This is a genomic window from Streptomyces sp. NPDC043870 (assembly GCF_056435785.1).
The window spans coordinates 234,053-275,282 of the sequence record NZ_JBWKDT010000001.1; the positions used below are offsets into that span (position 1 = coordinate 234,053).

Below are 41,230 nucleotides of genomic sequence, written 5' to 3' on the forward strand. Positions count from 1 at the left end.
ATCATGTCCGGGACCAGCTTGAGCGGAATCCACTCGCGGCGCGAGGACTCGAAGTCGTCCTCGGGGGGCCCGGTGTACGTGGCCTCCTCCGACCAGTAGAGATGGTGCCGGGAGTCGGTGAGCCCGTTGGACGGCTCGACCGTCAGCAGATGCTGGAGGGGGCCCGGCCGCCAGCCGGTCTCCTCCTCCATCTCGCGGGCCGCGGCGGACGCGATGTCCTCGCCGTCCTCGACGACTCCCGCGGCGAGCTCCCAGCCCCAGCTGTCGGTGATGAAGCGGTGCCGCCACAGCATCAGCACCTCATTGGCCTCGTTGACGGCGGTCGCGACGGCGACCGGGCGGAGCCGTATCAGGAAGTGGTCGAGGTGCCGGCCGTCCGGAAGCTCCACGTCTGCGAGGTTGACCCTGAACCAGGGGTTTTCATAGACAGTTTGCTCGCTTAATTTCGTCCACTGCACAGTTCTGCCACCTTCCGACAAGTAGATGGCAATATCGCAGCAGGAGCGCGTTCAGAGGGGAACGCTCGCACGGGGGCTCACAGGAGAACGGTCACAGGGGAACGCGCAGGTCCCCGTCGATGAGTTCGGCCGCCTCCTCCGCATGCGTGCATCCGCTCGTCACCAGATGCTCGCGCACCGACCGCAGTCGGTCCCTGAGGCGCTGGGACTCCATCCCCCTGGCGCGCTCGGCCATCTCCGTCGCCGTCCGCGCGGCCCGGTCGGCCTCGCCCTGACGGAGCTCGATCTGGCTGAGCATGGCCAGCCGGTGGACCCGGCCCCGGTCGTGCGCCGGGGTCGCCGCGGCCGCCGCGGCGTGCGTGCGGGCCGCCGTCAGATCTCCCAGGCTGAGCAGTGCCTCCGCGACCTGGACGTTCACCAGCCCCGGCTGTACATAGCCCGTTTCGTCCGGCTCGTGCCCGGGGCGGATCCGCTCCGCCTCGGCCTCGGCACGCCGGATGCAGCCGAGCGCGCTGCTGCCGTCGCCGAGCTGGGCGTACGCCTTCGCCTGCATCGCGTACAGATCGGCGGCGAGCGCCGGGGTGATCTGCCGCCCGGCGGCCCGCAGCGCCGCCTCCGCGAACGCCACGGCCTGCCGGTACTCCCCCATGAACAGCGACTGGTTGACCAGCAGTGCGATGACGTACGCGCCAAGACCCCGGTCCCCGCTCGCCTTCGCCAGCCGCAGTGCCTGATGGAAGTAGCGCTGGGCCAGTCCGTGCGCGTCGGAGTCGTACGCACAGATGCCCGCGACGGCCACCAGTCCGCCCGTCGCACGGTGCAACTGGCGGCCGAGGGCATCGCTGTAGGCGCCCCGCAGCAGCGGAGCCGTTTCGGCGTTGAGGAAGCCGACGATCCGGGAGCGGGTGGCGATACCGCCGGCCTTCCGGTACATCAGCTCGTAGTGTGCGCGGGCCGCCCGCAGCATCTTGATGTCGGCCATGCTGACCCGGGTCTGGCCACTGCGCGAGACGTCCGTGTCCTCCGGCGGGTTCTCCCACTCCCAGACGGGCATCACCGCGGGCGTGCCCGTGACCGCCGGTGCGCCGATGATGTGCGGGCGTTGCTGCTCGTCGGAGCGCCACAGCGCGGTGGCACGCTCCACGAAGCCGGAGAGCGGCGAGCCATGCGGAACGGACGTCTCCCCCGGCAGTCCCAGACCGATGTCGTCGAGGGTGATCGCGCGGTGCAGCCGCACCGCGAGCACCTCGCAGATCAGGTCGGGCACCTGTCCTCGCGGCCGCTGGCCCTTCAACCAGCGTGCCACGGCTGTGTGTTCGTACCGGAGTGCCAGGCCTCTCACCCGGCCGGCCTGGTTGACGTGGGCGGCGAGGCCCGCGTGGGAGATGCCCGCCTCGTCGAGCAGGGCGTCGAGCAGAGTATTGGGCTGCATGTGCCCCTCCGTTGGCTCGGTGAACCCAGACTAGTGGAGCCCGATTCGCACGGGGTGTGAACCAAGTGCCCGTATCTGTGCCTCACACGCTCTGCCGCCGTGCCCTGTGCCCCGGTTGACTGAAATGCCTCTCACAGAGGCGGCCGGGCCGCCGGGCTCCCCCTCGTACAGTGCGGCGGCCCGCACCCCCCGCCGTCCGCCCTGCTGATCTGCCCGACACTCCGCGGCAGGGCGGGCGGCACCGGCCGCGAAAGGCCCTTACCTCTCTATCGATTGGAGGGTTCCGGGCGGGAACGGCGCAGCCCTGGTTCTGCGGACTGCGCCGGGACCCGCAGCCCGTCGTTACGGAGCACCATCAGCGCCACATCGTCGGTGAGCCGGCCGCGTGTGTGGCGCAGCAGCGCCGTGTGCACCCGGTGGATCAGCGCGGCCGGCGGGGCGGGCGGGCCGAGAGCGGTCTCCGTGAGCACCTCCTCCAGCCCGAAGAACCTCCCGTCGGCATCGCGCGCGTCCTCGGCCCCGTCCGTGTGCAGGAACAGCGCCTCTCCCGGCAGCAGGGGCGCGCAGCGGTGGACGGGGATGCCCTCCGGCAGCGGAAAGAGACCCAGGGGCGGCAGCGGCGGCCCGGGGGCCAGTCGGCGGCTGGCGCCGCGCCGGAGCCGGTACGGCCACGGATGGCCGCAGTTGACGGCGAGCATCGCGCCGTCGGGCCGGATCTCCAGCAGCAGTACGGTCACGAACTCCTCGGCCGACGGCGAGTCGGGCTCCGGCCCGCCTGCCGCGGGGTGCTCGTCCCGCGCCCGCTCCCGCAGATGCCGTTGCAGGGCCCGGTCCAGCCGGCCCAGTACGCCGCAGAGCCGTGGTTCGTCGTGCGCGGCCTCCCGGAAGCTGCCGAGCACCGCGGCGGCCGCCCCGACGGCGGCGAGGCCATGACCGCGCACGTCACCGATGACGACCCGCACTCCGTGCGGGGTGGCCACCGCCTCGTACAGATCGCCGCCGACCGCCGCGCCGCGGTAGGCGGACAGTTGTCCGGCGGCGACGGCGAGACCGTCGAGCCGCGCCGGCAGCGGCCGGAGCAGCACCTCCTGGGCTACGCGCGCGATCTTCCGCACCCGCTTCAGCTCACGGGCCGGGCCGCGCCACACCCCGTAGACCAGCACGCCGCCGACGGCGAGGAAAACGGCGCTGGTGGCGATGCGCGCACCCATCCCGTCCTGCTGCGAGATCGGGCACGCCAGGCGCCACACGGTGGCCGCGGCGCCCCACGCACCCGGCAGCACGAACGGCATCACGCGCCGCGCCCGCGCGGGCGCCCGCGGCATCCGGCGCCGCCAGACGGCTCGCGCCGCGGCAACCTGCCGGTGCAGCCATGTGGCGATGTGCACTCGTGGCCTGTCTCGCGTCATGCCGCTGGCCCCCTCTTAGGCCCGTCCGGCGCGCAGGCCGACCCCTACGGCCGGGACGATTCTTTCGATCGTCCGGGCATGCCAGGGAAGGTCATCCGTACTTCTCACCCGAATGAGTGAGATGGGGGTGAAGGGGGCGGAACCCCGCGCCGGCGTGGCGAAGGGGGCGTACCCGGAACACGGAACAGTTCCGGGTACGCCCCTTTGCCTCAATCTCGCCGGGCCGCAGGCTCACGCCCCGCGCAGCACCGCTCCCGTGCGCTCGGCGGCAAGCGCGATCGCGGCGTCGCGGGCGGCCGAGGCCTCCTCGACGGTCAGCGTGCGGTCCGCGGCGCGGAACCGCAGCGCGTACGCGAGCGACTTCTTGCCCGCGCCGATCTGCTCGCCGGTGAAGACGTCGAACAGCCGGATGGACTCCAGCAGTTCACCGGCTCCCTCGCGCAGCACCTTCTCGACGTCCGCGGCGGGAACGTCGGAGGAGACGATCAGCGCGACGTCCTGCGTGGCCACCGGGAACGTGGAGATCCGCGGCGCCTGGAGGGCACCCTCGCCGGCCTGCTCCAGCAGGTCCAGCTCGACCTCCATCGCGCAGGTGCGCTCCGGCAGTCCGAGCGCCTTGATGACGCGCGGGTGCAGCTCGCCCGCGTGGCCGACGAGGGTCTCCTCACCGTTCACGGTGGCGTACAGCGCGGCGCAGCGGCCCGGGTGCCACGGCGCGTGCTGGTCGGAGCGGACGGTCAGCGCGACGCCCGCCTCGCGTGCGACCGTACGGGCGGACTCGACGGCGTCGGCCCAGTCGGCCGGGCGTCCGGCGCCCCACCAGCCGGCCTGCTCGCGGGCGCCCGCCAGAACGGTGGCGGCGCGGCGCGGCTGACGCGGCAGCGCCGCGTTCAGCACGGCGATCTCCTCGTCGGTGGGACGGCGGTCGACGGGCAGCACGCCCGGGACCGTCTCCTCACCGGTCGGCCGGAAGACCAGACCCGTCTCGAAGAGGGCCAGGTCGCCTGCGCCGCGGCCCACGTTGCGCCGCAGCGCGGCGAGCAGACCGGGCAGCAGCGTGGTGCGCAGCGCCGGCTCCTCGTCGGAGATCGGGTTGACCAGCGTGACGACGGCGCGCCGCGGGTCGTCGGCGTCCAGGCCGAGCTGGTCGAGGACGCCCTCGCCGATGAACGGGTAGTTCAGCGCCTCGACGAAGCCGGCTCCGGCCAGCGCACGGCCGGCGCGCCGGTGCAGCCGCTGGCGGGCGGTGAGACCGCGGCCGGACGGCGGGGTCGGCAGCGTGGAGGGCAGGTTCTCGTAGCCCTCCAGCCGGATGACCTCTTCCGCGAGGTCGTTCGGCGCGTGCAGGTCGGGGCGCCACGACGGGACGGTGACGACGAGCTCGTCCTGGCCGTAGACGTCGCAGCCGACCTCCTGGAGGCGGCGGACGACGGTCTCGCGGCCGTAGCCGACACCGGCGACACGGTCGGGGTGGTCGGCCCGCATCGTGACCGTACGCGGCGCGGACGGCGCGATGATCTCGGTGACGCCGGCCTCGGCGGTGCCGCCCGCGAGCAGCACCAGCAGGTCGACCGTGCGCTGCGCGGCAGCGGCGGCGGCCTGCGGGTCGACGCCCCGCTCGAAGCGCTTGGACGCCTCGGAGGACAGCTTGTGGCGGCGCGCGGTGCGGGCGATGGAGACCGTGTCGAAGTGCGCGGCCTCGATGACGACTTCGGTGGTGCCGCGGACCTCGCCGGTCTCCGGGTCGGTCTCGGAGTCGGCGATCTCCGTGTTGGCTCCGCCCATGACGCCCGCGAGGCCGATCGGCCCGCGGTTGTCGGTGATGACCAGGTCCTCGGCGTCCAGGACGCGCTTGGTGCCGTCGAGGGTGATCAGCTTCTCGCCCTGCTCGGCGCGGCGCACACCGATCGGCCCGTCGAGACGGGTGCGGTCGTACGCGTGCAGCGGCTGGCCGAGCTCCAGCATCACGTAGTTGGTGATGTCGACGGCGAGCGAGATCGGGCGCATGCCGGCCTTCTGGAGGCGGCGCTGCAGCCAGATCGGGGAGCGGGCCTCCGGGTCGAGGCCCACGACGGTGCGCGCGGTGAAGCGGTCGCAGCCGACCGGGTCCGCGATCTGCACTTCGTAACCGAACGAGTTCGGTGCGGGGACGTCGAGCAGCGCCGGGTCGCGCAGCGGCAGACCGTACGCGATAGCGGCCTCACGGGCGACGCCGCGCAGCGACAGGCAGTAGCCGCGGTCGGGCGTGACGGCGATGTCGAGGACCTCGTCGAACAGCTCCAGCAGCTCGGTGGCGTCGATGCCGACCTCGTGCTGCGGCGGCAGCACGATGATGCCGTGGGAGCCGTCGTCGCCCATGCCCAGCTCGTCGCCGGAGCAGATCATGCCGCGGGACACCCGGCCGTACGTCTTGCGCTCGGCGATCTGGAAGTCGCCGGGCAGGACCGCGCCGGGCAGCGCGACGACGACCTTGTCGCCGACCGCGAAGTTCCGGGCGCCGCAGATGATCTCCTGCGGCTCGCCCGTGCCGTTGGCCTGGCCGACGTCGACGGTGCAGAAGCGGATGGGCTTCTTGAACTCGGTCAGCTCCTCGACGGTGAGCACCTGGCCCACGACGAGGGGGCCCTTGAGCCCGGTGCCGAGCTGCTCGACGGTCTCGACCTCGAGGCCGGCCGCGATGAGCTTGGTCTGTACGTCACGGCCGGTCTCCGTCACCGGCAGGTCGACGTACTCCCGCAGCCAAGAAAGCGGGATCCGCATCAGATCTCCATCCCGAACGGCCGGGTGAACCGGATGTCACCCTCGACCATGTCTCGCATGTCTTCGACGTTGTGGCGGAACATCAGCATCCGCTCGATGCCGAACCCGAAGGCGAATCCGCTGTACTTCTCCGGGTCGACACCGCAGGCGACGAGCACCTTCGGGTTGACCATCCCGCAGCCGCCGAGCTCGATCCAGCCCTCGCTGGAGCAGGTGCGGCAGGGCCGGTCCGGGTTGCCGACGGACTCGCCGCGGCACACGTAACAGACCATGTCCATCTCGGCGGACGGCTCGGTGAACGGGAAGAAGTTCGGCCGGAGCCGGGTCTTCATGCCCTCGCCGCCGAAGAGCGCCCGGACCATGTGGTCCAGGGTGCCCTTGAGGTCGGCCATGGTGAGGCCCTCGTCGACGGCGAGCAGCTCGACCTGGTGGAAGACCGGGGTGTGGGTGGCGTCCAGATCGTCCGTGCGGTACACGCGGCCGGGGCAGATCACGTACAGCGGCGGCTCGCGGTCCAGCATCGAGCGGACCTGCACCGGCGAGGTGTGGGTGCGCATGACGACGCCCGAACTGCCGCTTCCGTCCGCGCCCTGCACGAAGAACGTGTCGTGCTCGCCGCGGGCGGGGTGGTCCGCCGCGATGTTCAGCGCGTCGAAGTTCAGCCACTCGGTCTCGACCTCGGGGCCCTCGGCCACCTCGTAGCCCATGGCCACGAAGATGTCCTCGATGCGCTCCGAGAGCGTGGTCAGGGGGTGGCGGGCGCCGGCCGGTACGCGGTCGTGGGGCAGCGTGACATCCACGGCCTCCTCGACCAGCACCCGGGCGTCACGCTCCGCCTCCAGCTCGGCCTGGCGGGCGGCCAGGGCCTTGTTGACGGCACCGCGGGCCTGGCCCACACGCTTGCCAGCGTCGGCCTTGGCGTGCGGCGGCAGGGCGCCGATCTCCCGGTTGGCGAGCGCGAGCGGCGAGGTGGGGCCGGTCTGCGCGATCTTCGCCTCGTGGAGCGCTTCGAGGTCGCCGGCGGCGGCGAAGGCGGCGAGCGCCTCGTCCCGCATGCGCTCGATCTCTTCCGGTTTCAGTGCCTCGACCTCGACAGGGTCGTACGACTTATTGGGTGCCGACATCTCTTCCCGTGCTTCCGATGGGGTGGCTGGAGCCCCCGCTCGACGACCGAGGACGCAAAGGTGCCAAAGGTCGAGTCTAGCGGGGTGAAGGTACGCGAATGAGCCCGTGGGCTGCCGGGGTGCCTATCAGGTGAGATAGGCGGGAGCGCCCACGGGCAACGTAAATCGGAATTCCGCGCCGCCGCCGGGGCCGCGGCCGACGGTGATCGTCCCACCGTGCGCCTCGACGATGCCTTTGACGATGTACAGGCCGAGACCGGTGCCTCCGCGCTTGCTTCCCCGCCAGAAGCGGGTGAAGACACGGCCCATCGACTCCTCGGGGATGCCGGGGCCTTCGTCGCTCACGGTGACGGCCGTTCCCTTCTCGTCGTTCTTGCCGGGCGCTGGTGACACCTCGATGGTGACCGTTCCCTCGCCGTGGCGCACCGCATTTTCGAGCAGGTTGCCGAGGACCTGGTCGATCTTGTCGGGGTCGGCCCACAGATCGGGGAGCCGGTGGTGGATACGGACGAAGAAGCGGTCCGGGGACTGGCCCCGGGCGGTGTGCGCCTGGATGTGACGGCCGACGGCGGCCGCGATGTCGACTGGCTGGCGGCGCACCTCGAGACGGCCGGAGTCGATACGGGAGATGTCGAGGAGCTCGGCGATGAGCCGCGTGACACGGTTGGCGTCGGCGTCGACGGTCTCCAGCATGAGCCGCTTCTGGTCGTCGGTGAAGCGCTCCCATTTGGCGAGGAGGGTGGCCGTGAAGCCCTTGACGGAGGTCAGCGGTGAGCGCAGCTCATGGGCGACGGTGGCGATCAGCTCGGCGTGGCTGCGCTCGGTGCGGCGCCTCGCCTCGGTGCCGCGCAGGCTGATCACGACGCGGCGGACGGGGCCCGTGGGTGCGTCGCGTACGTAGCGGACGGAGACGAGGACCTCGCGGCCGCCGGGGAGCAGCAGATTCCGCTCGGGCTGGCCGATGCGCGTGGCGAGGCCACCGTACGGGTCGGTCAGGGTCCACCAGCGGCGGCCCTTGAGGTCCTCCAGGGGCAGCGCGTGCTCCAGCGGCCGGCCGAGGGCCTCGGCGCCGGGGGTCGCGGTGATGCGCTCGGCCGCGGCGTTGAAGCAGATCACCCGGCCGGTCTCGTCGGCGACGACGAGACCGTCGGGAAGGTCGTCGGGGTCGATGCCCAGGCCTGCGACGTCCATGGAGGGACCCGCGAAGGCGATGTGCGCCTCCGACGGTCTACTTGTGCCGACAGCCATCCCCGTACCCCACCTCTCGAACCAGTGCAGTGGGTCCCCGAATTGGTCACCCTACTAGTCGTCGGTGACAGAGCGACACCCTGCGCGGGCCGGGGGTCACGCCGCCCGGCAGCCGCCGGGGGTGCGCTGGGCGCGCGCGGAGGCGTAGAGGCACACGGCCGCGGCCGTCGCCAGATTGAGGCTCTCGGCCTTGCCGTGGATGGGCACCCGCACGACCGCGTCCGCGAGCGCGCGGGTCTCCTCGGGCAGCCCCCAGGCCTCGTTGCCGAAGATCCACGCCGTCGGTCCGCCCATGGTGCCCGCGTCGAGCTCGGCGTCCAGGTCGTCCTCACCGGCCCCGTCCGCGGCGAGGATCCTGACGCCGGCGCCCTTCAGTCCGCTGACGGCCTGCTCGACGGGTACGCCGACGGTGACGGGCAGATGGAACAGCGAACCGACCGATGCCCGGACCGACTTCGGGTTGTAGAGGTCCACGGAGGCGTCGGTGAGCACGACTGCGTCGGCGCCCGCGGCATCGGCACAGCGCAGCACCGTGCCCGCGTTCCCGGGGTCGCGTACGTGCGCGAGGACGGCCACGAGCCTGGGCCGGGCGGCGAGGATGTCCTCGAACGGCGAGTCGAGGAACCGGCAGACCCCGACGAGCCCCTGCGGCGTCACGGTCTGGGAGACCTCGGCCAGCACGGTGTCGGGGGCGTAGTGGATCCGGGCCCCCGTGGCACGGGCGGCCTCCACGATGTCCGCGTACCGCTCGGCGGCCTCGACGGTGGTGAAGAGCTCGAGCAGCGTGGGCTCGCCGTCGTCGCCCCGGTGCTCCACGGCCTCCCGCACGGCCTGCGGCCCCTCGGCGATGAACCGCCGGTCCTTGGAGCGGAAGTTCCGCTTGGCGAGCCGCCGCGCGGCGACGACACGCGGAGACCGCGGGGAGATCAGCTCGGGGGTGCGCATGAGGTGCACTCACTTCTCTTGCTGCGCGCGAGGCGCACGGTGTCGACTCGGCTCGCCCTTCGGGCCGGGCTCCGAAGGCGGGCGGTACCTGGGGCAGGACGCACGCGGACCCGCAGGCCAGGGGCCTGCGGGTCCGGGGCTGTCCGGCTGGACGCGACCGTCAGGCCGCGGCCTTCGGGGCGTTCACGTCGCTCGGGAGCGCCTTCTGGGCGACCTCGACGAGCGCGGCGAAGGCGCCCGCGTCGTTCACCGCGAGCTCGGCGAGGATCTTGCGGTCCACCTCGACGTTGGCGGCCTTCAGACCCTGGATGAAGCGGTTGTAGGTGATGCCGTTGGCGCGGGCAGCGGCGTTGATGCGCTGGATCCACAGCTGACGGAAGTCGCCCTTGCGCTTCTTGCGGTCGTTGTAGTTGTAGACCAGGGAGTGGGTGACCTGCTCCTTGGCCTTGCGGTACAGGCGCGAACGCTGACCGCGGTAGCCGCTGGCCTGCTCGAGGATCGCCCGGCGCTTCTTGTGGGCGTTGACTGCCCGCTTGACGCGTGCCACTTGTTAACTCCTTGTAGCGGGGCCGTGGTTGTCCTCACACGGCCCGGAAACGAATTGGTCCCGGTCTTGCCCGGTCGCCCCCGTCAACCGGGGGCACGAAATCAATCAGATGCCCAGCATCTTCTTGATCTTGGCGGTGTCACCCGGGGCCATCTCGGCGTTGCCGGTGAGGCGACGCGTCAGCTTGGACGACTTGCGCTCGAGCAGGTGGCGCTTGCCGGCGCGCTCACGCAGCACCTTGCCGGAGCCGGTGATCTTGAAGCGCTTCTTGGCACCGCTGTGCGTCTTGTTCTTCGGCATCGCGCCGTTCTCTCCTCGTCAGTGGCGCTTCCGTCGCCGGTCCGTAAACCGGCAGGCGAAAGCGTCATGTGTATCGGTTGATGTCCAGGACGGTTGTCCCGGAATCAGGCCTCGGCGGGCTCCTCGGCGGAGTCCGCCGCAGGGGCGGACTGACCCTGGCGCTCCGCCTTGCGGGCGGCCTGCGCCTCGCGGGCCTCGGCCATCGCCTCGGTCTTCTTCTTGTGCGGACCGAGAACCATGATCATGTTGCGGCCGTCCTGCTTCGGGTTCGACTCGACGAAACCGAGGTCCTGGACGTCCTCCGCGAGCCGCTGCAGCAGCCGGTAGCCGAGCTCCGGCCGGGACTGCTCGCGACCACGGAACATGATCGTGATCTTGACCTTGTCGCCCTGCTTGAGGAACCGGACGACGTGACCCTTCTTGGTGTCATAGTCGTGCGGGTCGATCTTCGGCCGGAGCTTCATTTCCTTGATGACCGTGTGCGCCTGGTTCTTGCGCGCCTCACGGGCCTTCATGGCCGACTCGTACTTGAACTTGCCGTAGTCCATGAGCTTGCAGACCGGCGGCCGGGCCGAAGCCGCGACCTCGACCAAGTCCAGGTCGTACTCCTGCGCGAGCTCCAGGGCCTTGGCAAGCGGAACAATCCCGACCTGCTCGCCGCTGGGACCGACAAGTCGCACCTCGGGAACGCGAATCCGGTCGTTGATGCGGGGCTCGGTGCTGATGGATCCTCCTCGGTAGCACCACGCGGCCGTCTGGCGGACAGCCACGCAACGTCTGTTTCCTTGGACCAACCGCGCCGGTACATGAAAAATGCCCCGGACGGGACACAGGCGGGGCTCCGCGGAATACCGGAACACCGCCGCGGTCAACCGCGGGGCGCTGTTCGGACGGCTCCATCGTCCGTACGGAACGATGGGCGCCGCCTGACCGGTGACCCGCCGCCCGTGAGAGCGGCCAGGTGGGAGATCGGAGCCTCCACTTGTGGGTCGGGCACATGCGTGTCCGACCGGTCGTTACACAAGGTTAGCAGCTCCGGGCGGAAGGGGCTAACCGAGGCGGTACCGGTGGCGCGGGCCTCGCGGGTGCGCGGACCTCACGGAGCCTCGGGCCTCGCGGTTCGCCGCGCTACGGCCCGCGGCCCGAGCTCGGCGGGCCGCGGCACGCCGGGGCTCAGCCGAAGACCGGGCCCGTGTACTTCTCGCCCGGGCCCTGGCCCGGCTCGTCGGGCACGATCGACGCCTCGCGGAACGCCAGCTGCAGCGACTTCAGCCCGTCGCGCAGCGGCGCCGCGTGGAAGGAGCTGATCTCCGTGGCACCGGCGTCGAGCAGCCCGGCCAGCGCGTGCACCAGCTTGCGGGCCTCGTCCAGGTCCTTGTGCTTCTCGCCGTCCTCGGTGAGACCGAGCTTCACCGCGGCGGCGCTCATCAGGTTCACCGCGACCGTGACGATCACCTCGACGGCGGGGACCTCCGCGATGTCGCGGGTCATGGCGTCGAAGTCGGGAGACACATCGCCGGGGGTGTCAGGGGTGGGGGTCGCGTCACTCATGGAGCACACGATATGCGGTGGCCCCTACGGCCGTACGTACAGGGGCTCACCGGGAGGCACGGCCCCGGCCGGCAGCAGCGCCAGGTCGAGTCCCCTCACCAGGCGGGCCCTCAGCGTCTCGTCCGCCGCGAGCGCGCGGGCGACGCGCTGGGCCGCCTCGCCGGGGACCACGCCCGCGGCGAGGACGAGGGCGAGGGTGCCGTCGGCGGTGCCACGGCCGAGGTGGGCGCGGAGCACCGCGGGCTCGGCGGCGAGCACGGCCCGTACCGCGTCCGTGACGGCCGGGTCGGCCAGCGGGTCGGTGTTCGTGCGGCCCTCGGCGAGGGCGAGCAGCGCCCGGCCGGTCAGCTGGTACGGCACCGGGCCCGCCAGGTCCAGGACCAGGGTGTCCGCCTTCTCATGGGCGGCGGCTCGGAGCGCCTGGTGCAGCGGTACGGCGACGGGCCTGGCCTGCGGGTCCCACAGGGCCAGCGAGGCGATCGACGTGAAGGCCGGGAGCGCCCGCCGGTCCCCGGCGGTCAGCGTGGGCACGGCCATGTCGCTCGTCTTCTCGCGGCGCAAACCCTTCTCGTCCTCCTCGATCTCACCGAGCACGGCGACGACGGGGACGAGGAGCCGGGCGCTCCTGAGTGCTTCGAGTACCGGCTGCTCGGCGGTCCTGTCCTCGGCCCAGGCGGCGAGGGCCGCTTCCAGGGCCGGGTCGGCGGTGCCGTCGTCGTCGGAGAAACCGGAGTCGGGAATGTTCTTGAGCGCCACGCGACGAGCCTAACCTCCCCGGTATGAGTGCCTGTGTCTCGGTCGCCGTGCTCGATCCTGAGACCGGTCGGAGCGCGGTCCACGGCGCCGGGCGGTCGTACGTCAGCGCGAGCGTCGTGAAGGTCTCCATCCTGGCCGCGCTGCTGCTCCGGGCGGAGGACGAGGGGCGTGCGCTGAGCGGGCGAGAGCGGTCGTACGCGGAGGCGATGATCGAGCGGAGCGACAACGACGCGGCGACGGCGCTGTGGGAGACGGTCGGCGGGCCCTCCGGGCTGGACACCGCGCATGCCCGGCTGGGCCTCGTCGACACGCGGGCGGACCGGGCGTGGGGACTGACGCGGACCACGGCTCGGGACCAGCTCGCGCTGCTGCGCGTGGTGTTCGGCGGCGCCTTTCCGTACATGGAGCGGCTGATGGGCCGGGTCGTGCCGGGGCAGGACTGGGGGGTGTCGGCGGCCGGCGGGGACTGGGCGCTGAAGAACGGCTGGCTGCCGGAGCGGGACACCGGGCTGTGGGCGGTCCACTCGGTGGGGAGGGCCGGAGGACTGCTCCTCGCGGTGCTCTCCGACGGGCATCCGACACTGGCCGCGGGGATCGCGCGCGTGGAGGCGGAGGCACGCGCGGCGGCGGGGAGGCTGTGAGCCGCCCGTCCGCCGTCAGGTCCGGCGGCGGTCGCCGCGCCAGAGGACGACCGCCGCGGCGAGCAGGAGGGCGCCGAGGCCGCCGGTGACGGGGGCGAGCCAGCCGCCCGGGCCGTCGCCGGTGTCCGCGGCGGCCGGGCCGCTGCCGAAGTACCGCGCGCGATAGCCGGGGGCCGACGCGGCCTTCGCGTCGGCCGGGACCGGCTCGCCGCCCTCTTCGATCGCAGCGGCCGGGTCGACGATGCCGTACCCCTTGGCGTCGTCGCGTCCGCTCTTCGGGCCGCCGCGCGCGGTGTCCGCGAGAAGCCGCTTGATCCGGTCGGGGGTGAGGGCGGGGTGCGCGGCGCGTACGAGCGCGACGGCGCCGGAGACGAACGCCGATGCCGCACTCGTACCCCAGCCCTCGTAGTAGCGCCGGTCCGGGTCGGCGATGACGACATCGACGCCGGGGGCGCTGACCGTGGCGTACCAGCGGCGGGTGGAGAAGGACGCGTGGGTGCCGAAGCGGTCGACGGCGGCGACCGCGATGACGCCGGGGTAGGCCGCCGGGTACGAGATGTGGTCGCCCTTCTCGCCACCGTTGCCTGCGGACGCGACGACGACGGCGCCCTTGGCGAGGGCGTACTGGACCGCGGCGTCCTCGCTCGCGTCGGGGTGCGCGGACTCGCTGTCGTCGCCGAGGGAGAGGTTGATGACGTCGGCACCGTGGTCGGCGGCCCAGCGGATGCCCTGGGCGAGGGCGGTGCCGCGGGAGCTGCGGGCCTTGGCGCGGGCGGGATCGGTGCCTTCGAGGATCACCCGGATGGGAAGAATCTTCGCCTCCGGCGCGATCCCGAGGACCCCGTCCTCCCGCCCCGGGCCGTGCCCGTGCCCCGCGATGATCCCGGCCATCGCCGTGCCGTGCCGGGCCCAGGCCCGGTCGCCGCGCTTCGCCCCGAACCCGATGAGGTCCTTGGTCGGAAGCACGCTGCCCGTCAGGTCGGGGTGACTGTCGTCGACGCCCGTGTCGAGCACCGCGACGGTGATGCCCTTGCCCTTGGTGGTCTGCCACGCCTCGTCGGTGTGCATGGCGTCGAGCGCCCACTGACGGGCCCGGATCCCGTCGGCCTGCGCGGGCGCGGACGAGACGAGCGAGAGCGCGACGGCCGCGGCGACGGCCCCGGCCAGCCGCCGGGGCGTCGTGCGGCGGACGCGCAGAGGGTGAGCGGTCATTCGGGACGCTCCGGGGCCGGAGTGGCTGTCTTGCGCAGCGCACGTTCGATGCGGTCGGCGATGCCCTTGGCCTCGTGGCCGAGGCCCGCCTGGGCGGGGGCGGAGACAGCGCCGGAGGCCATCGCCTCCGCGGCGGGCTGCGGGTCGGTGACCGCGCGCCCGTCGGCGAAGCCGGAGACGGCGTACACGACGACCGGCGCGTCCGTGAGGACGCTGACCGTCCAGCTGGCCCGCTGCCTGTCGCCGAAGCCCGCGGCGACGGTGCCGGGGACCGCGTAGGTCCGGGGCAAGAGGTCGGTCCGCTCGTCCAGGCCCTCGTCGGCGAACCGGGTACGCAGGGCGGCCATCGAGGAGCGGTCCGCCTCCGTGAACACCATGCCGACCGTGGTGACCGCGGAGGACGTGGCGTCTGTGTACGTCGCCCGGAGCACGCGCAGGCAGCCGACCGGCTGAAGCGTCTTGCTCAGCAGCGGATCGAGCGCGCCCGCGCACGGGCCGTCCGGGGCGACCGCTGTCCGGGTCCAGACCCGGTCCGCGCCGCCGGGCCCCGCGCCCTCGCCCTTGAGGGTGCGCGGGAACAGGCTGTCGACGGGGGCGCTGTGCCAGAGGGCGCGGGTCTCGGCGTAGCCCGTACGGGCGGCCGGTGAGGCGGACGAGTCGCCGGTGAGCCAACTCCCGGTGACCGCGCCGCCGATCAGCCCGAGCCCGAGGACGACGCAGGCCACGGCCGCGGCGGTCCGCGCGGGGTGGCGGGTACGGATCGGCCGCAGGCGTGTGGTGATCTCCGTGGGCGTCTCGGGGAAGGCGTTCACGTACGGCCGGGGCGGCACGCCGGGGTACGGCGTGCGTGCACCGGGGAACCCTGGCTGCGCGCCGGGGGGCGTCCACGTCCGGGCGGAGCCTGCCGTCCCGGCCCCGGGCCGCTGCTCCGGCGGGAGGGGAGCCGCGGGCGGCCGTCCCGGCGGGAGGGGAGCCGCAGGCGCCGCGGCGGAGTCCGGGTGCGCGGACGACGGCCCGACGCGCGGCGGATCCGACGGGCGCGGAGGTATGGCTGCCGCGGCCCTGGGCGCCGGTCCTGCCGAGCCGCCCTCGGGCACCGGCGACGGCGGTGCGAGGCGCCCGGATTCCGGGGCGTGGGGGCGCTGCCCGGGTACTCCCTGCCCCGCGCGCGGCGGGTCCTCCGGCGGCAGGGGCCCGGCGCCCGTACCGGACGCGGCCGCCGCGGACGTGGGTGGCGGGCCGGCCGGGCGCGGAGGCACGGCCCGGGTCGCCGGACCGCCCGGGCGACGGACCGGTGCGTCGTCCGGCTTGGCGGCCGGTGCGTCCGGCATGGCGGCCGGTGCGTCGTCCGGCATGTCGTCCGGCGCGGAGACGGCCCCCTGCGGTGCGTGCGGTATCCGGGGGGTCCGGGGCGCTTGCGGTACCTGGGCTCCAGGGGATGCGGGAACGCTCCCCGACGCCCGCCGGTCCGGCACGGCCCCCGTGTCCGACGCGGCGTCGGCGGCCCCGGCTCGCGATGCACCGGGGTCCGCCGGGCGCGAGCCGGGCACAGTGGGCGTGGCCTGCGGTGCGGGAGTGGCGTCCGTGATCGGGCGCAGCCGGGTCGTCGTCTCGGCGGGCGTGGGCGGCGGCACCGGACCGTCCGGCTGGAGCAGTAGTTCCGTGATCCGGGACGGGCGCGGCGGCACTGGCGGGCGCTGCGCTTCGGTGCTCATCCGCCCCCCCCGTTTCCTCGGTCTCGTATCGCCGCCGGATCGCCTTTCGGGGCAGGCCCGTTCGTCACCGTGTCTGCGTCACTCTACGGGTTCGAGTACGCCGAACGGGAACGGGACCGCAGGCCCCGGGGGATCTGTAGCAGAACGTCCCCCTACCCTCCGGTAGATCACTCTGGCAAGCTCGGGCCATGACTCCCCGTGCCGCTGACCGAACCCGGTACGACCGGGCCACCGCGCATCTCGACGCACCCCTCGCCATCGTCGATCTCACGGCGTTCGACGCCAACGCGGACGACCTGGTCCGGCGGGCGGGCGGCAAGCCGATCCGGGTGGCGAGCAAGTCCGTGCGCTGTCGTGCGCTGCTGGAACGGGTCCTGGCCAGGGACGGGTTCGAGGGCATCATGTCGTTCACGCTGGACGAGTCGATCTGGCTGGCCCGGGCCGGCTTCGAGGACGTACTGCTCGCCTATCCGTCGGCCGACCGCGCAGGCTTCGCGGAACTGGCCGGGGACGCCAAGCTCGCCGGGGCCGTGACGGTGATGGTCGACGACCCCGCGCAGCTGGAGCTGATCGACCGGGCACGCGACGGCGGCACGGAGGAGATCCGGGTCTGTCTGGAGCTGGACACCGCACTGCACCTGCTGGGTGGCCGGTTCCGGATCGGGGCGCGGCGCTCGCCGCTCCGGGAGCCCGCACAGCTGGCCGAACTGGCTCGTACGATCGTGCGCCGCCCCGGCTTCCGGCTGGTGGGGCTGATGGCCTACGAGGGTCATGTGGCGGGTGTCGGGGACGCCGTGGCGGGGAGCCCGCTGCGATCGCGGGCGATCCGGCTGACGCAGTCCGCGGCCCGCCGGGAACTGGCGGAGCGGCGCGCGGCCGCGGTGCGCGCGGTGCGGGCCGTGGCGCCGGACCTCGAGTTCGTCAACGGCGGCGGCACGGGCAGCGTGCAGCACACGGCGGCCGAGGACGCGGTGACGGAGATCGCGGCCGGATCGGGCCTCTACCTACCGAGGCTGTTCGACAACTACACGTCGTTCAGCGGGCGGCCCGCCGCGCTGTTCGCCCAGCCGGTGGTGCGCCGCCCGGGCGTCGGTGTGGTGACCGTGCTCGGCGGCGGCTACCCGGCGTCCGGCGCCGCGGGCACGGACCGGCTGCCGGTGCCGTATCTGCCGCACGGGCTGCGGTACGACCCGCAGGAGGGGCCGGGCGAGGTGCAGACCCCGCTGCTGGGCTCCCCGGCGGACGATCTGCTCATCGGGGACAAGGTCTGGTTCCGGCACGCGAAGGCCGGGGAGCTGTGCGAGCGGTTCGACTCGCTGCATCTGATCGACGGGGACCGGGTGACGGTGACCGTGCCGACGTACCGGGGCGAGGGCCGCACGTTTCTCTGACCTCTGGCCGGCGCGGGCGGGCAGCGGTCGTCGCGCGCGGCGGCGCCACGGCTACGGCTACGGCTACGGCTACGGCTACGGCTACGGCTACGACCACAGCTACGGGCTGACCGTGGAGCCGACTCCCCCGGAGACGTCACCGAGCGGGCGGATGCCCTTGATGATCTTGTCCATGTCACTGAGCGGCGGGGCGTCGGGGCCCGCGTCGAAGGCGAACCGGACGATGATCAGCGACTCGGAGCCGACGGCCGAGGGAAAGACCAGGGACTGGACGTAACCGCCGGGGCCCGCGCCGGTCCTCACCTCGCCAGCGCACGAAATGCCCCGTGCGCCCGGCGACGACCACGGACTTCGACGCGACGGTCTCGTGGCTCTTGATACCGCCGTGGATGCGGTTGCCGACGCGGTCGTTGTCGTACGCCCAGTCGGCGGCGATGCCCACGTCCTGGGTGGCGAGCTTCTCGGGCGACTTCACGTTGGTGATCGTCGCCGTACGGGAGGAGACCGTGCCGTGGTGGCAGAACTGGGCGGAGTCGCCGGGGCATGTGTAGGACTCGGCCGTCACCATGGCCGGTGCCGTGTCGACGTGGGAGTCGGACTTCTCCCAGCCGGCCAGGAGGGGCAGGGTGATCCCGTTGAGCTGGTCGACGAGGACGTTCGGGTCCGAGGACGCCGTCGGGGCGGGCTTCGGGCTTTTCCCGGTGGCCGGGGGCAGCGGCGCGGCGACGCTCTCCGAGGACTGCGGCCGGGTGGTCTCCTCGTCGTCCTTGCCGAGTACCACGACTCCGGTGACGATCGCACCCACGAGGACCGCGCCTGCGGTGATGAGCGCGACGAGCCCGCCCTTGCCGATGCCGTCGCCGCCGGTTCCGCCGCCGCCGGTTCCGTGGCCGCCGGTTCCGTGGCCGTGGCCAGGTGCGGGAGCCATGGACACGGCGCCGGGGGCCCGGGTGTGCCCGGTCCAGGCAGTGCCGTCCCACCAGCGTTCGATGGTCGGGGTACCTGGATCCGGGTACCAGCCCGGCGGGGTCGTCATGCTCATCCGGCAACCTTAGGGGCGGCCGGCGGACGGGCTACAGAGGGGTGACGTACGCACCCGAAATACCCCCGTCGACCAGAAAGTCCGTCGCGTTGACGAACGACGAGTCGTCGCTGGCGAGGAACGCCACGGCCGCCGCGATCTCCTCGGCGTCGGCGAAGCGGCCCACGGGGATGTGCACGAGCCGCCGCGCCGCCCGCTCCGGGTCCTTGGCGAACAGCTCCTGGAGCAGCGGGGTGTTGACCGGCCCCGGGCAGAGCGCGTTGACCCGGATGCCCTCGCGGGCGAACTGCACACCCAGTTCACGGGACATGGCCAGCACACCGCCCTTGGACGCCGTGTAGGAGATCTGCGAGGTCGCCGCGCCCATCCGCGCCACGAACGACGCGGTGTTGATGATGGAGCCCTTGCCCTGCCGCTGCATGTAGGGGATGGCCGCCTTGCAACACAGGTACACGGAGGTGAGGTTGACTTCCTGGACCCGCTTCCAGGCGTCCAGGCCCGTCTCCAGGATCGAGTCGTCGTCGGGGGGCGAGATACCCGCGTTGTTGAAGGCGATGTCGACGCTGCCGTAGGTGTCGAAGGCGGTCCTGAACAGCGCCTCGACCTGCTCGGCGTCGGTGACGTCGACCTTCACGAAGGTCCCGCCGACCTCGTCGGCCGCCGACTTGCCCGCGGTCTCGTCGATGTCCCCGCAGACAACGTTCGCTCCCTCGGAGGCGAGGCGGCGCGCGGTTGCCAGGCCGATGCCGCTGCCGGCGCCGGTGATGACGGCGGTGCGGCCCACGAGGCGGCGGCAGACAGCTGTGGTGTCGGTCATGTGGTTCAGGCCTCCGTGCTGATGAAGACGTTCTTGGTCTCGGTGAAAGCGGTGAGGGCGTCGGGGCCGAGTTCGCGGCCGAGGCCGGACTGCTTGTAGCCGCCGAACGGGGTCCAGTAGCGGACGCTGGAGTGGGAGTTGACGGACAGGTTGCCCGCGGCGACCGCGCCGGAGACGCGCAGGGCGCGACCGACGTCCCGGGTCCAGATAGAGCCTGAGAGTCCGTACTCGGTGGCGTTGGCCAGGCGTACGGCGTCGTCCTCGTCGTCGAAGGGGAGAACGACGGCGACGGGGCCGAAGACCTCTTCGGTGGCGATGGGGGCGTCGGGTGCTGCGCCCGTGACGAGGGTCGGCGGGAACCAGAAGCCCGGTCCCTCGGGGGCGCTGCCGCGGACCACGGCAAGGTCATCGGTGACATATGACCGTACGCGGTCCAGTTGCGTCCGCGAGATGAGCGGCCCCATCTGTGTGCTCTCGTCCGCCGGGTCGCCCACCACGACCGATTTCAGGGCCGGGGCGAGCCGGTCCAGGAAATCGTCGTACACGGAGCGCTGGACGAGGATGCGGGTGCGGGCGCAGCAGTCCTGGCCGCTGTTGTCGAGGAACGACATGGGGGCGGCCGCGGCCGCGGCTTCGATGTCGGCGTCGGCGAAGACGATGTTGGGGCTCTTGCCGCCGAGTTCGAGGGTCACACGCTTCACGCGCTCCGCGCAGAGCGACATGATCTGCTTACCGATCCGGGTGGAGCCGGTGAACACGATCTTTGCGACGCCTGGGTGGCGTACGAGCGCGTCGCCCGCGATGTCGCCGCGTCCGGGCAGCACCTGGAACAGCCCCTCCGGAAGGCCTGCTTCCAGGGCGAGTCCGGCGAGCCGCAGAGCCGTGAGCGGCGTCGTCTCGGCGGGCTTGAGGATGACCGCATTGCCGGCGGCGAGCGCCGGGGCCGTGCCCCAGGCGGCGATCGGCATGGGGAAGTTCCATGGCGCGATGACGCCGATGACGCCGAGCGGTTCGAGGATCGTGAGGTCGAGACCGCCGGGTACGGGGATCTGGCGGCCGGTGAGCCGTTCCACTCCCCCGGCGGCGTAGTCGAGCAGGTCACGGACGTTGCCGGCTTCCCAGCGGGCGTTGCCGATGGTGTGGCCGGCCTCGCGGACCTCCAGTCCCGCCAGTTCCTCGATGTGGTCGTCGACGACGGCGGCGAAGCGGCGCAGCAGCCGGGCGCGGTCGGCGGGGGCCGCGGCCGCCCAGCCGCGCTGGGCGTGTGCGGCCCGTTCGACGGCGGCGTCGACGTCCTGTCGCCCGGCGCCGGGGACGGTGGCGATGACTTCCTCGGTGGCCGGGTTCAGCACATCGAGTTCGTACGGTTGCGACAAGTGGTGCCTCACATGCGTTCGAAGGAGCGGCGGAGCTCCCAGTCGGTCACCGCGGCGTCGAAGGCTTCGAGTTCGACCCGCGCCATGTTGCGGTAGTGGGCGACGACCTCGTCGCCGAACGCGGCCTTGGCGATGGGGCTGTTCTCCCACAGCTCGGCGGCCTCGCGGAGGGTGGTCGGGACGTGTGCGTAGTCGGCGGTGTAGGCGTTGCCCGCGCAGACCTCGGGGAGTTCCAGCTGCTGCTCGATGCCGTACAGCCCGGCCGCGACCAGTCCGGCGACGGCGAGGTGCGGGTTGACGTCACCGCCGGGGAGCCGGTTCTCGAAGCGCATCGAGCGGCCGTGGCCGACGACGCGCAGCGCACAGGTGCGGTTGTCGAAGCCCCAGGCGACGGCGGTGGGGGCGAAGGAGCCGGGCTGGAAGCGCTTGTACGAGTTGATGTTCGGCGCGTAGAGCAGGGAGAAGTCGCGCAGCGCGGCGAGCTGGCCGGCGAGGAAGTGCCGCATGACCTGTGACATTCCATGCTCATGACCGTTCCCGTCGCCGGCCATGGCGTTACGCCCGTCCGCGTCGGCGAGCGAGAGGTGGATGTGGCAGGAGTTACCCTCGCGCTCGTTGTACTTGGCCATGAAGGTGAGGGAGACGCCTTCCTGGGCGGCGATCTCCTTGGCACCGGTCTTGTAGACGGCGTGCTGGTCGCAGGTGACGAGGGCCTCGTCATACTTGAAGGCGATCTCGTGCTGGCCGGGGTTGCACTCGCCCTTGGCGGACTCGACGGTCAGTCCGGCCGCGGCCATGTCGTTGCGGATCCGGCGCAGCAGCGGCTCGATGCGGCCGGTGCCGAGCACCGAGTAGTCGATGTTGTACTGGTTGGCCGGGGTGAGGCCGCGGTAGTCGCGGTCCCAGGCCTGCTCGTACGTGTCCTTGAAGACGATGAATTCGAGTTCGGTGCCGACCTGGGCGGTGTAGCCGTGCTCGGCGAGACGCTCCAGCTGGCGGCGGAGGATCTGCCGGGGGGCGGCCACGACGGGCGCGCCGTCGTTCCAGGCGAGGTCGGCGATCAGCATCGCCGTTCCCTCGTTCCAGGGGACGCGCCGCAGGGTGGCGAGGTCGGGGTGCATGGCGAAGTCGCCGTAGCCGCGGTCCCAGGAGGACATCTCGTAGCCGTCCACCGTGTTCATCTCGGTGTCGACGGCGAGGAGGTAGTTGCAGCCCTCGGTGCCGTGCTCCAGGACCTCGTCGAGGAAGAACGGCGCGGCGAACCGCTTGCCCTGGAGCCTCCCCTGCATGTCGGGGAAGGCCAGGACTACCGTGTCGATCTCACCGCTCGCGACGAGGGCTCTCAGTTCCTCGACGCTCAGCGGGGGTGTGCGGTCTGCCACGGGATCTGCCTCCTAAGGTCAGCCGGGAGCCATAAGGTATTGCCGAAGACCATTGCTTGGGAAGGGGAAACCGCAACGTGGCGCTGTGTCTTTCCGGGGAGGCGCTGCGTACACAGCGGCTTCGCCGCGGGCCGGACCCCCGGCCGAGAAGCACGCCAGCAGGGTTGGACGGACTGCGATCGCGAGGTGGATCCAAGTGAGGAAAAGCGAGCCGGAGGACCGGCTGACGTCCGTGCTGCGGCCGGTACGAGCGGGCAACGGCTTCGAGGAGGCCCTGGAGCAGATCCTCCAGGTGGTACGGCTCGGACTGGTGCCCGGTGGGGAGCGGCTGCCCGCCGAGCGCGAACTGGCCGACCGGATGGGGATCAGCCGCGTCACGCTCCGCGAGGTGCTGAAGGTGCTCCAGGAGGAGGGGCTGGTGGAGAGCCGGCGCGGCCGCTACGGCGGCACGTTCGTCCTGCACCGGCCGCGTACCGCCGGCGAGGACGAGCTGCGCCGCCGTATCGCGGCGGTCGATGTCGAGGACACGCTCCGCTTCCGCGAGGTGCTCGAGGTGGGCGCCGCCGGGCTGTGCGCGGCGCACGGCCTCACCGACGACGGCGCCGACCGGCTGCGCACGGCCCTGGCGGCGACGCACGACGCGCCCCTCGACGACTACCGGCGGTGCGACACACTGCTGCATCTCACCCTCGCGGAGCTCTCCGGTTCCCCCACCCTGACCACGCAGTACGCGGCCGTCCGGGCAACCGTGAACGATCTTCTGGACTGCATTCCGCTGCTCGTACGCAATCTCGAGCACTCGCAGCAGCAGCACGTCGCACTGGTGGAGGCGGTGCTCGACGGGGACGCCGACGCGGCGCGCGAGGTGATGCGTGAGCACTGCTCGGGCACGGCGGCGCTGCTGCGCGGCTTCCTCACGTGATCCAGCTGCCCGCAGCCGTGACCCGCGGCCGCGCCGCGCCACCGCACCGCACCGCACCGCACCGCACCGCACCGCACCGCAGGGCACCACACCGCACCGGCGTAACCCGAAAGTAACGCACGGGTCTTGCATTTCCCCCGCGCACACCGCAAAGGTATGGCTCCATTCCATTGGGCCCGACGCGGGAGCTCTGCCATGACGCTGGAAGACACCACCGGGAGCAACACACCACCGCCGGACGACTATCTCGAGCGCCGCACTCTGCGGCGCGGCAGCGCAGGATGGCTGCTGCTCACCGGGCTCGGTGTCGCCTACGTCGTCTCCGGCGACTTCTCGGGCTGGAACATCGGCCTGTCCAAGGGCGGCTTCGGCGGTCTCGCCGCGGCGACCGTGCTCATGGGGCTGATGTACGCCTGCCTCGTCTTCGCGCTCGCCGAACTCTCCGCGATCCTGCCGACGGCGGGCGGCGGCTACGGCTTCGCGCGCCGCGCGCTCGGTACCTGGGGCGGCTTCCTCACCGGTACGGCGATCCTCATCGAGTACATCCTCGCTCCCGCCGCCATCTCCATCTTCATCGGCGACTACGTCGAATCGCTCGGGCTGTTCGGTCTGGAGTCGGGCTGGCCGGTCTATCTCGCCTGCTTCGCGGTGTTCATCGGCATCCACCTGTGGGGCGTGGGCGAGGCACTGCGCTTCAGCCTCGTCGTCACCGCCATCGCCGTGGCCGCGCTGCTGATCTTCGCGCTCGGCGCGCTCACCGACTTCCAGGTCGGCGGCCTCGACGACATCCCGGTCGACAAGGAGGCCTTCGGCGCCAACTCGTGGCTGCCGTTCGGCCTGCTGGGCATCTGGGCGGCGTTCCCGTTCGGCATGTGGTTCTTCCTCGGCGTCGAGGGTGTGCCGCTCGCCGCCGAGGAGGCCAAGGACCCGGTCCGCTCCATGCCGAGGGCGCTCGCCGTCTCGATGGGCATCCTCGTCCTGCTCGCCGTTCTCACGTTCTTCGCGTCCACCGGGGCGCGTGGCTCGGCCGCCATCCAGGAAGCCGGCAACCCGCTGGTCGTGGCGTTGCAGGGCGACGGCGACCCGACCGCGCTGAGCCGCTTCGTCAACTACGCGGGCCTCGCGGGCCTCGTGGCGTCGTTCTTCTCGCTGATCTACGCCGGGTCGCGACAGCTGTTCGCCCTGTCCAGGGCCGGCTACCTGCCCCGCTTCCTCTCCCTGACCAGCCGCCGCAAGTCTCCCTACCTGGGGCTGCTGATCCCCGGCGCGATCGGCTTCGCGCTCGCGGCCGGCACCGGGGACGGGGCGCGGATGCTGAACATCGCCGTGTTCGGCGCGACCATCTCGTACGCGCTGATGGCGCTGTCCCACATCGTGCTGCGGCGCCGGGAGCCGGAGCTGCCGCGGCCGTACCGCACCCCGGGCGGCGTGGTGACCTCGTCCGTCGCCTTCGTCCTCGCGCTGTCCGCGCTGGTGGCGACCTTCCTGGTGGACAAGGACGCGGCCGTCATCGCCCTGGTGGTGTACGGCGTCGCCCTCGCGTACTTCGCCTTCTACAGTCGGCACCACCTGGTGGCCCGTGCGCCGGAAGAGGAGTTCGCGGCGCTCGCCGCCGCCGAGGCCGAGCTCGAACGCGACTGACTCCCCGTCGACAGCCGAACCGGAGGAACCCCACCGTGACCCTGCCGCTCATCGGCGTCAGCACCTACCTGGACAAGGCCTCGTGGGGCGTGTGGCAGCTGCCCGCCGTACTGCTGCCCGAGGGCTATCCGCGCCTCGTCCAGTCGGCGGGCGGTATCGCCGCGATGCTTCCGCCCGACGACCCCGGGCGCGCCGCGTCCGCGGTCGCCCGGCTGGACGGGCTCGTCGTCGCCGGCGGCCCGGATGTGGAGCCCGTACGGTACGGGGCCGAGACCGACCCGCGCACCGGGCCCCCGGCGCGGGAGCGGGACGCGTGGGAGCTCGCCCTGATCGAGGCGGCGCTCGCGTCCGGGACGCCGCTGCTCGGGATCTGCCGGGGCATGCAGCTTCTGAACGTGGCCCTGGGCGGCACGCTCGTCCAGCATCTCGAAGGGCATGTGAAGGAGACCGGGGTCTTCGGACACCACCCGGTGACCCCGGTGCCGGGGACGCGGTACGCCGCCCTCGTGCCGGAGGAGTCCTCGGTGCCGACGTACCACCACCAGTCGGTGGACCGCCTCGGGGAGGGGCTCGTCGTCTCGGCCCACGCGGCGGACGGGACGGTGGAGGCGGTCGAGCTCCCGGACCCCGCCTGGGTGCTGGGCGTCCAGTGGCACCCGGAGATGGGCGAGGACACGCGTGTCATGCGGGGGCTGGTGCGGGCGGCGTCCTGACGGGGCGCCGGCCGGGCGCGACACCGGCCGCGGCACCGGGGCGACACCGGCCGCGGCACCGCACTGCGTGTCGCCCGAATGCGGCATCCGCGAGCTGATCACCCGTCTGCACGGCCCGATGTGCAGACGGGACGGGCCCCCGCCCGCCTAGGCTCGGTCACCCACGGATGGACGTCGCTTTCCGCTGCCCGGTATCGGCAGGCCCACCTCATTCCACCGGAGGAGACGCAATGTCGCGCGGCTTCGGCAGGACCCGCTGGAAGCGTTTCGCCGCCGTCCTGGTACTGAGCAGCACGGTCGCCGCGCTTCTCGGTATCGGCATGGCCCAAGGTGCGCTCGCCGCGTCGTTCCTCATCTCCGGCCGGAAGTTCCAGGTCACGGCGGACACTCTGGACGCCCGTGGGCTCAGCATCTACGGCATGGTGGACGTGACCAGGAAGGGCACCCTTGTGCCGGTCGTGGTCAACGGGTTCCGCCATGCGAAGATCAGCGGGCTGTGCCAGTCCGTGGTGGTCCAGATCCCGGTCCTGGGCCCGTACACACTGCGGCTCTCCGGTGGCGAGAAGCGCCGGGCCGTGGCGAAGAACCTGTTCATCGACGCGACGTCCGTGTCGGTCGGCCAGGCGGACCTCGACGACCTCGACATCGGTGTGGCGATCGGCTCGGTCACCAAGGGCCCGATCAATTCCGAGGACCGGGACTCCCGGTTCCTGGACCCCGACGGCATCGCCCAGCAGGCGGAGTCGGTTTCCCTGACCGACGTGCGGGTGACCGCGGTCGCGCTCTCGGCCGCCACGTTCAACATCCCCGACCTCAGTCTGCGCGTGGAGCGCGGCAACCGCGAGTGCCCCTGAGATGGGAACGAGACGTGATCCTTGATCTCTTCGGCATCAGACGCCCGGAAGTCCCCGCGGCAGTCGCCGGCGCCCGACGGAGGTTCAGGACGTGGCGTCGTCAACGGCCTTTCTGGGCAGGGCTGTTCACGCTCGCCGCGGGCCTGCCCATCATCTATTTCCCTTACGTGCGCCTGAGCCTGAGCGGCATCCCCCTGGCGCTGTCCACCACCGCGGGCGCGGGGGCACTGGTCATCGGGGTCCTGCTCGTCGTCCTGGGCTTCGCCCTCTGGTTCCAGCAGCAGGGGCGCGTGTTCGCCGGGATCACGACCCTGCTGCTGACTCTCGTCTCCTTCCCCGTAGCGAATTTCGGGGGCCTCTTCCTCGGTCTGCTCCTCGGGCTCGTCGGCGGCTCACTGGCCTGTGCCTGGGCCCCGCCCACCGGTCAGGCCCCGAGCGACCGGCCGCCGTCTACCCCGGGCCCGTCCGGCGTGTGAGCGAGAGCAGATCGCGTGCCGGGCCCGTGGGCCGGTGACCGTGGGGCCAGACCGCGCGCAGATCACGGTGCAGCTGGACGGTTTCGAGCGGGATGCGGACCAGCCGGCGGGAGGCCAGCTCCTCGGTGACGGCGAGTTCGCTGAGGACCGCGGGCCCGGCGCCGCTGACCGCCGCCGCCTTCACCGCGGTGGTGGAGGCGAGTTCGAGCAGCGGCTCGGCGAGGCCGCCGTAGTCGGCGAGGGCCGAGTCGAGGACCTGACGGGTGCCCGAGCCGCGTTCACGCAGTACGAGGGAGGTCGCGGCCAGCTCCTCGGGCGGCAGCGGGGCGCGGCGGCGCGCCCAGGGGTGGCGGGCGGCGGCCACCACGATCAGCCGGTCGTGGCCGATGACCGCGCCGTCGAGTCCCTCCGGCACGGCGAGGCCCTCGACGAAGCCGAGGTCGGCCTCGTCCCGCAGGAGTCGTTCGGCGACCGCCGCCGAGTTGCCGGCGAGCAGGGAGACGGCAGTGCCGGGGCGCTCCTGGCGCAGGGCGATGAGCCAGCCGGGGAGCAGGTATTCGGCGATGGTCATGCTCGCGGCCACCCGCAGCCGGGAGTCGCGCCGGTCGCGCAGTGCCTGCGCGCCGACGTCGAACGCCTCGGCCGCCTCCACGATCCGCCGCGCCCAGTCGGTGACGAGGGCGCCCGCCTCGGTGAGCCGGGAGCCGCGCGGCGAGCGGTCCACGAGGGCGACGCCGAGCTGCCGTTCCATGGACCGGATACGGCTGCTCGCGGCGGGCTGGGTGATGCCCAGCTCGCGGGCCGCACGCCCCAGACTGCCGTGCCGGGCGACGGCGAGCAGCAGCTCCAGGGCGGCCAGGTCGGGCACCCGGTGGGCGATCGGCCCTCGTTCTTCTTCGCTCATAAGTCCAGCTTATGAGGCCATAGGAGAGAGGTCCCTGGTGGGAGCCTCGGCGGGGCCGGAGAGTGAGGACATGGTCACCGTCGCCCATCCCCGCGCCCCGTTCGCCCCGGTCCTGCGCACCGGTTCGCTCCGCCATCTCGGACCGAACTGGTACGCCACGGTCATGGGCACGGCGATCGTCGCGAACGCGGGTGCGGCCCTGCCGGTACGGCTGCCGGGCCTGCCGGCCGCGTGCACGGCCGCGTGCACGGCCGTGTGGGCGTTGTCGGCACTCATGCTGGTGGCGCTGCTGGCGGCGCGTGCCGGGCACTGGCTCCACCACCGGGACCAGGCCCGCGCCCACCTCCTCGACCCGGCGGTCGCACCTTTCTACGGCTGCCTGTCGATGGCGATGCTCGCGGTCGGTATCGGCACTCTCTCGGTCGGCGGCGGTGTCATCGGGGAGCGGGAGGCCTTGGTGACGGGCGCGGCGCTGTTCGGCGTGGGCACGTTCACCGGTCTCGCGGCGGCGGTGGCGATCCCGTATCTGATGATCACGCACCAGAAGGTGGCCCCCGGCACGGCCTCCCCCGTGTGGCTGCTCCCGGTTGTGGCCCCGATGGTGGCGGCGGCGCAGGGTGCGCTGCTGGTGCCGCATCTGCCGGCCGGTCAGTGGCGGGAGACGATGCTGCTGGGCTGCTACGCGATGTTCGGGCTGAGTCTGCTGGCGGTGCTGCTGATGCTGCCGCTGGTGTTCGCTCGGCTGGTCCACCACGGCCCGCTGCCGCTCGCCCTGACGCCGGCGCTGTTCCTGGTCCTCGGCCCGCTGGGCCAGTCCACCACCGCGGTGAACAAGCTGGCGGATGTGGCGCCGGCCGCGATCGGGAGCCCGTACGCGGGCGGGCTCCAGGTCTTCGCGGTCGTCTACGGCGTCCCGGTGATGGGTTTCGCGCTGCTGTGGCTGGCGCTGGCCGGCGTCATGGTGGTGCGCGCCGCCCGCCGGGGAATGCCGTTCGCGCTGACGTGGTGGGCGTTCACCTTCCCTGTCGGCACCTGTGTCACGGGCGCCGCGGGCCTGGCCCGGCACACCGGCGTGGCCGCCCTGGACTGGCTGGCCGTGGCGCTGTACGTGTTCCTGCTGGTGGCCTGGGCGGTGGCGGGTGCCCGTACGCTGCGCGGGCTGCTCAGCGGAGAGCTGCTGCGAGCGCCGCGGGTGCCGCTGCCAGCGACGGCCCGTACCAGGTGAGCATGCGGCCGTCGACGAGGGCGGCGGGCAGCCCGGGGAACGCCTCGGGGCCGTCGTCGCGCGTGAAGCGGTAGGGCTCGTCGGGCAGCACGACGAGGTCGGCGCCCGCGGTGTTCAGCTCGTTCAGCGGGATGCGCGGATAGCGCTCCGGGTGCGTGGCGTAGACGTTGTCGATGCCGAGGCGGGCGAGGAGGTCGCCGGCGAAGGTGTCACGGCCGAGGACCATCCAGGGCCGCCGCCAGACGGGCACCACCGCGCGCCGCGGCTCGCCCGCTTCGACCGCTGCCCAGGCATCTTCCGCGTCGTCGAGCCAGCCGGGGCGGGACACGCCGCAGGCGCGCAGGACGCGCTCCAGTTCGGTGAAGGCCTGCGGCAGGGTGCGCACTTCCGTGACGAGGACGTCGAGTCCCGCGGCACGGAGTGCGGCGAGGTCGGGGGCCCGGTTCTCCTCCTCGTTGGCGACGACGAGATCGGGCCGCAGCGCGACGACCGCCTCGATGTCGGGGTTCTTGGTGCCTCCGACACGGACGGCGCCGAGATCCGCGGGGTGCGTGCACCAGTCGGTGACACCGGCCAGCAGCCCGGGGGCGCTGACGGCGACGGCCTCGGAGAGCGAGGGCACGAGCGACACGACCCGTTTCACAGTCCGGTTGCCTCGAAGTGGTCGGCGACGGCGACGACGACGAGGCGGGTGCCGGGCCGGGTGGCGCGCCAGCGGTGCCGCACTCCCCCGGTCATGTAGAGGCTGTCGCCCTTCTCCAGGCGGTACGCGCGGCCTTCGGCCTCGACCTCGGCGGCGCCGTCGGCGACGTACATCAGCTCGTCGTTGCGGTGCTGGTACTCGCCTGCCGCGTCCGGCTCGCCGGTGAACTCGACGGCGTGGAGCTGGTGATGGCCGCGTACGAGCGGGCGCACGCCCGCACCCGGGGAGAGGGTGTCGTCGTCCGCGCGGACGACGTCGACGACGCGCGCGGAGTCCGCGGCGGCGAGCAGTTCGGCGCCGGAGGTCTCCAGGGCTTCTGCGACGCGCTGGAGGGAGCGCATGCTGGGGCGTGCCCGCTCGTTCTCGATCTGACTGAGGAAGGGCACGGACAGGCCGCTGCGCTCGGCAACGGCGGCGAGCGTGAGATCCAGGGCCCTGCGCCGTCGGCGGACGGCGGAGCCGACTCGGAGCGTTTCCTTGTCACCCATGACTGAGGTCCCTCCCTCCTGTCTGTACCTTACGCACCTTCCGGGCACGACAACCCACTGTTGTCACTGCCTCCCCCAGAGCCTCGCCTCGCCTGGGGGTGCCCCATCGGCGAGGACCCCGCCACAGAGTGTGACGGGGCCCTGACCGGTGGGGGGATTCAGGTGGTCTACTGGAGTGCCGGCTCGCTCCGGGAGGTCGCGGACTTGCCGGCCTCGGCGACCGGGGTCCACTTGGCTGCGAGGCCGGGGTTCTCCATGAGCCAGGCGCGCACGGCGTCCTGCTCCTTGCCCTTGCCGGTCTCCTGGATCTTCGCCTCGAGGCCCGTGAGCTGCTGCTCGGTCATCCTGAAGTTCTTGAGCCACTCGCCGGCCTGCGGGTTCTCCTCGGAGAACCCCTTGCGGGCCAGGGTGTGCACGCCGTCGCCCTTGCCCCAGGTGCCCTTCGGGTCCTCGAGCTTCTTCAGGTCGTACGTGCTGTAGGCCCAGTGCGGCGACCACAGGGTGGTGACGATGGGCTCCTTCTTGTCGTACGCGCGCTTCAGCTCGGCGAGCATGCCGGGCGTGGAGCCGTCGACGACCTGGTACTCGCCCTCCAGGCCGTACTCCTTGAGGACCTTGTCCTTGAGGATGCCCATCATTCCGGCGCTCGGCTCGATGCCGATGATGCGGCCCTTGAACTGGCCCGACTTGCCCTTCAGGTCCTCCAGGGAGTCGACGCCCTGCACGTACGAGGGCACGGACAGCTCCAGGGACGTCCGGTCGTACCAGGTGCCCAGGTCCTCCAGCTTGTCCTGGTACTTCGACCAGTACTGGGCGTGGGTGACGGGCAGCCAGGAGTCGGTCTGGAAGTCGATCTGACCGCCGGCGAGACCGGTGTAGAGCGAGCCGGCTTCCAGCTGCTTGGCGTCGACCTCGAAGCCGCGCTGCTCCAGCAGTTCCTTCCAGAGGAAGGTGGAGGCGATGCCCTCGTCCCAGGGGATGTAGCCCAGGGAGATCTTCTTGCCCCGGCCGACGTTCGTGGCGTCGGAGGCGTCGGCGGACGTGGCGCCGCCGAACACGCCCATGCCGCCCGCGACGAGCGCGAGGATCACGACGCCCACGATGGCGACGACGGGCTGGGGGCGGTGGTTCCAGATCTTCAGCCCGCCGGTCACGGCCTTCGCCCTGGCCTGCGTACGGCGGCCGAGCGGCGAGACCTGACGGCCCAGCGCACCGGTCATCCGGTCCAGGTACATGGCCAGGATGACGATGGAGATACCGGCCTCGAAACCGAGACCGATGTCGACATTGCCGATGGCGCGGTAGACGGCACCGCCGAGGCCGCCGCCGCCGACCATGCCGGCGATGACCACCATGGACAGACCGAGCATGGTGACCTGGTTGATACCGGCCATGATCGTGGGCAGGGCGAGCGGCAGCTGCACGCGGATCAGCGTGTTGCGCGGGGTCGTACCGAAGGCCTCGGCCGCCTCCACCAGCTCCTTGTCGACCTGGCGGATGCCGAGCTCGGTCATCCGTACGCCGGGAGGCAGCGCGAAGACGATGGTGGCGATGATGCCGGGGACCACACCGACGCCGAAGAAGATGATGCCGGGGATCAGATAGACCATGGCCGGCATCGTCTGCATGAAGTCCAGGACCGGCCGGGTCACGGCGCTGACGGCCTTGGACCGCGACGCCCAGATCCCGAGCGGGACCGCGATCACCAGCGTGACGACCGTGGCGACGAGCACCAGGGAGAGGGTCGACATGGCGTCGTCCCACAGCTCGATGGAGTCGATCAGGGCGAATCCGGCGAAGGCCAGTCCGCCCGCGAGCAGACCGCGCAGCCACCAGGCGACGACGGCGAGGATGCCGGCGAAGAGCAGCGGCTCGGGCGCGGAGAGCACCGCGTCGATGCCGTCGTACATCCCGGTCACGAGCGAGCTGATGGCGTCGAACAGCCAGGAGAGATGGGACTGGAGCCAGTCGACACCGCTGTCGACCCAGTCGCCGAGGTGAAGCCTAGGCATGGGCGGCCACCGCCTTCGGCTCCTTGCGAGGGCCGGGGACGCACGGCACGGGCTCACCCGGCTCGTCGCCGACGAAACCGATCAGCCGGGACTGCGGTACGACGCCGACGACCTTGCCCGTGGCCTCCTTGACGGCCACCGGGTGCGGGACGCGCGCGCTGACGGCGCACAGATCCGCGACGAGGGTGTCGGGGGTGACGGTCTCGCAGTCGCAGTCGTCCGCGTCGGAGCGCTGCGGCCCCTCGACAGCGGTCATCACGGCCGCCGCCGTCAGTACGCGCGAGCGGTCCACGTCCTGGATGAACGAGGCCACGTAGTCGTTGGCGGGGCGGATCAGGATGTCCTCGGCGGAGCCGAGCTGCACGATCCTGCCGTCCCGCATCACCGCGATCCGGTCGCCGAGGCGCATGGCCTCGTTGAGGTCGTGGGTGATGAAGACGATGGTCTTCTTGAGCCGCTTCTGCAGTTCGAGCAACTGATCCTGCATGTCACGGCGGATCAGCGGGTCGAGCGCGCTGAACGACTCGTCCATCAGCAGCAGGTCGGCGTCGGTGGCGAGCGCGCGGGCGAGGCCGACGCGCTGCTGCATTCCGCCGGAGAGCTCGTCGGGCCAGGACTTCTCCCAGCCGCCGAGCCCGACCAGCTCCAGTGCCTCCGTGGCACGCCGCTCGCGCTCGGCGCGCGGGACGCCCTGGACCTCCAGGCCGTAGCCGGCGTTCTCCAGCACGCTGCGGTGGGGGAACAGCGCGAAGTGCTGGAAGACCATGCTGATCTTGCGGGCGCGTACGGTGCGGAGGTCGCGCGCGCTGAGGGCGGTCAGGTCCTGACCGTCGAAGAGGACGCGGCCGGCGGTCGGCTCCAGCAGTCCGTTGAGCATGCGCAGCAACGTGGACTTGCCGGATCCGGAGAGACCCATGACGACGAAGATCTGACCGGGCTCGACGGCGAACGAGGCGTCGATCACCGCTGCTGTCGTTCCGTCGGCGCGGAGCTCGTCGCGGCCGGCGCCGCTTTCGAGCTTGCCTACCGCCTCATCGGGTCGTCTACCGAAAACCTTGTACAGGTGTTCGGCTTGCAGCCTGGACACATACACCTCACGCGCTGAACCGAAAAACGGCCCGCATCCCCCGTCGGCGGGCCGTGGAGCGGGCGGGTTCGGCCCGCTTCCCCGGGTTTGTACCGGTTGAAGGCACAGTTGAAGGCACAAAGGGGTCCACTCCGGCGTCGCGCCTGCCCGGCTCCACAGAGACCAAACGCAAGAGTGATCCAGTTCACGCGGGTGACGCCTGATGGCCATGTGACGGGCGGGGTCGCCGTGAGCCGGGCTGTTGTCGGTGGGGTGCGGCATCATTCGGACTGTGACGCGACGCCTGATGCTCCTCGACACCGCCTCCCTGTACTTCCGCGCCTATTTCGGGGTCCCGGACTCCGTGCGCGCGCCCGACGGCACCCCGGTCAACGCGGTGCGCGGGCTGCTCGAATTCATCACCAGGCTCGTCCAGGACCATCATCCGGACGACCTCGTGGCGTGTATGGACGCGGACTGGCGGCCGCACTGGCGGGTGGATCTGATCCCGTCGTACAAGGCGCACCGGGTGGCGGTGGAGACGGAGACGGGTCCGGACGAGGAGGAGATCCCGGACACGCTCTCCCCGCAGGTCCCCGTCATCGAGGACGTGCTGGACGCGTTCGGTATCGCCCGCGTCGGCGTCGCCGGGTACGAGGCGGACGACGTGATCGGCACGCTCACCGGGCTCGCGGCGGGCCCGGTGGACATCGTCACCGGCGACCGGGACCTCTATCAGCTCGTGGACGACGCGCGCGGCGTCCGTGTGCTGTACCCCCTGAAGGGCGTCGGCATGCTGCAGGCCACGGACGAGGCCGTGCTCCGCGAGAAGTACGGGGTGGACGGGCCGGGCTATGCCGATCTGGCGCTGCTGCGCGGGGACCCGAGCGACGGGCTGCCCGGGGTGCCGGGCATCGGCGAGAAGACGGCGGCGAAGCTGCTCGACGCGTACGGGGACCTGGCCGGGATCATGGCGGCCGTCGACGACCCGGCGTCGAAGCTGACACCGGCGCAGCGCAAGCGGCTGGACGAGTCGCGTGCGTATGTGGCTGTCGCGCCGAAGGTCGTGCGGGTCGCCGGGGACGTACCGCTGCCCGATTTCGATCCCGCCCTGCCGAAGGAGCCGCGCGACCCGGCCCGGCTGGAGGAACTGGCGGTGCGGTGGGGGCTCGGCCGCGCCGTGCACCGGCTGCAGGTGGAGCTGGCGGCCGGGAGGCCGACCCCCTGATGGTGTTAACTTAGGCAAGCCTAAGCACCTACGTCCAGGGGAGACCGCCGTGGCAGAGACACCGGCCCGCAAGGCACCGCAGATCCGTGAGGCGCTGGTCCTGCGCACGGAACGGCTCACTCCGCACATGGTGCGGCTCGTCCTGGGCGGTGACGGACTGGCGGACTTCGCGACGAACGGACTGACCGACCACTACGTCAAGATCGTCTTCCCCGCTCCGGGCGTGACCTACCCCGAGCCGTTCGACATGGCGCGCATCCGCGAGGAGTTGCCGCGCGACCAGTGGCCCAGCAACCGCACCTACACGGTGCGGGCCTGGGATCCGGTCCACCGCGAGCTGGTGATCGACTTCGTGGTGCACGGCGACGAGGGCCTCGCAGGGCCGTGGGCCGCCCGCGTCCAGCCGGGCGAAACGGTCCGGATGACCGGGCCCGGCGGCGGATACGCACCGGACCCGGCGGCCGACTGGCATCTGCTCGTGGGCGACGAGAGCGCGCTCCCCGCGATCGCGGCGTCGCTGGAGCAGATGCCGGTGGGCGCGGTGGTCCACGCGTTCGTGGAAGTGTCCGGCCCCGAGGACGAACAGAAGATCGCCACGCCGGACGGCATCACGGTCACCTGGCTGCACCGCGGCGACGGCCCGGTCGGCGCGGCCCTGATCGCGGCGGTCCGCGAGCTGTCCTTCCCGGCAGGTGACGTGCACGCGTTCGTGCACGGCGAGGCGGGCGCGGTGAAGGAGCTGCGACGCCACCTGCGCATCGAGCGCGGCATTCCGCTGGAGCGCCTCTCGATCTCGGGGTACTGGCGGCTGGGCAAGTCGGACGAGGCGTGGCGCGCGATCAAGCGCGAGTGGAACGAGGCGGTGGAGCGCGAGCAGGAGGCGTAGCCCTCCGGGGACACAGGCCGCCGGGGCCGGGCCGGCGAGGGATTCGTGCCCCACTGTCCGCCCCGGCGAGGGATTCGTGCCCACCGGGCCGGGGGTACGTGCCCACCGGGCCGCCCCGGCGAGGGGTTCGTGCGGCCGCCCCGGCGAGGGATTCATGCCCAACGGTCCGACGCGGGGTTCGTACCCAACGGTCCGCCCCGGCCCACCGCGTCAGCCCGGGCCATAGGCACGGGAGGACGCGTCCACGTGGGCCAGGCGGCGCAGGGCCGAGAGCATCGCGTCGCCCAGCACCGTGCCGATGACCACGCTTTCGACCAGGTCCTCGCGGGCCACGCGACGCCCCACGTACGCCAGATCCACCCGGGCGGCCAGCTCGGCCGCCTCCGCGTAGTCGTCCAGCACCTCCACGAACGCCCCGTGCCCCACCCTCGTCAGCGCCGCCAGCGCGGCTGCGAGCGCTTCTCCCGCCGGGCCGTTCGCGGACACCTTCCAGCCGCGCGCCTCGATCAGCCGCGCCACCTCTTCGCGGGCGAGATGCGTCTCCTCGTCGTCCTCGCCGCCGTACCGCGGCACGATCCGGTCCGCCGCCGCGCCCAGCACCTTGTGCAGGGACCGCTGTTCGTCGTCGACCGCTGCCAGCACCTCACCGATCGCGGCCAGCGACAACCCGCCCACTTCCAGCAGCGCACGGATCAGCCGTAGCCGGCGCTCGTGCCCGGGGCCGTAGGTCGCCTGGTTCGGGCTGCTCAACTCTCCTGCCGGAAGCAGCCCTTCCCGTACGTAGTACTTGATCGTCGGCACCGGCACCCCGGTCCTGCGACTCAACTCACCAATGCGCACCGCGCGTTCACCTGTCTTCCTTGCCAACTCCCGCCCCCATCATAGATAGTGCCGCTATCGGATAGCGGAGAGTGCCACTATCCATTATCCCCGGGAGTTCCCATGCCCGTTCCCTCTTGGCGTTCCTGGCACCGGCCCCTGGTCGCGTTCTCGGCCTCCATGGCCCTGTTAACCGTCGTCTCCGCGGTCGGTCTCGTCGTCGACGACCGTGTCCTCGTGGGCGCCCCGACCTGGGCCAAGCCCCTCAAGTTCGCCGTGTCGTTCGTGCCGTACGCGCTCACGCTCGCGTGGATGCTCTCGCTGCTCGCCCGGGCCCGGCCGTCCCTGCGACGCCCCGGCTGGTGGGCCGGCACCGTCGTCGTCGCGGCGAGTGTGGTCGAGATGGTGATCATCACGGCGCAGGTCGTCCGGGGGAAGCGCAGCCACTTCAACCACGAGACCCCGTTCGACGAGCTGCTCTACAACACGATGGCGCTGACCGTCGTCGTGCTCTGGGTCGCCACCCTCGTCATCGCCCTGCTCCTCTTCCGGGCCCGTATCGCCGACCGCGCCACCACCTGGGCGATCAGGCTGGGCACGGTCCTCGCCCTCGCCGGAGCGGCACTCGGCGCCCTGATGACGCAGCCCACGCCGGAGCAGGAGGCAGCAGCCGACGGCCCCGGAGTCGCCACGGTCGTCGGCGCGCACAGCGTCGGCGTGCCGGACGGCGGCCCGGGCATGCCGCTCACCGGCTGGTCCACGACCGGCGGCGACCTCCGCATCCCGCACTTCGTCGGGATGCACGCCCTTCAGGTGGTCCCGCTGTTCCTGCTCGTCCTCGTCGCTCTCGCCCCGCGGTTCACGCGGCTGCGCGACGAGCGCGTACGGCTGCGCCTCGTGCTCACCGTCTCCGCCGGGTACGCCGCCGTGCTCGCCCTGGTCACCTGGCAGGCGCTGCGCGGCGAGCCACTCATCCACCCGGGCGGGGCGACGCTCGGCGCCGCGGCCCTGATCCTCGGCTGCGGCGCGGCCGCGGTGTACGCCACCCTCCGCAGCGCCCCCGTGCCGACGCCCCAGCCCACGCCCCAGCCCACGACCGAGCCCACGACCGAAAGGGAGTTCTCCGCATGACCACCGTGCTCTTCGAGGTGTCCTTCTGGCTCGCGGCACCGTTCTGGCTGCTGATGATCTTCGCACCGCGGTGGCGCTGGACCGCCCGGATCGCCGCGTCGCCCCTGACCGCCGTACCGATCCTGCTCGTGTATCTCGGCCTCGCCGTCCCGGTCTTCCCGGAGCTGTGGACCGCCGTACGCGAGCCCGACCTCGAAACCTTCCGGGACCTGGTCGCACACGCGGACGGCGCGGGTGCGATCTGGGCGCAGGTCGTCGCCTGGGATCTGCTGATCGGCCAGTGGATGTACGGCGAAGCGCGCCGGCTCGGTCTCCCTCCGCTGCTGATGGGGCCCTTGCTGGTACTGACCGTCCTGCTGTCACCGATCGGACTGCTGGTCTTCCTGACGCTGCGCGCGGTGCGGACCGGATTCAGGAAACAAACGCGTAAAGACTTCGGCCCGACAGCAGTCACAACGCGCTCCGGCTCCGTATAGAGGGAGGTGAGTACGGGGCGAGGGGAGAGCGCGTGAAGGAAGCCATACGCATCACAGGGGCACCACCGGGGGGGCCGGGGCTCGACGAGTTGCTCGTCCGGGTCGCGCGCGGCGACCAGGAGGCCTTCTCGCGCGTGTACGACGCGGTCTGCGGGCCCGTACTCGGCGTGGTGCGCAGCGTGCTGCGCGATCCGGCGCAGTCGGAGGAGGTGACGCAGGAAGTGCTGGTCGAGCTCTGGCGGACCGCCGCGCGCTACCAGCCCTCCCGCGGGTCCGCGCTGACCTGGACGCTCACCCTCGCCCACCGCCGCGCAGTGGACCGGGTGCGCTCCGTCCAGGCCGCCACCGAGCGCGAGCAGAAAGCTGCCCGGCTCGGCGGGACACCCGCGTTCGACGACGTCGTCGAGCAGGTCGAGGCACGGCTCGAACGGGAGCAGGTACGCCGCTGCCTGCGCACCCTGACCGAGCTTCAGCGCCAGTCCGTGACTCTCGCCTACTACCGTGGACTCGCCTACCGCGAGGTCGCGGAGCTGCTCGCGGTGCCGCTGGGCACCGTGAAGACCCGTATGCGCGACGGGCTGATCCGCCTGCGCGACTGCCTGGGGGTGAACGCATGAGCGCCGTAGCGAGAGGCGCGGGGCGGGACGCCGAACTGCACACGCTGACCGGCGCGTACGCCCTGAACGCGCTCGGCGACCGCGAGCGTGCGCGGTTCGAACGGCATCTGGAGGCCTGCCCGGCGTGCGCGCAGGAAGTGCGCGAGCTCGACGCCACGGCGGGACGGCTGGGGCTCGCCGTCACCGAGACGCCGCCGCCCGCGATGAAGTCCCAGGTGCTGGCGCGGATCGCGACGGTGCGCCAGGAACCCCCGAAGGTCGCCGGCGTCGCGGAAACCGGCCGCATCCGGCCCCCGGTCCGCAGGGGCAGGCCGGCCGGGCGGCGCGCCGGGTCCCGCTTCGTCCTCGCCGCGTGCCTCGCGGCGGCCGCGGCGTTCGGCGGGATCGCGGTCTGGCAGCAGCGCGCCGCCGAGGACGCCCGCACCGAGGCACGGGACGCGGCCCGCCGTGCCCAGCAGCAGGCCGATGCGTTCGCCGAGGTCCTGACGGCGCCCGACGTACGGACCATGAGCACGGCTCTCGGCGACGGGGCGACCGGCACGGTGGCCGTGTCGCGCGAGCGGGACCAGGCCGTGTTCCTGGCATCCGGACTCCCGGCACCGGGCGGGGGCAAGGTGTACCAACTGTGGTTCGCCGACGGCGGGACGATGCGCCCGGCCGGACTGCTGAACTCGGCAGGGTCCGCCGAGGCGCTGCTCATGGCCGGGCCGGTGGGCCGGGCGACGGGGATGGGTGTCACGGTCGAACCGGCCGGCGGCTCGCGCACACCGACCTCCGAACCGCTCGCGCTGCTGAACTTCCCGGCGGCATAGAGCACTTCGCCGTACGCCGGGTGAGGGGCGGGGCCGTGAGCACTTCGGCCCCGCCCCGGCATGGTGGTCCCTCGCGCCGGCGCACGGTCTCGCCATGACGCTCAACCTGGGATGGCCGCGGGCCGAGGTGTGCGACCCGTCCGGCGGCCACCGGCACGTCCAGTGGTTCACGGTGCTGTTCGTGGGCGGATCGGTGGCGGCAGGCGCGGCGTACCGGGCGCCGCGGCGCCGCGTACCCTGATCCGATGCGCATGACGGACAGGGCGATCGGGGCCGTGGTCGGCTCCGCGGTGGGCGACGCGCTGGGCGCGCCCTTCGAGTTCGGGCTCGCGGGGGTGTACACGGCCCGCTTTCCGGACGGCATCGGTGAGATGTGCGGAGGCGGCGGCTGGGACCCGGGCGAGGCCACCGACGACACGCAGATGGCGGTGCTCGTCGGCGAATCCCTGCTGGAGCGGGGCGGACTCGACCTGGCGGACATGTTCGACCGCTTCCGCCGCTGGGCCGCGGGCGAGCCGAAGGACATCGGCCTGCAGACCGAGCAGGTCCTCGGCAGCGGCGACCCCTGGGATCTCGCGGCGGCGCTGCACTTCCAGGTCAACAACCGTGCGGCGGGCAACGGTTCGCTGATGCGGGCGGCCACCTCCGCGGTGTACTTCGCGGGCGCGGGGCGTACGGCCACGATGGCGGCGGCGCGGCGGATCGCGGCGCTCACGCACGGCGACCGCGCGGCGTGGGAGGGCACGGCGGTCCTGCACGAGCTGATCCGGGTCGCTCTCGAAGGCGGCGACCCGGCCGGTGCCGTGCCCGACGCCCTGACCGAGGTGCACGAGGACCACCGGGAGCGCTGGGCCACGGTGCTGGCGCCCGGGTGGCACCCGGACGACGCGACCGAGTTCAACGGGGCGGTGTGGCCGTGCCTGGGCTCGGCGCTGTGGGCGCTGCGCACGACGCAGTCGTTCGAGGAGTCGCTGGGCGCCGCGATCGATCTGGGCGGCGACACGGATACGGTCGCGGCGGTCACGGGCGCACTGGCGGGCGCGGTGTACGGCGCGAGTGCCATCCCCGTGCACTGGACGGAGCCGCTGCACGTACCGCTTCCGGGGTACGGTTCCCGCGTGCTCCACACGCCGGACCTGACGACCCTCGCCACGGCGCTGGTCACATAGCTCGGCCCAGGGGGCGCGGGAGACCCGTCAGTGGACCCCCGCGATCCGCAACGCCGCATCCGCCGTCGCCGCCGCGAACGCCGACACCGCCCGCTCCGGATCCGACCTGTGCACCAGGATCACTCCCTCGATCAGCCCGAACACCAGGTCCGTGCGCAGCGCCAGCTCGCCCTTGTCGAGCGCGCACCCCGGCCCCGTCGCGGCCAGCAGCTGCCCGTACGCGTCCTTCAGATCCGCCCGCACCCGGTGGAACACGGCGAAACGTTCCGCCCGAACCTCCGGCAGCAGATACAGCCCGCCCAGATTGTGCGGCCCCCCGCACAGCAGTTCCACGTCCGAGCGGCACAGCTCCCACAGCCGCTCCTCCGGAGCGCGCCCGTCGTTCGCGAGGAGCCGGCGGGCGAGCTCGAGCGACGGCGTGACCGTGGATTCGAGGAGCTCGGCGAGGAGGTCCTCCTTGCCGCCGAAGTAGTGGTACATCGTGGCCTGCCGCATCCCCGCGCGCTCCGCCACGGCCCGGGTCGTCGTCGCCGCGTACCCGCGCGTCGTGAACAGCTCCGCCGCCGCTGCGAGCAGTTCGTCGCGCGCGGACAGCCCACTGTCCGGCCGCTGATCGGCGCGTGGCCGCCCGACTCTCCGTACCGTCGTACCCATGCGGCCGATGCTCGCACACGCAGGTCACGGCCCGATCTTGGTGAGGCTTCGGTATCGCACCCGCAAGGGTCGGCCCGCCCCGAAGCCACGGCTCCTTCATTTCTGCCGGGTGACAGAAACGAGATCGCCCGAGAATCGAGATCGCCCGCTCGCGGGCAAGAGGCGCGGGACATCACCGCCCACGGGGGCCGACGGGCGTACCGGGACCGACCGCCGACGCACGGAGTGCGTGCCGGAAGCACGCGCGGTGGGGGGGGGGGGGGGAAGGGGGGGGGGGGGGAGGGGGGGGGAGGACAACCACGCAACACCCGCATGATCATACAACCCC

Annotated in this window: 41 protein-coding genes (1 of these 41 only partly in view); 16 read left to right on the forward strand and 25 right to left on the reverse strand. The window is 72.2% G+C overall.

The annotated features are described in order from the left end of the window. From AC0699_RS01095 to AC0699_RS01150, 12 genes are all read right to left on the reverse strand, one after another. A protein-coding gene (locus AC0699_RS01095; protein ID WP_478654093.1) for an NUDIX hydrolase crosses the window boundary here: on the reverse strand, nucleotides 1–458 show its 5' portion. 73 nt of this gene lie to the left of the window's left edge; only the first 458 of its 531 coding nucleotides appear in the window; the start codon lies at nucleotides 456–458; its stop codon lies off the left edge, out of view. A gap of 91 nt (nucleotides 459–549) precedes the next feature. After that, the gene (locus AC0699_RS01100) at nucleotides 550–1,890 is read right to left on the reverse strand and encodes a transcriptional regulator (protein ID WP_478654096.1); all 1,341 of its coding nucleotides are present in this window, start codon (nucleotides 1,888–1,890) and stop codon (nucleotides 550–552) included. 266 nt (nucleotides 1,891–2,156) lie between these two features. Continuing rightward, complete coding sequence (locus AC0699_RS01105) at nucleotides 2,157–3,215, reverse strand: PP2C family protein-serine/threonine phosphatase (RefSeq protein ID WP_478654612.1); 1,059 nt, start codon at nucleotides 3,213–3,215, stop codon at nucleotides 2,157–2,159. 315 nt (nucleotides 3,216–3,530) lie between these two features. Continuing rightward, on the reverse strand, nucleotides 3,531–6,059 hold the full coding sequence (gene pheT / locus AC0699_RS01110; RefSeq protein WP_478654099.1) for a phenylalanine--tRNA ligase subunit beta: 2,529 nt from the start codon (nucleotides 6,057–6,059) through the stop codon (nucleotides 3,531–3,533). Continuing rightward, nucleotides 6,059–7,183, reverse strand: a complete 1,125-nt coding sequence (pheS, locus tag AC0699_RS01115) for a phenylalanine--tRNA ligase subunit alpha (RefSeq protein WP_478654101.1) — start codon at nucleotides 7,181–7,183, stop codon at nucleotides 6,059–6,061. Before pheS ends, pheT begins: the two co-directional genes overlap by 1 nt. A gap of 126 nt (nucleotides 7,184–7,309) precedes the next feature. Next, the gene (locus AC0699_RS01120) at nucleotides 7,310–8,431 is read right to left on the reverse strand and encodes a sensor histidine kinase (RefSeq protein WP_478654103.1); all 1,122 of its coding nucleotides are present in this window, start codon (nucleotides 8,429–8,431) and stop codon (nucleotides 7,310–7,312) included. A gap of 96 nt (nucleotides 8,432–8,527) precedes the next feature. Continuing rightward, nucleotides 8,528–9,376 carry a TrmH family RNA methyltransferase gene (locus AC0699_RS01125; protein WP_478654106.1) on the reverse strand — a complete coding sequence of 283 codons (849 nt, stop codon included), beginning with the start codon at nucleotides 9,374–9,376 and terminating at the stop codon, nucleotides 8,528–8,530. Nucleotides 9,377–9,536: 160 nt separating this feature from the next. Beyond that, nucleotides 9,537–9,923 carry a 50S ribosomal protein L20 gene (gene rplT, locus AC0699_RS01130; protein ID WP_066950970.1) on the reverse strand — a complete coding sequence of 129 codons (387 nt, stop codon included), beginning with the start codon at nucleotides 9,921–9,923 and terminating at the stop codon, nucleotides 9,537–9,539. Between the two features lie 105 nt (nucleotides 9,924–10,028). Further along, the gene (gene rpmI, locus AC0699_RS01135; RefSeq protein ID WP_478654108.1) at nucleotides 10,029–10,223 is read right to left on the reverse strand and encodes a 50S ribosomal protein L35; all 195 of its coding nucleotides are present in this window, start codon (nucleotides 10,221–10,223) and stop codon (nucleotides 10,029–10,031) included. A 104-nt stretch (nucleotides 10,224–10,327) separates the two neighbouring features. After that, nucleotides 10,328–10,993, reverse strand: a complete 666-nt coding sequence (gene infC / locus AC0699_RS01140) for a translation initiation factor IF-3 (RefSeq protein WP_478654110.1) — start codon at nucleotides 10,991–10,993, stop codon at nucleotides 10,328–10,330. Between the two features lie 403 nt (nucleotides 10,994–11,396). Next, a complete protein-coding gene (locus AC0699_RS01145; protein ID WP_453668890.1) occupies nucleotides 11,397–11,774 on the reverse strand; it encodes a DUF1844 domain-containing protein in 378 nt (125 codons plus the stop codon). A gap of 24 nt (nucleotides 11,775–11,798) precedes the next feature. After that, nucleotides 11,799–12,530, reverse strand: a complete 732-nt coding sequence (locus AC0699_RS01150) for an SseB family protein (protein WP_478654112.1) — start codon at nucleotides 12,528–12,530, stop codon at nucleotides 11,799–11,801. A gap of 23 nt (nucleotides 12,531–12,553) precedes the next feature. Here AC0699_RS01150 and AC0699_RS01155 point away from each other — a divergent pair, with 23 nt between their 5' ends. Continuing rightward, the gene (locus AC0699_RS01155; RefSeq protein WP_478654114.1) at nucleotides 12,554–13,171 is read left to right on the forward strand and encodes a serine hydrolase; all 618 of its coding nucleotides are present in this window, start codon (nucleotides 12,554–12,556) and stop codon (nucleotides 13,169–13,171) included. Nucleotides 13,172–13,186: 15 nt separating this feature from the next. Here AC0699_RS01155 and mycP read toward each other — a convergent pair whose 3' ends face one another. After that, nucleotides 13,187–14,383, reverse strand: a complete 1,197-nt coding sequence (gene mycP / locus AC0699_RS01160; RefSeq protein ID WP_478654117.1) for a type VII secretion-associated serine protease mycosin — start codon at nucleotides 14,381–14,383, stop codon at nucleotides 13,187–13,189. After that, complete coding sequence (locus AC0699_RS01165; RefSeq protein ID WP_478654119.1) at nucleotides 14,380–16,098, reverse strand: hypothetical protein; 1,719 nt, start codon at nucleotides 16,096–16,098, stop codon at nucleotides 14,380–14,382. The genes mycP and AC0699_RS01165 overlap by 4 nt, the downstream gene beginning before the upstream one ends. A 188-nt stretch (nucleotides 16,099–16,286) precedes the next feature. On the opposite strand from AC0699_RS01165, the gene AC0699_RS01170 reads away from it, so the two are divergent. Next, complete coding sequence (locus tag AC0699_RS01170; protein WP_478654122.1) at nucleotides 16,287–17,489, forward strand: amino acid deaminase/aldolase; 1,203 nt, start codon at nucleotides 16,287–16,289, stop codon at nucleotides 17,487–17,489. 175 nt (nucleotides 17,490–17,664) lie between these two features. Here the strand turns inward: AC0699_RS01170 and AC0699_RS01175 are convergent, their stop codons facing one another. From AC0699_RS01175 to AC0699_RS01190, 4 genes are read right to left on the reverse strand one after another with little or no spacing between them, the layout of a single operon-like run. Continuing rightward, nucleotides 17,665–18,531: a DUF2510 domain-containing protein gene (locus AC0699_RS01175; protein ID WP_478654124.1), complete on the reverse strand. Its 867-nt coding sequence runs from the start codon at nucleotides 18,529–18,531 to the stop codon at nucleotides 17,665–17,667. 31 nt (nucleotides 18,532–18,562) lie between these two features. Next, nucleotides 18,563–19,348, reverse strand: coding sequence for a 3-oxoacyl-ACP reductase (locus AC0699_RS01180; RefSeq protein WP_478654126.1), 786 nt, complete (start codon nucleotides 19,346–19,348; stop codon nucleotides 18,563–18,565). 5 nt (nucleotides 19,349–19,353) lie between these two features. Then, nucleotides 19,354–20,724, reverse strand: coding sequence for an aldehyde dehydrogenase family protein (locus AC0699_RS01185; protein ID WP_478654128.1), 1,371 nt, complete (start codon nucleotides 20,722–20,724; stop codon nucleotides 19,354–19,356). 8 nt (nucleotides 20,725–20,732) lie between these two features. Further along, nucleotides 20,733–22,106, reverse strand: a complete 1,374-nt coding sequence (locus AC0699_RS01190; RefSeq protein WP_478654130.1) for a glutamine synthetase family protein — start codon at nucleotides 22,104–22,106, stop codon at nucleotides 20,733–20,735. Between the two features lie 196 nt (nucleotides 22,107–22,302). Here AC0699_RS01190 and AC0699_RS01195 point away from each other — a divergent pair, with 196 nt between their 5' ends. The 5 genes from AC0699_RS01195 (at nucleotide 22,303) to AC0699_RS01215 (ending at nucleotide 26,712) form a co-directional block, all read left to right on the forward strand. After that, complete coding sequence (locus AC0699_RS01195; protein WP_478654133.1) at nucleotides 22,303–23,028, forward strand: FadR/GntR family transcriptional regulator; 726 nt, start codon at nucleotides 22,303–22,305, stop codon at nucleotides 23,026–23,028. A 195-nt stretch (nucleotides 23,029–23,223) separates the two neighbouring features. Beyond that, nucleotides 23,224–24,669 carry an ethanolamine permease gene (eat, locus tag AC0699_RS01200; RefSeq protein WP_478654136.1) on the forward strand — a complete coding sequence of 482 codons (1,446 nt, stop codon included), beginning with the start codon at nucleotides 23,224–23,226 and terminating at the stop codon, nucleotides 24,667–24,669. A gap of 35 nt (nucleotides 24,670–24,704) precedes the next feature. After that, the gene (locus AC0699_RS01205) at nucleotides 24,705–25,382 is read left to right on the forward strand and encodes a gamma-glutamyl-gamma-aminobutyrate hydrolase family protein (protein ID WP_478654139.1); all 678 of its coding nucleotides are present in this window, start codon (nucleotides 24,705–24,707) and stop codon (nucleotides 25,380–25,382) included. Nucleotides 25,383–25,612: 230 nt separating this feature from the next. Then, the gene (locus AC0699_RS01210) at nucleotides 25,613–26,236 is read left to right on the forward strand and encodes a DUF6230 family protein (protein ID WP_478654142.1); all 624 of its coding nucleotides are present in this window, start codon (nucleotides 25,613–25,615) and stop codon (nucleotides 26,234–26,236) included. 14 nt (nucleotides 26,237–26,250) lie between these two features. Then, nucleotides 26,251–26,712 (forward strand): DUF6114 domain-containing protein, encoded by a 462-nt coding sequence (locus AC0699_RS01215; protein ID WP_478654144.1) that lies wholly within the window; start codon nucleotides 26,251–26,253, stop codon nucleotides 26,710–26,712. On the opposite strand, the gene AC0699_RS01220 is transcribed toward AC0699_RS01215, so the two are convergent. Continuing rightward, nucleotides 26,687–27,616, reverse strand: a complete 930-nt coding sequence (locus tag AC0699_RS01220; protein WP_478654146.1) for a LysR family transcriptional regulator — start codon at nucleotides 27,614–27,616, stop codon at nucleotides 26,687–26,689. The two genes, AC0699_RS01215 and AC0699_RS01220, sit on opposite strands and share 26 nt — an antisense overlap. 70 nt (nucleotides 27,617–27,686) lie before the next feature. Here AC0699_RS01220 and AC0699_RS01225 point away from each other — a divergent pair, with 70 nt between their 5' ends. Further along, complete coding sequence (locus AC0699_RS01225) at nucleotides 27,687–28,841, forward strand: TDT family transporter (RefSeq protein WP_478654148.1); 1,155 nt, start codon at nucleotides 27,687–27,689, stop codon at nucleotides 28,839–28,841. On the opposite strand, the gene AC0699_RS01230 is transcribed toward AC0699_RS01225, so the two are convergent. The 4 genes from AC0699_RS01230 to AC0699_RS01245 all read right to left on the reverse strand — a co-directional run bounded on the left by AC0699_RS01230 (nucleotide 28,780) and on the right by AC0699_RS01245 (nucleotide 33,131). Beyond that, complete coding sequence (locus AC0699_RS01230; RefSeq protein ID WP_478654150.1) at nucleotides 28,780–29,484, reverse strand: helical backbone metal receptor; 705 nt, start codon at nucleotides 29,482–29,484, stop codon at nucleotides 28,780–28,782. The two genes, AC0699_RS01225 and AC0699_RS01230, sit on opposite strands and share 62 nt — an antisense overlap. Then, complete coding sequence (locus tag AC0699_RS01235) at nucleotides 29,481–30,032, reverse strand: helix-turn-helix domain-containing protein (RefSeq protein ID WP_478654152.1); 552 nt, start codon at nucleotides 30,030–30,032, stop codon at nucleotides 29,481–29,483. Before AC0699_RS01235 ends, AC0699_RS01230 begins: the two co-directional genes overlap by 4 nt. A 167-nt stretch (nucleotides 30,033–30,199) precedes the next feature. Next, complete coding sequence (locus AC0699_RS01240; protein WP_478654154.1) at nucleotides 30,200–32,044, reverse strand: ABC transporter permease/substrate binding protein; 1,845 nt, start codon at nucleotides 32,042–32,044, stop codon at nucleotides 30,200–30,202. Continuing rightward, nucleotides 32,037–33,131, reverse strand: a complete 1,095-nt coding sequence (locus AC0699_RS01245; protein WP_478654156.1) for a quaternary amine ABC transporter ATP-binding protein — start codon at nucleotides 33,129–33,131, stop codon at nucleotides 32,037–32,039. Before AC0699_RS01245 ends, AC0699_RS01240 begins: the two co-directional genes overlap by 8 nt. Before the next feature lie 286 nt (nucleotides 33,132–33,417). On the opposite strand from AC0699_RS01245, the gene AC0699_RS01250 reads away from it, so the two are divergent. Continuing rightward, a complete protein-coding gene (locus AC0699_RS01250) occupies nucleotides 33,418–34,338 on the forward strand; it encodes a 5'-3' exonuclease (RefSeq protein ID WP_478654615.1) in 921 nt (306 codons plus the stop codon). A gap of 49 nt (nucleotides 34,339–34,387) precedes the next feature. Continuing rightward, complete coding sequence (locus AC0699_RS01255; RefSeq protein ID WP_478654158.1) at nucleotides 34,388–35,224, forward strand: siderophore-interacting protein; 837 nt, start codon at nucleotides 34,388–34,390, stop codon at nucleotides 35,222–35,224. A gap of 210 nt (nucleotides 35,225–35,434) precedes the next feature. Here AC0699_RS01255 and AC0699_RS01260 read toward each other — a convergent pair whose 3' ends face one another. Further along, nucleotides 35,435–36,064 (reverse strand): MerR family transcriptional regulator, encoded by a 630-nt coding sequence (locus AC0699_RS01260; protein ID WP_478654160.1) that lies wholly within the window; start codon nucleotides 36,062–36,064, stop codon nucleotides 35,435–35,437. Nucleotides 36,065–36,223: 159 nt separating this feature from the next. On the opposite strand from AC0699_RS01260, the gene AC0699_RS01265 reads away from it, so the two are divergent. The 6 genes from AC0699_RS01265 (at nucleotide 36,224) to AC0699_RS01290 (ending at nucleotide 40,248) form a co-directional block, all read left to right on the forward strand. Next, nucleotides 36,224–37,174 (forward strand): hypothetical protein, encoded by a 951-nt coding sequence (locus tag AC0699_RS01265; RefSeq protein WP_478654162.1) that lies wholly within the window; start codon nucleotides 36,224–36,226, stop codon nucleotides 37,172–37,174. Beyond that, nucleotides 37,171–37,650: an ABA4-like family protein gene (locus tag AC0699_RS01270; RefSeq protein WP_478654165.1), complete on the forward strand. Its 480-nt coding sequence runs from the start codon at nucleotides 37,171–37,173 to the stop codon at nucleotides 37,648–37,650. Before AC0699_RS01265 ends, AC0699_RS01270 begins: the two co-directional genes overlap by 4 nt. A 32-nt stretch (nucleotides 37,651–37,682) precedes the next feature. Further along, nucleotides 37,683–38,267, forward strand: a complete 585-nt coding sequence (locus AC0699_RS01275; RefSeq protein WP_478654167.1) for a sigma-70 family RNA polymerase sigma factor — start codon at nucleotides 37,683–37,685, stop codon at nucleotides 38,265–38,267. Continuing rightward, nucleotides 38,264–39,079: an anti-sigma factor gene (locus AC0699_RS01280; RefSeq protein WP_478654170.1), complete on the forward strand. Its 816-nt coding sequence runs from the start codon at nucleotides 38,264–38,266 to the stop codon at nucleotides 39,077–39,079. The genes AC0699_RS01275 and AC0699_RS01280 overlap by 4 nt, the downstream gene beginning before the upstream one ends. Before the next feature lie 94 nt (nucleotides 39,080–39,173). Continuing rightward, the gene (locus AC0699_RS01285) at nucleotides 39,174–39,320 is read left to right on the forward strand and encodes a hypothetical protein (RefSeq protein ID WP_478654173.1); all 147 of its coding nucleotides are present in this window, start codon (nucleotides 39,174–39,176) and stop codon (nucleotides 39,318–39,320) included. Nucleotides 39,321–39,324: 4 nt separating this feature from the next. Beyond that, nucleotides 39,325–40,248: an ADP-ribosylglycohydrolase family protein gene (locus tag AC0699_RS01290; protein ID WP_478654175.1), complete on the forward strand. Its 924-nt coding sequence runs from the start codon at nucleotides 39,325–39,327 to the stop codon at nucleotides 40,246–40,248. Nucleotides 40,249–40,275: 27 nt separating this feature from the next. On the opposite strand, the gene AC0699_RS01295 is transcribed toward AC0699_RS01290, so the two are convergent. Beyond that, a complete protein-coding gene (locus AC0699_RS01295; protein WP_478654178.1) occupies nucleotides 40,276–40,902 on the reverse strand; it encodes a TetR/AcrR family transcriptional regulator in 627 nt (208 codons plus the stop codon). Nucleotides 40,903–41,230: the final 328 nt, after the last annotated feature.

Coding starts and splice junctions, on each gene's coding strand:
- AC0699_RS01100 (WP_478654096.1), bottom strand. CDS start 1,890: ATGCAGCCCAATACTCTGCTCGACGCCCTGCTCGACGAGGCGGGCATC.
- AC0699_RS01105 (WP_478654612.1), bottom strand. CDS start 3,215: ATGCCGCGGGCGCCCGCGCGGGCGCGGCGCGTGATGCCGTTCGTGCTG.
- pheT (WP_478654099.1), bottom strand. CDS start 6,059: ATGCGGATCCCGCTTTCTTGGCTGCGGGAGTACGTCGACCTGCCGGTG.
- pheS (WP_478654101.1), bottom strand. CDS start 7,183: ATGTCGGCACCCAATAAGTCGTACGACCCTGTCGAGGTCGAGGCACTG.
- AC0699_RS01120 (WP_478654103.1), bottom strand. CDS start 8,431: ATGGCTGTCGGCACAAGTAGACCGTCGGAGGCGCACATCGCCTTCGCG.
- AC0699_RS01125 (WP_478654106.1), bottom strand. CDS start 9,376: ATGCGCACCCCCGAGCTGATCTCCCCGCGGTCTCCGCGTGTCGTCGCC.
- rpmI (WP_478654108.1), bottom strand. CDS start 10,223: ATGCCGAAGAACAAGACGCACAGCGGTGCCAAGAAGCGCTTCAAGATC.
- AC0699_RS01145 (WP_453668890.1), bottom strand. CDS start 11,774: ATGAGTGACGCGACCCCCACCCCTGACACCCCCGGCGATGTGTCTCCC.
- AC0699_RS01155 (WP_478654114.1), top strand. CDS start 12,554: ATGAGTGCCTGTGTCTCGGTCGCCGTGCTCGATCCTGAGACCGGTCGG.
- mycP (WP_478654117.1), bottom strand. CDS start 14,383: ATGACCGCTCACCCTCTGCGCGTCCGCCGCACGACGCCCCGGCGGCTG.
- AC0699_RS01165 (WP_478654119.1), bottom strand. CDS start 16,098: ATGAGCACCGAAGCGCAGCGCCCGCCAGTGCCGCCGCGCCCGTCCCGG.
- AC0699_RS01170 (WP_478654122.1), top strand. CDS start 16,287: ATGACTCCCCGTGCCGCTGACCGAACCCGGTACGACCGGGCCACCGCG.
- AC0699_RS01175 (WP_478654124.1), bottom strand. CDS start 18,531: ATGAGCATGACGACCCCGCCGGGCTGGTACCCGGATCCAGGTACCCCG.
- AC0699_RS01180 (WP_478654126.1), bottom strand. CDS start 19,348: ATGACCGACACCACAGCTGTCTGCCGCCGCCTCGTGGGCCGCACCGCC.
- eat (WP_478654136.1), top strand. CDS start 23,224: ATGACGCTGGAAGACACCACCGGGAGCAACACACCACCGCCGGACGAC.
- AC0699_RS01210 (WP_478654142.1), top strand. CDS start 25,613: ATGTCGCGCGGCTTCGGCAGGACCCGCTGGAAGCGTTTCGCCGCCGTC.
- AC0699_RS01220 (WP_478654146.1), bottom strand. CDS start 27,616: ATGAGCGAAGAAGAACGAGGGCCGATCGCCCACCGGGTGCCCGACCTG.
- AC0699_RS01225 (WP_478654148.1), top strand. CDS start 27,687: ATGGTCACCGTCGCCCATCCCCGCGCCCCGTTCGCCCCGGTCCTGCGC.
- AC0699_RS01235 (WP_478654152.1), bottom strand. CDS start 30,032: ATGGGTGACAAGGAAACGCTCCGAGTCGGCTCCGCCGTCCGCCGACGG.
- AC0699_RS01240 (WP_478654154.1), bottom strand. CDS start 32,044: ATGCCTAGGCTTCACCTCGGCGACTGGGTCGACAGCGGTGTCGACTGG.
- AC0699_RS01250 (WP_478654615.1), top strand. CDS start 33,418: ATGCTCCTCGACACCGCCTCCCTGTACTTCCGCGCCTATTTCGGGGTC.
- AC0699_RS01265 (WP_478654162.1), top strand. CDS start 36,224: ATGGCCCTGTTAACCGTCGTCTCCGCGGTCGGTCTCGTCGTCGACGAC.
- AC0699_RS01270 (WP_478654165.1), top strand. CDS start 37,171: ATGACCACCGTGCTCTTCGAGGTGTCCTTCTGGCTCGCGGCACCGTTC.
- AC0699_RS01280 (WP_478654170.1), top strand. CDS start 38,264: ATGAGCGCCGTAGCGAGAGGCGCGGGGCGGGACGCCGAACTGCACACG.
- AC0699_RS01285 (WP_478654173.1), top strand. CDS start 39,174: ATGACGCTCAACCTGGGATGGCCGCGGGCCGAGGTGTGCGACCCGTCC.
- AC0699_RS01290 (WP_478654175.1), top strand. CDS start 39,325: ATGCGCATGACGGACAGGGCGATCGGGGCCGTGGTCGGCTCCGCGGTG.
- AC0699_RS01295 (WP_478654178.1), bottom strand. CDS start 40,902: ATGGGTACGACGGTACGGAGAGTCGGGCGGCCACGCGCCGATCAGCGG.